50 protein-coding genes and 1 tRNA gene are annotated in these 54,764 nt (G+C 68.3%); 24 read left to right on the top strand and 27 right to left on the bottom strand.

Annotated features, from left to right (window positions below; all coding sequences use genetic code 11):
- The first annotated feature begins 47 nt into the window (after positions 1 to 47).
- Positions 48 to 132 (top strand) — tRNA-Leu (locus AC3WQY_RS07005).
- A 135-nt stretch (positions 133 to 267) separates the two neighbouring features.
- On the top strand, positions 268 to 849 hold the full coding sequence (locus AC3WQY_RS07000; RefSeq protein WP_285231917.1) for a rhomboid family intramembrane serine protease: 582 nt from the start codon (positions 268 to 270) through the stop codon (positions 847 to 849).
- Here AC3WQY_RS07000 and AC3WQY_RS06995 read toward each other — a convergent pair whose 3' ends face one another.
- Positions 850 to 1,746: an NAD-dependent epimerase/dehydratase family protein gene (locus tag AC3WQY_RS06995; protein WP_492706966.1), complete on the bottom strand. Its 897-nt coding sequence runs from the start codon at positions 1,744 to 1,746 to the stop codon at positions 850 to 852.
- A gap of 99 nt (positions 1,747 to 1,845) precedes the next feature.
- On the opposite strand from AC3WQY_RS06995, the gene AC3WQY_RS06990 reads away from it, so the two are divergent.
- From AC3WQY_RS06990 to AC3WQY_RS06980, 3 genes are all read left to right on the top strand, one after another.
- Positions 1,846 to 2,898 (top strand): CDP-6-deoxy-delta-3,4-glucoseen reductase, encoded by a 1,053-nt coding sequence (locus AC3WQY_RS06990; RefSeq protein ID WP_285231915.1) that lies wholly within the window; start codon positions 1,846 to 1,848, stop codon positions 2,896 to 2,898.
- Between the two features lie 34 nt (positions 2,899 to 2,932).
- Positions 2,933 to 3,673 carry a 2OG-Fe dioxygenase family protein gene (locus tag AC3WQY_RS06985; protein ID WP_492706964.1) on the top strand — a complete coding sequence of 247 codons (741 nt, stop codon included), beginning with the start codon at positions 2,933 to 2,935 and terminating at the stop codon, positions 3,671 to 3,673.
- A 164-nt stretch (positions 3,674 to 3,837) separates the two neighbouring features.
- Positions 3,838 to 4,956, top strand: coding sequence for a Glu/Leu/Phe/Val family dehydrogenase (locus AC3WQY_RS06980; protein ID WP_492706962.1), 1,119 nt, complete (start codon positions 3,838 to 3,840; stop codon positions 4,954 to 4,956).
- A 90-nt stretch (positions 4,957 to 5,046) separates the two neighbouring features.
- Here AC3WQY_RS06980 and AC3WQY_RS06975 read toward each other — a convergent pair whose 3' ends face one another.
- The 8 genes from AC3WQY_RS06975 to AC3WQY_RS06940 all read right to left on the bottom strand — a co-directional run bounded on the left by AC3WQY_RS06975 (position 5,047) and on the right by AC3WQY_RS06940 (position 13,852).
- The gene (locus AC3WQY_RS06975; RefSeq protein ID WP_492706960.1) at positions 5,047 to 5,769 is read right to left on the bottom strand and encodes an ABC transporter ATP-binding protein; all 723 of its coding nucleotides are present in this window, start codon (positions 5,767 to 5,769) and stop codon (positions 5,047 to 5,049) included.
- A 19-nt stretch (positions 5,770 to 5,788) separates the two neighbouring features.
- Complete coding sequence (locus tag AC3WQY_RS06970; RefSeq protein WP_285231911.1) at positions 5,789 to 6,568, bottom strand: ABC transporter ATP-binding protein; 780 nt, start codon at positions 6,566 to 6,568, stop codon at positions 5,789 to 5,791.
- 17 nt (positions 6,569 to 6,585) lie between these two features.
- A complete protein-coding gene (locus AC3WQY_RS06965; protein ID WP_285231910.1) occupies positions 6,586 to 7,671 on the bottom strand; it encodes an ABC transporter permease subunit in 1,086 nt (361 codons plus the stop codon).
- 22 nt (positions 7,672 to 7,693) lie between these two features.
- Positions 7,694 to 8,617, bottom strand: a complete 924-nt coding sequence (locus tag AC3WQY_RS06960) for a branched-chain amino acid ABC transporter permease (protein ID WP_285231909.1) — start codon at positions 8,615 to 8,617, stop codon at positions 7,694 to 7,696.
- 197 nt (positions 8,618 to 8,814) lie between these two features.
- Positions 8,815 to 10,161: a replication-associated recombination protein A gene (locus AC3WQY_RS06955; protein WP_492706957.1), complete on the bottom strand. Its 1,347-nt coding sequence runs from the start codon at positions 10,159 to 10,161 to the stop codon at positions 8,815 to 8,817.
- On the bottom strand, positions 10,158 to 10,772 hold the full coding sequence (lolA, locus tag AC3WQY_RS06950) for an outer membrane lipoprotein periplasmic chaperone LolA (protein ID WP_285231907.1): 615 nt from the start codon (positions 10,770 to 10,772) through the stop codon (positions 10,158 to 10,160). The genes AC3WQY_RS06955 and lolA overlap by 4 nt, the downstream gene beginning before the upstream one ends.
- A complete protein-coding gene (locus AC3WQY_RS06945; RefSeq protein WP_492706955.1) occupies positions 10,769 to 13,135 on the bottom strand; it encodes a DNA translocase FtsK in 2,367 nt (788 codons plus the stop codon). Before AC3WQY_RS06945 ends, lolA begins: the two co-directional genes overlap by 4 nt.
- A gap of 51 nt (positions 13,136 to 13,186) precedes the next feature.
- Positions 13,187 to 13,852, bottom strand: a complete 666-nt coding sequence (locus AC3WQY_RS06940; RefSeq protein WP_285231905.1) for a Crp/Fnr family transcriptional regulator — start codon at positions 13,850 to 13,852, stop codon at positions 13,187 to 13,189.
- Positions 13,853 to 14,024: 172 nt separating this feature from the next.
- On the opposite strand from AC3WQY_RS06940, the gene trxB reads away from it, so the two are divergent.
- The 3 genes from trxB (at position 14,025) to rpmG (ending at position 15,612) form a co-directional block, all read left to right on the top strand.
- The gene (trxB, locus tag AC3WQY_RS06935; RefSeq protein ID WP_285231904.1) at positions 14,025 to 14,981 is read left to right on the top strand and encodes a thioredoxin-disulfide reductase; all 957 of its coding nucleotides are present in this window, start codon (positions 14,025 to 14,027) and stop codon (positions 14,979 to 14,981) included.
- A gap of 197 nt (positions 14,982 to 15,178) precedes the next feature.
- Positions 15,179 to 15,412: a 50S ribosomal protein L28 gene (gene rpmB / locus AC3WQY_RS06930; protein ID WP_127999047.1), complete on the top strand. Its 234-nt coding sequence runs from the start codon at positions 15,179 to 15,181 to the stop codon at positions 15,410 to 15,412.
- A gap of 29 nt (positions 15,413 to 15,441) precedes the next feature.
- Positions 15,442 to 15,612, top strand: coding sequence for a 50S ribosomal protein L33 (gene rpmG / locus AC3WQY_RS06925; protein WP_025564431.1), 171 nt, complete (start codon positions 15,442 to 15,444; stop codon positions 15,610 to 15,612).
- Positions 15,613 to 15,696: 84 nt separating this feature from the next.
- Here the strand turns inward: rpmG and AC3WQY_RS06920 are convergent, their stop codons facing one another.
- From AC3WQY_RS06920 to AC3WQY_RS06910, 3 genes are all read right to left on the bottom strand, one after another.
- Positions 15,697 to 16,188: a DUF3016 domain-containing protein gene (locus AC3WQY_RS06920; RefSeq protein WP_285231903.1), complete on the bottom strand. Its 492-nt coding sequence runs from the start codon at positions 16,186 to 16,188 to the stop codon at positions 15,697 to 15,699.
- Between the two features lie 94 nt (positions 16,189 to 16,282).
- Positions 16,283 to 17,506 (bottom strand): DesA family fatty acid desaturase, encoded by a 1,224-nt coding sequence (locus AC3WQY_RS06915; protein ID WP_492706952.1) that lies wholly within the window; start codon positions 17,504 to 17,506, stop codon positions 16,283 to 16,285.
- Between the two features lie 123 nt (positions 17,507 to 17,629).
- Positions 17,630 to 18,901 carry an RsmB/NOP family class I SAM-dependent RNA methyltransferase gene (locus AC3WQY_RS06910; protein ID WP_492706950.1) on the bottom strand — a complete coding sequence of 424 codons (1,272 nt, stop codon included), beginning with the start codon at positions 18,899 to 18,901 and terminating at the stop codon, positions 17,630 to 17,632.
- Positions 18,902 to 18,949: 48 nt separating this feature from the next.
- On the opposite strand from AC3WQY_RS06910, the gene AC3WQY_RS06905 reads away from it, so the two are divergent.
- Positions 18,950 to 19,192, top strand: coding sequence for a DUF1653 domain-containing protein (locus tag AC3WQY_RS06905; RefSeq protein ID WP_492706947.1), 243 nt, complete (start codon positions 18,950 to 18,952; stop codon positions 19,190 to 19,192).
- A complete protein-coding gene (locus tag AC3WQY_RS06900; protein ID WP_492706945.1) occupies positions 19,189 to 19,833 on the top strand; it encodes a DUF1345 domain-containing protein in 645 nt (214 codons plus the stop codon). The genes AC3WQY_RS06905 and AC3WQY_RS06900 overlap by 4 nt, the downstream gene beginning before the upstream one ends.
- A 3-nt stretch (positions 19,834 to 19,836) precedes the next feature.
- Here AC3WQY_RS06900 and purN read toward each other — a convergent pair whose 3' ends face one another.
- Positions 19,837 to 20,463: a phosphoribosylglycinamide formyltransferase gene (gene purN, locus AC3WQY_RS06895; protein ID WP_492706944.1), complete on the bottom strand. Its 627-nt coding sequence runs from the start codon at positions 20,461 to 20,463 to the stop codon at positions 19,837 to 19,839.
- Between the two features lie 36 nt (positions 20,464 to 20,499).
- On the opposite strand from purN, the gene trpS reads away from it, so the two are divergent.
- From trpS to AC3WQY_RS06880, 3 genes are read left to right on the top strand one after another with little or no spacing between them, the layout of a single operon-like run.
- Positions 20,500 to 21,522: a tryptophan--tRNA ligase gene (gene trpS, locus AC3WQY_RS06890; protein WP_492706942.1), complete on the top strand. Its 1,023-nt coding sequence runs from the start codon at positions 20,500 to 20,502 to the stop codon at positions 21,520 to 21,522.
- A gap of 15 nt (positions 21,523 to 21,537) precedes the next feature.
- Complete coding sequence (locus tag AC3WQY_RS06885) at positions 21,538 to 21,984, top strand: DUF3717 domain-containing protein (RefSeq protein ID WP_285235628.1); 447 nt, start codon at positions 21,538 to 21,540, stop codon at positions 21,982 to 21,984.
- Positions 21,981 to 23,378, top strand: a complete 1,398-nt coding sequence (locus tag AC3WQY_RS06880; protein ID WP_492706940.1) for an MATE family efflux transporter — start codon at positions 21,981 to 21,983, stop codon at positions 23,376 to 23,378. The genes AC3WQY_RS06885 and AC3WQY_RS06880 overlap by 4 nt, the downstream gene beginning before the upstream one ends.
- Here the strand turns inward: AC3WQY_RS06880 and AC3WQY_RS06875 are convergent.
- From AC3WQY_RS06875 to ettA, 4 genes are all read right to left on the bottom strand, one after another.
- Complete coding sequence (locus AC3WQY_RS06875) at positions 23,359 to 24,732, bottom strand: sensor histidine kinase (protein ID WP_492706938.1); 1,374 nt, start codon at positions 24,730 to 24,732, stop codon at positions 23,359 to 23,361. The genes AC3WQY_RS06880 and AC3WQY_RS06875 overlap by 20 nt on opposite strands.
- Positions 24,729 to 25,445, bottom strand: coding sequence for a response regulator (locus AC3WQY_RS06870; RefSeq protein ID WP_285231894.1), 717 nt, complete (start codon positions 25,443 to 25,445; stop codon positions 24,729 to 24,731). The genes AC3WQY_RS06875 and AC3WQY_RS06870 overlap by 4 nt, the downstream gene beginning before the upstream one ends.
- Before the next feature lie 94 nt (positions 25,446 to 25,539).
- A complete protein-coding gene (locus AC3WQY_RS06865; protein ID WP_285231893.1) occupies positions 25,540 to 26,010 on the bottom strand; it encodes a Spy/CpxP family protein refolding chaperone in 471 nt (156 codons plus the stop codon).
- Positions 26,011 to 26,151: 141 nt separating this feature from the next.
- A complete protein-coding gene (ettA, locus tag AC3WQY_RS06860; protein ID WP_285231892.1) occupies positions 26,152 to 27,816 on the bottom strand; it encodes an energy-dependent translational throttle protein EttA in 1,665 nt (554 codons plus the stop codon).
- A 145-nt stretch (positions 27,817 to 27,961) separates the two neighbouring features.
- On the opposite strand from ettA, the gene AC3WQY_RS06855 reads away from it, so the two are divergent.
- Entirely contained in the window at positions 27,962 to 29,554 is a 1,593-nt protein-coding gene (locus AC3WQY_RS06855) for an ABC transporter substrate-binding protein (protein ID WP_492706934.1), read from the top strand.
- Positions 29,555 to 29,563: 9 nt separating this feature from the next.
- On the opposite strand, the gene yfiB is transcribed toward AC3WQY_RS06855, so the two are convergent.
- Genes yfiB through yfiR form a run of 3 tightly spaced genes read right to left on the bottom strand, consistent with a single transcriptional unit; the run spans position 29,564 to position 31,933 of the window.
- On the bottom strand, positions 29,564 to 30,073 hold the full coding sequence (yfiB, locus tag AC3WQY_RS06850) for an outer membrane lipoprotein YfiB (protein WP_492706932.1): 510 nt from the start codon (positions 30,071 to 30,073) through the stop codon (positions 29,564 to 29,566).
- 28 nt (positions 30,074 to 30,101) lie between these two features.
- Entirely contained in the window at positions 30,102 to 31,334 is a 1,233-nt protein-coding gene (gene dgcN, locus AC3WQY_RS06845) for a diguanylate cyclase DgcN/YfiN (protein ID WP_492706930.1), read from the bottom strand.
- Positions 31,331 to 31,933, bottom strand: coding sequence for a regulatory sequestration protein YfiR (yfiR, locus tag AC3WQY_RS06840; protein ID WP_492706928.1), 603 nt, complete (start codon positions 31,931 to 31,933; stop codon positions 31,331 to 31,333). Before yfiR ends, dgcN begins: the two co-directional genes overlap by 4 nt.
- A gap of 358 nt (positions 31,934 to 32,291) precedes the next feature.
- Between yfiR and AC3WQY_RS06835 the strand changes: the two genes are divergently transcribed.
- The 6 genes from AC3WQY_RS06835 to AC3WQY_RS06810 all read left to right on the top strand — a co-directional run bounded on the left by AC3WQY_RS06835 (position 32,292) and on the right by AC3WQY_RS06810 (position 40,860).
- The gene (locus tag AC3WQY_RS06835; protein WP_492706926.1) at positions 32,292 to 33,776 is read left to right on the top strand and encodes a DEAD/DEAH box helicase; all 1,485 of its coding nucleotides are present in this window, start codon (positions 32,292 to 32,294) and stop codon (positions 33,774 to 33,776) included.
- Positions 33,777 to 33,849: 73 nt separating this feature from the next.
- Complete coding sequence (locus tag AC3WQY_RS06830; RefSeq protein ID WP_492706924.1) at positions 33,850 to 34,524, top strand: NAD(P)H-binding protein; 675 nt, start codon at positions 33,850 to 33,852, stop codon at positions 34,522 to 34,524.
- Positions 34,521 to 35,876: an MBL fold metallo-hydrolase RNA specificity domain-containing protein gene (locus AC3WQY_RS06825; RefSeq protein ID WP_492706922.1), complete on the top strand. Its 1,356-nt coding sequence runs from the start codon at positions 34,521 to 34,523 to the stop codon at positions 35,874 to 35,876. Before AC3WQY_RS06830 ends, AC3WQY_RS06825 begins: the two co-directional genes overlap by 4 nt.
- A complete protein-coding gene (locus AC3WQY_RS06820) occupies positions 35,873 to 37,183 on the top strand; it encodes an MgtC/SapB family protein (RefSeq protein ID WP_492706920.1) in 1,311 nt (436 codons plus the stop codon). Before AC3WQY_RS06825 ends, AC3WQY_RS06820 begins: the two co-directional genes overlap by 4 nt.
- A gap of 7 nt (positions 37,184 to 37,190) precedes the next feature.
- Positions 37,191 to 39,113, top strand: coding sequence for a bifunctional tRNA (5-methylaminomethyl-2-thiouridine)(34)-methyltransferase MnmC2/FAD-dependent 5-carboxymethylaminomethyl-2-thiouridine(34) oxidoreductase MnmC1 (gene mnmC / locus AC3WQY_RS06815; RefSeq protein ID WP_492706918.1), 1,923 nt, complete (start codon positions 37,191 to 37,193; stop codon positions 39,111 to 39,113).
- A gap of 178 nt (positions 39,114 to 39,291) precedes the next feature.
- The gene (locus AC3WQY_RS06810; protein ID WP_492706916.1) at positions 39,292 to 40,860 is read left to right on the top strand and encodes a M4 family metallopeptidase; all 1,569 of its coding nucleotides are present in this window, start codon (positions 39,292 to 39,294) and stop codon (positions 40,858 to 40,860) included.
- Positions 40,861 to 40,927: 67 nt separating this feature from the next.
- Here AC3WQY_RS06810 and rpiA read toward each other — a convergent pair whose 3' ends face one another.
- The gene (rpiA, locus tag AC3WQY_RS06805; protein ID WP_492706914.1) at positions 40,928 to 41,593 is read right to left on the bottom strand and encodes a ribose-5-phosphate isomerase RpiA; all 666 of its coding nucleotides are present in this window, start codon (positions 41,591 to 41,593) and stop codon (positions 40,928 to 40,930) included.
- 21 nt (positions 41,594 to 41,614) lie between these two features.
- On the bottom strand, positions 41,615 to 42,739 hold the full coding sequence (locus tag AC3WQY_RS06800) for a 3-deoxy-7-phosphoheptulonate synthase (protein WP_492706912.1): 1,125 nt from the start codon (positions 42,737 to 42,739) through the stop codon (positions 41,615 to 41,617).
- A gap of 63 nt (positions 42,740 to 42,802) precedes the next feature.
- On the opposite strand from AC3WQY_RS06800, the gene AC3WQY_RS06795 reads away from it, so the two are divergent.
- Positions 42,803 to 43,843, top strand: coding sequence for a quinone-dependent dihydroorotate dehydrogenase (locus AC3WQY_RS06795; RefSeq protein WP_492706910.1), 1,041 nt, complete (start codon positions 42,803 to 42,805; stop codon positions 43,841 to 43,843).
- Between the two features lie 5 nt (positions 43,844 to 43,848).
- Positions 43,849 to 44,307, top strand: a complete 459-nt coding sequence (locus AC3WQY_RS06790) for a CYTH domain-containing protein (protein ID WP_492707085.1) — start codon at positions 43,849 to 43,851, stop codon at positions 44,305 to 44,307.
- Between the two features lie 64 nt (positions 44,308 to 44,371).
- Here the strand turns inward: AC3WQY_RS06790 and AC3WQY_RS06785 are convergent, their stop codons facing one another.
- Complete coding sequence (locus tag AC3WQY_RS06785) at positions 44,372 to 44,875, bottom strand: FxDxF family PEP-CTERM protein (protein WP_492706908.1); 504 nt, start codon at positions 44,873 to 44,875, stop codon at positions 44,372 to 44,374.
- A 253-nt stretch (positions 44,876 to 45,128) separates the two neighbouring features.
- Here AC3WQY_RS06785 and AC3WQY_RS06780 point away from each other — a divergent pair, with 253 nt between their 5' ends.
- A complete protein-coding gene (locus tag AC3WQY_RS06780) occupies positions 45,129 to 47,204 on the top strand; it encodes an alpha/beta hydrolase family protein (RefSeq protein WP_492706906.1) in 2,076 nt (691 codons plus the stop codon).
- Here AC3WQY_RS06780 and parC read toward each other — a convergent pair whose 3' ends face one another.
- The 4 genes from parC to AC3WQY_RS06760 form a co-directional block, all read right to left on the bottom strand.
- A complete protein-coding gene (gene parC / locus AC3WQY_RS06775; RefSeq protein WP_492706904.1) occupies positions 47,205 to 49,559 on the bottom strand; it encodes a DNA topoisomerase IV subunit A in 2,355 nt (784 codons plus the stop codon).
- Positions 49,560 to 49,627: 68 nt separating this feature from the next.
- On the bottom strand, positions 49,628 to 50,179 hold the full coding sequence (locus tag AC3WQY_RS06770) for a GNAT family N-acetyltransferase (RefSeq protein ID WP_492706902.1): 552 nt from the start codon (positions 50,177 to 50,179) through the stop codon (positions 49,628 to 49,630).
- Positions 50,176 to 51,219, bottom strand: a complete 1,044-nt coding sequence (locus AC3WQY_RS06765; RefSeq protein WP_492706900.1) for a histone deacetylase family protein — start codon at positions 51,217 to 51,219, stop codon at positions 50,176 to 50,178. Before AC3WQY_RS06765 ends, AC3WQY_RS06770 begins: the two co-directional genes overlap by 4 nt.
- The gene (locus AC3WQY_RS06760; protein WP_492706898.1) at positions 51,219 to 53,207 is read right to left on the bottom strand and encodes a DNA topoisomerase IV subunit B; all 1,989 of its coding nucleotides are present in this window, start codon (positions 53,205 to 53,207) and stop codon (positions 51,219 to 51,221) included. The genes AC3WQY_RS06765 and AC3WQY_RS06760 overlap by 1 nt, the downstream gene beginning before the upstream one ends.
- An 87-nt stretch (positions 53,208 to 53,294) precedes the next feature.
- On the opposite strand from AC3WQY_RS06760, the gene AC3WQY_RS06755 reads away from it, so the two are divergent.
- Positions 53,295 to 54,716, top strand: a complete 1,422-nt coding sequence (locus AC3WQY_RS06755; protein ID WP_492706896.1) for an amidohydrolase family protein — start codon at positions 53,295 to 53,297, stop codon at positions 54,714 to 54,716.
- Positions 54,717 to 54,764 lie beyond the last annotated feature (48 nt).

Raw genomic sequence — 54,764 nt, 5'->3', positions numbered from 1 at the left:
GTTTGCATGGCATAATCCGCGGCTCACGCAGCGATGCATGGTTTCTGGCCCGGGTGGCGAAATCGGTAGACGCAGGGGACTCAAAATCCCCCGCCGCAAGGTGTGCCGGTTCGAGTCCGGCCCCGGGCACCACCAGAACCTGCAGCACCAACAGCATGGCATCGCGGGGCGGCAAGCAAGCGAGTTCGCTGTGCCCCTACACTCTGGCCCTCGGCGCGGCAGCTGCCGCGACAAGTCACTCCGGGCATCCCAACAGAGTCGAGATTCATGTCCCCTATCCCATCGGTTACCAAGGCCTTCATGCTGGCTTGTGTGGGCCTGTTCTGCCTGTTCACGCTGCTGCCGCCGCAGTTCGAGGTCTACTTCGCGCTATGGCCCCTGAGCACGGGCCTGTTCATGCCCTGGCAGCCACTCAGTTATGCCTTCCTGCATGGTGATGTCTGGCACCTGTTCTTCAACATGCTGGGCCTGTGGATGTTCGGCTCGGAACTGGAGCGCGTCTGGGGCAGCAAGCGCTATGCGCACCTGCTGATCGCCAGCACGCTCACCGCCGCCGCGGCCCAGCTCATCTTCACCCTGCTGATCGGCTCGCGCTCGCCCACCGTGGGTGCGTCGGGTGCGCTGTTCGGCCTGCTGCTGTCATTCGGCATGATCTTCCCGGACCGCATCATCATGCCGCTGTTCCCGCCCATCCCGATGAAGGCCAAGTACTTCGTCGCGCTGTTCGGCGGGCTGGAACTCTTCCTCGGCCTGATGGGCAGCAGCGGCATCGCCCACTTCGCCCACCTGGGCGGCATGCTGGGCGCCTGGCTGATGATGAACTACTGGCGCGGCGCGCGCCGCCGCTGATCAGTCGGCGCCGGCCAGCAGGCCGGTACCGACCTCGGGATGGCGCAGCCGCAGGCGCAGCTCGCGCTTGAGCCGCCCGTTGTCGAGGCGGCGCGATTCGCCCATGAAACTCAGCTGCATGGGCGACATCTGCTCCCGCGCCTGCTCGCGGCTGATGCGCGGCGGCCGCGGCAGGCCGCACAGCCCGGCCGCCAGGTCGAAGTAGTCGCCCATCAGCAGCTCGCTGTCGTCGCAGGCATGCACGATGCGCTGCGGCTTGCCGCGCGCCAGCGCCGCCAGGCAGGCGCGCGCCAGGTCGTCGGCATGGATGTGGTTGGTGTAGACATCGTCCTCGCGCCGCAGCACCGGCGCGCCCTTGGCCAGGCGCTCGCGCGGATGGCCGCCCTCGCGATCCCAGGCATAGATGCCGGGCACGCGCAGGATGCTCACGCGCACGCCCAGGCTGGCGCCGAACCAGCGCAGCCGCTGCTCGGCATCGACGCGGCGCCGTGCGCGGTCGGTGGCGGGCCTGGGGCTGCGGGTCTCGTCGAAGCGCGCACCGGCGCAATCGCCGTACACGCCAGTGGTGCTGGCATAGACCAGGCGCGTGGTGCGCGGCGAGCGCGCCAGCGCGCGCAGCAGATTGAGGGTGCGCCGGTCTTCCGCGCCCTGGGCGGCGGGTGGCGCCAGGTGCAGCACCCAGTCGGCCAGGCCGGCCAGGCGCGCCAGGCTGGCGGGGTCGTCCAGATTGCCCAGCAGGGGCATGGCGCCGGCCGCGCGCAGCGCCTGGGCGCGTGCCGGGCTGGAGCTCAGCGCCAGCACGGGCAGGCGCCCGTGCAGCTCGCGCAGCACGCGCAGGCCCACGTCGCCGCAGCCGACGATGAGGAGGCGGGGCCGGCGCGCGTGCAAAGTGGGCATGGGTGATCGTCAGGCAAAATGGCGCCTGAGTTTATCGGTCGCCACGGCCCGCGATGCACCTCGCGGGCCGAGTTTTTATTGAGCCCAGCCATCCACACCATGAATTTCCAGGTCACCGTGCAGCCCAGCGGCCGCGAGTTTTCGGTCGAACGCGATGAAACCCTGCTCGGCGCGGCCATCCGCCAGGGCGTGGGCCTGCCCTATGGCTGCAAGGACGGCGCCTGCGGCTCCTGCAAGAGCCGCCTGCTGGAGGGCCGGGTGATCCACGGCGCGCACCAGGCCAAGACCCTCACCGAGGCCGAGGAGGCCGCCGGCTTCGTGCTGACCTGCTGCGCCACGCCGCAGACCGATTGCGTGCTGGAAGCGCGCACCGTGCCGGGCGCGGGCGAGTTCGCGGTGCTCAAGCTGCCCAGCCGCGTCATCAGCATCGCCAAGCCCGCGCCCGACGTGGCGCTGCTGCGCCTGCAGCTGCCGGCCAACCAGAACTTCCAGTTCCACGCCGGCCAGTATGTGGAATTCATCCTGCGCGATGGTGCGCGCCGCAGCTATTCGATGGCCAACGCGCCCAGCAACCTGGGCACGCCGCCGGCGATCGAGCTGCATGTGCGCCACATGCCGGGCGGCAAGTTCACCGACCATGTGTTCGGCGCGATGAAGGAAAAAGACATCCTGCGCATGGAAGGGCCGTTCGGCAGCTTCTTCCTACGCGAGGACAGCGACAAGCCCATCGTGCTGCTGGCCAGCGGCACCGGCTTCGCACCCATCAAGGCCATCATCGAGCGCCTGCAGCATCTGGGGCAGAGTGCCGGATTCAGCCGCCCCACCACCCTCTACTGGGGCTGCCGCAGCAAGGCCGACCTCTATCTGCACGACTGGGCCCTGCAGGCCGCCGCCAGCATGCCGCAGCTCCGCTATGTGCCGGTGCTCTCCGAGCCCAGGCCCGAGGACGGCTGGAGCGGCCGCACCGGCTTCGTGCACCAGGCCGTGCTGGCCGACCTGCCCGACCTCAGCGGCCACCAGGTCTATGCCTGCGGCGCGCCCATCATGGTGGAGTCGGCCCAGGCGGACTTCGTCGCCAAGGCCGGCCTGCCCGCCGAGGAGTTCTACGCCGACGCCTTCACCTCCGAGCTGGACAAGCAAGGCAAGGCCTGACCCTGGCCGCCCCTCTCAACCAGGAACCGCCGCCATGCAGCATTTCAGCCCGCCCTATTCCAGCGCCGCCCAGTTCGAGCAGCAGTTGCGCGAGCAGGGCTCGGCCGTGATGGCACCCGAAAGCCTGCGCCACTGGCTGGGCTGCGAGGAGGCCGAGCTGGCCGCGCTGGCGCCGTTCTGGAACGATCTGCCGCCCGACCTGTACCTGCGCGACGGCGGGCGCTACCGCTTCCGCCGCCATGGCAGTTTTGTGCTGGACACGCAGGCCGCCACGCAAGTGCAGCAAGTGCCGCACCGTGCCCACTGGCAGCCGCTGGACTACAACGCCCTGCACGGCGGGCTCGAGCGCTGGTTCGAGCCGATGGCGCAGGCCGCCACCGCCCTGCCCATCTGGCCCAAGCTGCTGCTGGCCCTGGCCGCCGCGGCCGACCGCCTGCGCGGCGCGCAGCCCTGGTATGCCGAGGCGCACCAGTTCCGCATCGACACCACCGACGGCATCGGCCGGCCCACGCCCGAGGGCGCGCACCGCGATGGCGTGGACCTGGTGGCAGTGTTCCTGGTGGGCCGCGCTAGCATCAAGGGCGGTGAATCGCGCGTGTTCGAGGCCAGCGGCCCGCGCGGCCAGCGATTCACCATGAGCGAGCCCTGGACCCTGCTGCTGCTGGACGATGAGCGCGTGATCCATGAGACCACGCCGATCCAGCCGGTGGCCGAGCATGGTTATCGCGACACCCTGGTGGTGACGCTCAGGCGCGGCGGCTTTCAAGATCCCTGATGGATCCCTGATGCGTGGCAGGCATCACGCCATGCCAGATGCGCTGAGCCGGCCATGGCACAAGGCGCGGCGCAGGCCGTAAACTGCGTACCTCGGGCCACAAGCCCGCACGCAGGCACCCGCCAAGCCGGGTGCTTTTTTTCGGCATCACAAGTGCAAACGCCATGAACGCTCCTTTCGACCGCTCGTCCGATCTCGCCCGCGCCCTCAGCGAGGCAGCCCCCTCCTCCCTTCCCAGCTCGCTGTTCGGCCTGCCCGATCAAGCCCCGCACGAACGCGTGCTGCTGGCCGCCGATGAGCAGACCGGTCTGAAGGCCATCCTGGCCGTGCACAGCACCGCCCGCGGCCCCGCCTTCGGCGGCTGCCGCTTCTGGAGCTATGACAACGAACTCGCCGCGCTGAACGACGCGCTGCGCCTCTCGCAAGGCATGAGCCTGAAGAACGCCCTGGCCGACCTGCCCTTCGGCGGCGGCAAGGCCGTGATCATCAAGCCGGCCGGCCAGTTCGACCGCGCCGCCCTGTTCGCCGCCTTCGGCCGTGCCGTGCAGTCGCTGGACGGCGCCTACATCACCGCCGAAGACGTCGGCACCACCACCGCCGACATGCTGGGCATGCAGGCGCACACGCAATACGTGAGCGGCATCCCGCGCGCCGGCGCCTTCGGTGGCGACCCCAGCCCCAAGACGGCCTGGGGCGTGTTCGTCTCGATCGAAGCCGGCGTGCGCCTGCATCTGCAGCGCGCCTCGCTGGATGGCGTGCGCGTGGCCCTGCAAGGCCTGGGCGCAGTGGGCTGGCATCTGGCCGAGTTCCTGCACAAGGCCGGCGCCAAGCTGGTGGTGGCCGATGTGGACGCCGCCAAGGTGGCGCGCGCACAGGAGCTGTTCGGTGCACAAGCCGTCAGCGTGCACGAGATCCTGGCCGCCGATGTCGACGTGCTGGCCCCCTGCGCCCTGGGCGCGGTGCTGAACCTGGGCAGCGTGCCGCAGATCCGCGCCAAGCTGATCGCCGGCGCCGCCAACAACCAGCTGGCCACCGCCGCCGATGGCGACGCGCTGCAGGCGCGCGGCATCCTCTACCTGCCCGACTATCTGGTGAATGCCGGCGGCATCATCAGCGTGGCACGCGAGTACCGCAACGAGGGCGAAGAGCAGGCCGTGATGGCCGAGGTCAGCAAGATCGCCGGCCGCGTGGAAGAGCTGCTGGGCCGCGTCAAGGCCAGCGGCAACACGCCCGCGCGCGAGTCCGACATCTGGGCACGCTCCAAGTTGGTGAAGCCCGCCTGACGGCCCACCCCCTACGCGCTTCGCGCGCCCCCTCAAGGGGGCGAGCCCGCAGGACCGGCGAAGCCGGATCCTCGGGCTCCGCTGGGTTGCTTACTCGCCGAGATACGCGGCGCGCACCTTGGGGTCGTTGAGCAGGTCCTTGCCGTTGCCGGTCATGGTGACAATGCCGCTCTCCATCACATAGCCGCGGTTCGCGGCCGCCAGCGCCCGGCTGGCGTTCTGCTCCACCAGCAGGATGGTCACGCCCTGGCCGTGGATGTCGTTCACCACCTCGAAGATCTTGTCCACCATGATGGGCGAGAGGCCCATCGAGGGCTCGTCCATCAGCAGCACCTTGGGGCGCGCCATCAGTGCGCGGCCCATCGCCAGCATCTGCTGCTCGCCGCCCGACATGGTGCCGGCCAGCTGGTTGCGACGCTCCTTCAGGCGCGGGAAGATGCCGAACACCTTGTCGATATCGGCCAGGATCTCGGCCTTGTCGCTGCGGATGTAGGCACCCATCTGCAGGTTCTCGGTGATGGTCATGCGGGTGAAGGTGCCGCGCCCTTCCGGCACCATCACCAGGCCCTGCTTGACCAGGTCCCAGGCGCCCTGGCCCTTGATGCTCTGGCCCATGAACTGGATCTCGCCCTCGGCCACCGGCTGCAGGCCGGTGATGGCCTTGAGGGTGGTGGTCTTGCCGGCGCCATTGGCGCCGATCAGACTCACCAGCTCGCCCTGCTTGACTTCGAAGCTGACGCCCTTGACGGCCTGGATGCCGCCGTAGGCGACCTTCAGCCCCGTGACCTTGAGGAGGGTGTTGTCGTTTGCCATTTGCCTTGTCCGTCCTGCCTCAGTGGGCCTTGTGACCGGCGCCCAGATAGGCCTCGATCACCTTCTCGTTGCGCTGCACATCGGCCGGCGTGCCTTCGGCAATCTGCTTGCCATAGTCCAGCACCGTGACACGGTCGCACAGCCCCATCACCAGCTTGACGTCATGCTCGATCAAGAGGATGGTGCGGCCGTCGTTGCGGATGCGGTCGATCAGCTCGCGCAGCACCACCTTCTCGGTGGCGTTCATGCCGGCGGCCGGTTCGTCCAGCGCGATCAGCTTGGGGTCGGTGGCCAGCGCGCGCGCGATCTCCAGGCGGCGCTGGTCGCCATAGCTCAGGGTGCGCGCCTTGAACTCCGCGTACTTGCCGATGCCCACGTAGTCGAGCAGCTCCTGCGCACGCTTGGCGATCGCGGCCTCCTCGGCCTTGAAGCCGGGGGTGCGGAACACCGCGCCGATGAGGCCCGAGCCGGTGCGCACATGGCGGCCCACCATCACGTTCTCCAGCGCCGTCATCTCGGCGAACAGGCGGATGTTCTGGAAGGTGCGCGCAATGCCGGTCTTGGCAACCTGGTGCACCGCCGTCGGCGCATAGGGCGCGCCGCCCAACTCGAAGGTGCCCGCGTCGGGCGTGTAGAGGCCGGTGATGACGTTGAAGAAGGTGGTCTTGCCGGCGCCGTTGGGGCCGATCAGGCCATAGACCTGGCCCTTGTTGATCTGGATGCCCACGTCCGAGAGGGCTTGCAGGCCACCGAAGCGCTTGGAGACGCCGGCGACCTTGAGAACGGATTCTTCGCTCATATGGGTGCTCCCTCTGCTTATTTCTGGGCCGGCTGCGGTGCGGCCTTGCCATGTTCGGGCGAAGGCCAGAGGCCGCGCGGGCGCGAGAGCATGATGCCGATCATCGCCAGCGCCACCAGCAGCTGACGCAGGATGGCGGCGTCCAGACGGCCGCCGGTCATCTCCTGCAGCGGGCCGGCCACATAGCGCAGCACCTCGGGCAGCGCCGACAGCAAGAGCGCACCCAGGATCACGCCCGGGATATGGCCGATGCCGCCCAGCACCACCATGGCCACGATCATCACCGACTCCTGCAGACTGAAGGACTCGGGCGACACGAAGCCCTGGAAGGACGCGAACATCGAACCCGCCACGCCGCCGAAGGTGGCGCCCATGCCGAAGGCGAGCAGCTTCAGGTTGCGGGTGTTGATGCCCATCGCCTTGGCGGCGATCTCGTCCTCGCGGATCGCCATCCAGGCGCGGCCGATGCGCGAGTTCTCGAGGCGGTAGCAGATGATCACGGTGCCGATCACCAGCGCCAGGAACAGGTAGTAGTACAGCGTCACCGATGGCAGGGCATAGCCGAACACCTCCAGGCCCTTGCCCAGATCGATGCCGAAGAAGCGCACCGCATCGATCTGGCCGATGCCACGCGGGCCGTTGGTGATGTTGGCCGGGTACTCCATATTGTTGAGAAAGACGCGCGCGATCTCGCCGAAGCCCAGGGTCACGATGGCCAGATAGTCGCCGCGCAGCTTCAGCGTAGGGGCGCCCAGCAGCACGCCGAAGAAGGCGGCAAGACCTGCCCCCAGCGGAATGATGAGCCACAGCGGCGAATGCAGGCCGTCGGGGAACATGGCGCGGAAGGACTCGAAGTTCTCGCTCAGGTGCGGGCTGGCGAACAGCGCGTACATATAGGCGCCGAGCGCGTAGAAGGCCACATAGCCCAGGTCCAGCAGGCCCGCGTAGCCCACCACGATGTTCAGGCCCAGGGCCAGCATCACGTAGAGCAGGGCCAGGTCGATGATGCGCACCGGGCCGTTGCCCAGCTGCTGGGCCAGCAGGGGCACGATCAGCAGCGCCACCGCCGAGATCAGGAAAACGAAGAGCTTGTTCTTTTGCATCGCGGTCTCCATATTCCTTGGCTCAGGCACGATCGGCCACGCGCTCGCCCAGCAGGCCCGAGGGGCGCAGGGTCAGCACCAGGATCAGCGCCACGAAGGCGAAGATGTCGGCGTAATGGCTGCCCAGGATGCCGCCGGTGAGATCACCCAGGTAGCCGGCACCGATGGCCTCGATCAGGCCCAGCACCACCCCGCCCAGCATCGCGCCGGCGAGGTTGCCGATGCCACCCAGCACCGCGGCGGTGAAGGCCTTCAGGCCGGGCATGAAGCCCATCGAGTGCTGCACGGTGCCGTAGTTGGCCGCCCACATCAGGCCGGCCACGGCGGCCAGCGCCGCACCGATCACGAAGGTGGCCGAGATCACGAAGTCGGGCTTCACGCCCATCAGGCCGGCCACGCGCGGGTTCTCGGCGGTGGCGCGCATCGCGCGGCCCAGCTTGGTGTGGTTCACCAGGAACAGCAGGCCGCCCAGGATCACCACCGTGGTCACCAGGATCAGCACCTGGGTCACGGTGATCACCGGCCCGCCGAGGTCGAAGGGCGTGGTCGGCAGCAGCAGCGGGAAGGGTTTGGGATTGGGCTTCCAGACGATCATCGCCAGGGTCTGCAAGAGCAACGACATGCCCATCGCGGTGATCAGCGGCGCCAGGCGCGGTGCATTGCGCAGCGGCCGGTAGGCGATCTTCTCGACCAGGAAGTTCAGGAGCGTGCAGACCACGATGGCGCAGGCCAGCGCGATGGCCATCAGGGCCCAGCCGGGCAGGCCGGAGTCCGCCAGCGCGGTGACCACGGTCCAGCTCACCAGCGCCCCCACCATCAGGATCTCGCCATGGGCGAAGTTGATGAGGTTGATGATGCCGTACACCATCGTGTAGCCCAGGGCCACCAGCGCATACATGCTACCGAGCACCAGCCCGTTGATGATCTGCTGGATCAAGGTTTCCATACACACTCTCCGGTTCGGCTCGCTCGCCGGTCAGGGCGAGGCCGTTTTCATTTGGCAGTTCGACGGCACAGAAAAAAGCCCGCCTAAGGGTCGGCGGGCCGGGTGCCATCTGGTCCTGCAGGCTGAGGGGATTCTAGGAGTGCGGGATTCCGCACTCCCGTCGGTGCTTACCCGCAACATGGCGCGGGGCCGGCGTGCTAGCTTTCCTGTTCCCGAGCCTCGGCGTTGAGCCGCCGCAGCTCGCTCAGGCGCTCGCCGATGCGGATTTCCAGGCCGCGCGGCACCGGCTCGTAGAAGCGCTCGCCCTCCAGCCCATCGGGCAGGTATTGCTCGCCCGGCACGAAGCCGCCCGGATGGTCATGCGCGTAGCGATAGGCCTGGCCATAGCCCAGGCCCTTCATCAGCTTGGTGGGCGCGTTGCGCAAGTGCATGGGCACGGGGCGGCTCTGATCGCCCTTCACCAGCGCGCGCACGGCGTTGTAGGCGCTGTAGGCCGCGTTCGACTTGGGCGCCATGGCCAGATAGATCACCGCCTGCGCCAGGGTCAGCTCACCCTCGGGCGAGCCCAGGCGCTCGTAGGTCTCGGCGGCGTCCAGGCACAGGCGCAACGCGCGCGGGTCGGCCAGGCCGATATCCTCGCTGGCCATGCGTATCAGGCGCCGGCTGATGTAGCGCGCATCCACGCCGCCGTCCAGCATGCGCACCAGCCAGTAGAGCGCCGCATCCGGGTCGGAGCCGCGCACCGATTTGTGCAGCGCCGAGATGACGTCGTAGAACTGTTCGCCGCCCTTGTCGTAGCGGCGCAATTGCTCGCCCAGGGCGCGCTCCAGCGCCGCCTCGTCGATCTCGCTGGCGCCCTTGGGCGCCAGGCTGGCCGCCGCCTCCACCGCGTTCAGCAGGCGGCGCGCGTCGCCATCGGCATAGGCCGCCAGGCGCTCGGCCGCGGCCTTGCTGAAGGGCGGGCAGGCCAGCGCCTGCTGGCCGCGCTGCACTAGGTCCAGCAGCTCGCCCTGGTCCAGCGCCTTCAGCACATGCACGGTGGCGCGCGAGAGCAGCGCCGAGTTGACCTCGAAGCTGGGGTTCTCGGTGGTGGCGCCGATGAAGGTGAAAAGGCCCGCCTCTACATGCGGCAGGAAGGCATCCTGCTGCGATTTGTTGAAGCGGTGCACCTCGTCCACGAACACCACGGTGCGCCGCCCCTGTGCTGCGACCGCCTGTGCGCGCTCCACCGCCTCGCGGATCTCCTTGACCCCGCCCAGCACCGCCGAGATGGTGATGAACTGGGCATCGAAGGCCTGCGTCATCAGCCGTGCCAGGGTGGTCTTGCCCACCCCTGGCGGGCCCCACAGAATCATCGAATGCAGGCGGCCGGCCTCGAAGGCCACGCGCAGCGGCATGCCGGGGCCCAGCAGATGCTGCTGGCCGATCACCTCGTTCAGGCTGCGCGGACGCAGGCGCTCGGCCAGGGGCTGTGACGGCAGGGCCGCGTCGGCGGGCGCCGATGCCGGCACCAGCTCGGGGAACAACTCTGAACTGTTAGTCATTGCTCCACGAGATCGGCACCGGCCGGCAGCACGAAGCGAAAGCGCTCCGCCGCCAGCTTGACGTTCAGCTGCAGCTCGCTGAACTCCAGCTGCGAGCGCTGACCGAAGCCGTCCACCAGCTCCAGCGCCGCCAGCTCCTTGCCGCGGAAGCCCAGCTTGAGCTCCTGGATGCTGCCATCGCTCTGGCGCGGCAAGGCCTGCACCCATTCCAGGCCGCGCTCGTTGGGCAGCAGCTTGAATTCGAAATCGCGGCCGATCTGTCCGCCCGCCAGCAGCGCGGCGGGCGTGGCGCCCAGGGCCTGGCTCATGCGGCGCGAGCTGGCCTGGTTGAGGTCGGGGTCGAACAGCCAGACCTTCTGCCCATCGCCCACGATCAGTTGCTCGAAGGGCTTCAGGTAGGCGAAGCGGAACTGGTTGGGGCGCTGGAACTCGAAGGTCCCCGAGGAGCTCTTCTTGCGCTTGCCATCCGGCGAGAGCACGGTCTGGGTGAAGACGGCGCGGCCGCTCTTGGCCGCGCTGGCGAATTCGTTCAGCGCGGCGATCGCATCGGCACGGGCGGCCAGGCTGGCCAGCAGCAGTGCCGCGCCCAGCAGTATCTTGGTGAATCTCATTCGTCTCGCTTGGGGATGATCAGGTCGCGGTTGCCATTGGTGGCCATGCTGGAGACCAGGCCGGATTTCTCCATCTGCTCCAGCAGGCGCGCGGCGCGGTTGTAGCCGATGCGCAGATGGCGCTGCACCAGCGAGATCGAGGCACGGCGGTGCTGCAGCACCACGGCCACCGCCTGGTCGTACATCGGGTCGGCTTCGCCGTTGGCCTCACCGGGCGCGGGCGGCTCACCGCCCTCGCCTTCCAGCACGCCGCCTTCCAGAATGCCCTCGATGTAGTTGGGCTCGCCGCCCTGCTCCTTCAGATAGGTCACCACGCGGTGCACCTCGTCGTCGCTGACAAAGGCGCCGTGCACGCGGATCGGCAGGCCGGTGCCCGAGGGCATATAGAGCATGTCGCCCATGCCCAGCAAGGCCTCGGCGCCCATCTGGTCGAGGATGGTGCGGCTGTCGATCTTCGAGCTGACCTGGAAGGACAGGCGGGTCGGAATATTGGCCTTGATCAGGCCGGTGATCACGTCCACCGAGGGCCGCTGGGTGGCCAGGATCAGGTGGATGCCGGCGGCACGCGCCTTCTGCGCCAGGCGCGCGATCAGCTCCTCGATCTTCTTGCCCACCACCATCATCAGGTCGGCGAGCTCGTCGATCACCACCACGATGTGGGGCAGGCGCTCCAGCGGTTCGGGCTCCTCGGGCGTGAGGCTGAAGGGGTTGCCGATCTTCTCGCCGCGCTCGGTGGCCTCGTCGATCTTCTTGTTGTAGCCGGCCAGATTGCGCACGCCCATCTTGGACATCAGCTTGTAGCGGCGCTCCATCTCGCCCACGCACCAGTTGAGCGCGTTGGCGGCCTGCTTCATGTCGGTGACCACCGGGGCCAGCAGATGCGGGATGCCCTCGTAGACGCTCATTTCCAGCATCTTGGGGTCGATCATGATGAGGCGAACGTCGCGCGCCTCGGCCTTGTAGAGCAGCGAGAGGATCATCGCGTTGATGCCCACCGACTTGCCCGAACCGGTGGTACCGGCCACCAGGCAATGCGGCATCTTGGCCAGATCCGCCACCACCGGCGCGCCGATGATGTCCTTGCCCAGCGCCATGGTCAGCATCGAGGCCGCGTCGGCATAGATCTGCGAGCCCAGGATCTCCGACAAGCGGATGGTCTGGCGGCGCGCATTCGGCAGCTCCAGCGCCATGAAGTTCTTGCCCGGGATGGTCTCGACCACGCGGATGCTCACCAGGCTCAGCGAGCGCGCCAGGTCCTTGGCGAGGTTGACGATCTGCGAGCCCTTCACGCCGGTGGCCGGCTCGATCTCGTAGCGCGTGATCACCGGGCCGGGCGAGGCCGCCACCACGCGCACCTCGACGCCGAAGTCGCGCAGCTTCTTCTCGATCATGCGGCTGGTCATTTCCAGCGACTCGGGCGTGACCGACTCCACCCGCGTGGGCGGCGCATCCAGCAGGTCCACCTGCGGCAGCTTGGTATCGGTGACGTCGGTGAACAGGGTCTGCTGGCGCTCCTTGGCCACGCGCGTGGACTTGGGCACCTCGACCACCGGCGCCTCGATGACGATGGGCTGGTGCTCCTCGACCACCTGGCGCTCCACCTCCACCACCTGCTCGCGCTCGCGCTTGGCCGCCTTGCCGACGCGCTGGTCTTCCTTGATCTCGCGCTTGGCCACCTGGCGGTTGCGCAACTCATCGACGCGGGTGCCGATCAGCTCGGCCAGGCGCAGCCAGGAGAACTCCAGTGCCAGCGAGATACCGGTCAGCAGCGCGGCGATCGCCAGCACGCCCGAACCGGCGAAGCCCAGGGCCTTCATGCTCAGTGGGCCCAGGGTGTAGCCCAGCACGCCCCCGGCATGACCCGGCAGCCGGGCCTCCCAGCCATAGAGACGGCTCCATTCGAGCGTGCAGCTGGCGGCTATCAGGAGCAGCAGGCCCAGCCACCAGAGACCGCGCGAACGCAGGCGTTGCTCGGGCGGCAGCACCTGGGGTGCCTCGACCCGCAGCAAGCCCGCCAGGCTGCCGAGCCAGGCGCGCAGCGCCACCAGCACGAACCACCAGCAGGAATAGCCGAAACCGAACAGCAGCAGATCGGACACCCAGGCACCCAGGGCGCCGACGCGGTTGGCATAGAGCGCGTGGTTGCCGGCGATGCTGAAGGCCGAGTCGGCGCGGTCATGCGTCAGCAGCGCGAGCACGACCAGGCACCAAAGCAGGCCACCCGCGACCAGCCACAGGGGCGTGCGCAAGGGGCTGGCCACGGGCGCCGCCGGCTTGGCCGCCTTCTTGGGCTGGCGCTTGTAGACTTTTTCGCTGGGCGGGCTGCCTTCGCCGCCCAGCATGGAATCCAGGGGAAAACTCATGGCCCGATTGTGGCTCAGCTTGCCGGGGCCTCAGCCGAGGGGCCGCGCGCCTCAGTCGTGCAGGCGCTCCTTGATGACCACCGAGCCGTTCTCCAGCGTCTCGATGACACCGCGGTCCTCCAGGTCCTTCATGACGCGGCTGACCATCTCGCGCGAGGCGCCCACCACCTTGGCCATGTCCTGGCGCGAGACCTTGCCGCGGATGATCTTGATGCCCTTCTCTTCCTCGGACATGTCCAGCAGGGTGCGCGCCACGCGGCCATAGACATCCAGCAGTGCCAGCGATTCGATCTGGCGGTCGGCATTGCGCAGGCGCGCCACCAGGCCGCGCAGGATGGCGTAGGAGAGGCTGCTGCTATCGGGCAGGCAGCGCGAGAACTCCATGCGGCCCAGCACCAGCATGTCGGTCTGCACCTCGGCGCGCACGGTGGCCGAATGCGGCTCGCCGTCGATCAGGCTCATCTCGCCCACATAGTCGCCGGGCTGCAGCACCGCGAGGATGACCTCGCGGCCGCGCGTGTCGGCGGTCAGCACGCGGGCGCGCCCGTTCAGCAGGATGAACAGGGCGTTCGACTTGGTGCCCTGCTCGACGATCATCTCGCCGCGCTTGAAGCGACGCTTCACCACACTGTCCGCAATGGACTGCGCCTGATCGGTCGTCAGCAGGGAGAACAAGGGGACCCTGCGGATCAGGTCCAGATTGGACAGCATTGCCATGAACTACCTCCTGAGACTGTGGTCTGTTGATGTGCCGTAAGCGCAAGCCCGCGGCCTCTTGCCTAGAATGCCGGCATTGTGCCAACTTGTTCACGGTTCTCTATAGGGTGTAGGCCGTAGATAGCCGATGCTGCTGGCTTGTGTACCGCCCGTGCAACCCCAACTCCTGCCCATGACCCAAACCAACCAACATGTACAGCTGCTGATCCTGGGCTCCGGCCCGGCCGGCTACACCGCCGCCATCTATGCCGCGCGCGCCAACCTCAAGCCCACGCTGGTGACCGGCATGGCCCAGGGCGGCCAGCTGATGACCACCACCGAGGTGGACAACTGGCCCGCCGACGTGATGGGCGTGCAGGGCCCCGAGCTGATGCAGCGCTTCCAGCAGCATGCCGAGCGCTTCCAGACCCAGATGCTGTTCGACCACATCAACGAGGTGGATCTCTCGCAGCGCCCCTTCAAGCTCAAGGGCGACAGCGGCAGCTACAGCTGCGACGCGCTCATCATCGCCACCGGTGCCTCCGCCAAGTACCTGGGCCTGCCCTCGGAAGAGGCCTTCATGGGCCGCGGCGTGAGCGGCTGCGCCACCTGCGATGGCTTCTTCTATCGCGAGCAGGAGGTCTGCGTGGTCGGTGGCGGCAATACCGCCGTCGAGGAAGCGCTCTACCTCTCCAACATCGCCAGCAAGGTGCACCTGATCCATCGCCGCGACAAGTTCCGCGCCGAACCCATCCTGGTGGACAAGCTGATGGAAAAAGTGGCCGCCGGCAAGATCGAGCTGCATGTGTTCCAGAACCTCGACGAGGTGCTGGGCGACCAGAGCGGTGTGACCGGTGTGCGCCTGAAGGGCAATGACGGCAGCACCAAGGAGCTGAAGCTGCAAGGCTGCTTCATCGCCATCGGCCACCAGCCCAACACCGACATCTTCAAGGGCCAGCTGGAGATGAAGGACGGCTACATCATCACCAAGGGCGGCTTGAACGGTTTTGCCACCATGACCAGCGTGCCCGGCGTGTTCGCGGCCGGCGATGTGCAGGACCATGTCTACCGCCAGGCCATCACCAGTGCCGGCACCGGCTGTATGGCGGCGCTGGACGCGCAGCGCTTCCTGGAGCAGGCACAGGGCTGATGCAGGCGCGGCGCCTGGTGCAGGCGCCAAAATCAGGCTATACTCGCCGGCTTGCTTGCTGGATGGACCGCGCTCGACGGCCTTGGACGACTTCCAAGGCAACAGGGTTTAGCTTGCATAAAGCGGTCATGTGGTCGCGCCGGGGTTTGCAAGGCAATCCCGGGCGGCTGGTCAACAGTTCAAACCGGAGTAGCGTCATGGCACGCGTCTGTCAAGTTACGGGTAAGCGCCCGATGGTGGGAAACAATGTTTCTCACGCCAACAACAAAACCAAGCGTCGGTTCCTGCCGAATCTGCAGTACCGCCGTTTCTGGCTCGAAACCGAAAACCGCTGGGTGCGTCTGCGCGTGTCCAATGCTGCTCTGCGCCTGATCGACAAGGTCGGCATCGAGCAAGTCGTTGCCGATCTGCGCGCCAAGGGCGAGCTCTGATCAACCGCTGAACATCAAGGAGTCTCATCATGGCAAGCAAAGGCGGACGCGAGAAGATCAAGCTGGAATCCACCGCGGGTACCGGTCACTTCTACACCACGAACAAGAACAAGAAGACGACGCCCGAAAAGCTCGAATTCATGAAGTTCGACCCCAAGGCACGCAAGCATGTCCTGTACAAGGAAATCAAGCTGAAGTAATTCAGCCGCTGAGCATGCAGCAGCCTTAAGAAAAACCCGCCCGCGCAAGCCGGCGGGTTTTTTCATGCCAGGAATACTCTCAATTCAGGGCTTCTTGGGCGGCACGAACTCGGCCTGGAACCAGTCGTCGAGCAGGCGTTTCTCGTAACGCATCGGGTCGGAATCCCAGTAACGCGAACCGCGCATCTGGTAGCCCAGATCGCGCAACTGCGCCTCGCCCTGGCGATCGGGCTGATTCGCCTCGCGGATCAGGTAGCGGAACTCGATGCGCGGTGAGGTCACGCTGCGCATCACGCGCAAGCGCTCCATGCGCCGCCCCACGGGCTCGATCTCGCCCGCCAGGTCCACATCCGTCACCTCAAACGTCAGCTGCTTGCCGGGTGCGAATTTCTCCGCCTGACGCTGCAGATGCTCGGCGATCTGCTGCAGATGCTGTTCGCGGTCGCGCCCGGATTCGCCGGCATCCGCGAAGTTTTCCGGATGGATGAATTTGACCTCGGCCGCCGCCAGCGCCGTAGAACCGGCAAATCCCAGCGCGAGCAGCCAGCAGAGATTTCGCAATGTATGGGACTTCATGACAGGCCCTCCATGCATCATCAAGACGCATATCGAGAATACGCAAAAAGGGCGCCACCTGGGCGCCCTTTACGTCAAGCAACACTCGCGGCGCCTAGACGCGTACCGCGCGCAGCCCGATGGCAAACGCCCGCAACTCGGCGATACCGCTTTCCTCGGCCTTGCGGCACCAGGCCTGCAAGTCGCTCACTAGTTGCTCGGCCGACACATTGGTGCGCGTCCACAACTGGCGCAGCTCCTCGCGCATCAGCATCAGCTTGTCCAGCGCCGGGCTGGCGGCGCGGGCGCCGGCAATCTGGGCCAGATAGGCGCTCGGGATGCGGTCGGCATCGCGATGCAGCCAGCGCTTGGCGAGCTTCAGTTCGGCCCAGCGGGCGCTGTGCTGCTCACCCTGCGCCTTCAGGCGCGCCAGCTCCACAGCGCAGGCCGCCTTGAGCTCGCGCCCGTACTTGGCCATCACCTCGTAGCGATTCGCGATGATGGCTTCCAGCGTGTCCTTGTCAGCTACCGGCTTGACCTCGCCCATGCGCATCTGCGGGGCGGTCTTGCGCACCTTGGCCCAGCCCAGCATCTCGAAGGCGCGGATATAGCCCCAGCCGATGTCGAACTCGAAGGGCTTGACCGAGAACTTGGCCGAGGTCGGGTAGGTGTGGTGGTTGTTGTGCAACTCCTCGCCACCGATCAGGATGCCCCAGGGCGACACATTGGTCGACGCATCCTGCGCCTCGAAGTTGCGATAGCCCCAGTAGTGGCCGATGCCGTTGATCACACCGGTGGCCCACACCGGGATCCAGGCCATCTGGATCGCCCAGATGGTGGCGCCGATGGCACCGAACAGGGCCAGGTTGATGACCAGCATGAGGCCCACGCCCTGCCAGGAATAACGCGTGTAGAGATTGCGTTCGATCCAGTCGTCCGGCGTACCGAGGCCAAACTTGGCAATGGTTTCCTTGTTCTGGGCTTCGGCGCGATAGAGTTCCACGCCGGTCAGCAGCAGGGCCTTGAGGCCGCGCGTCTGCGGGCTGTGCGGGTCTTCCTCGGTCTCGCACTTGGCGTGGTGCTTGCGGTGCACGGCCACGAATTCCTTGGTCACCATGCCGGTGGTGAGCCACAACCAGAAGCGGAAGAAATGCGCAGGGATGGGGCCCAGATCCAGGGCACGGTGCGCTTGCGCCCGGTGCAGGAAGATCGTCACGCCCAGGATGGTGAAATGCGTCACCACCAGGGTGTACGCGACGATCTGCCAGAAGCTGGCGCCGGTCAGGCCGTCGGACAGCCACTGCACCAGCGCGTCGCGCACGCTCATCAATTCAATCATTCAGACCTTGCCTTGCCCACCAACGAGCGTCATGGTTGTTATCTCTGCCAAGCCCTGATTGTAGGCGAGCGGCTCTAAACGGCCGCTCGCGCCAGCGGCGCAAAGCGTGCTTGCTTCTTCTGCTTACTTCTTCTGCCAGACGGCCGCGAAGAAGCCATCGCTGCCATGGCGGTGCGGCCACAGCCGCACAAAGCCCTGCTCGCACAGGCTGGCGGCATTGGCCACATGGGCGCGCTCCAGGCAGTCCTGCGCGGCCAGCGGCTCGAACTCCGGATGCGCGGCGCTGAAGGCCTGCGCGATCTCCTCGTTCTCGGCGCTCAGCAGGCTGCAGGTCGCGTACACCAAGCGGCCGCCCGACTTCAGCAGGCGCGCCGCGCTTTCCAGGATCGCGGCCTGCTTGACCTGCAACTCCTTCACAGCTTGCGGCGACTGGCGCCATTTCAAGTCCGGGTTGCGGCGCAGGGTGCCCAGGCCCGAGCAGGGCGCATCGACCAGCACGCGGTCGATCTTGCCCGTGAGGCGCTTGACGCGGTCGTCGCGCTCATACGCGATCTGGGCCGGGTAGACGTTGGACAGGCCGCTGCGCGCCAGCCGCGGCTTGAGCGCATCCAACCGATGGCCGGACACATCGAAGGCGTAGAGCCGGCCGGTGTTGCGCATCGCCGCGCCCAGGGCCAGGGTCTTGCCGCCGGCGCCGGCGCAGAAGTCCACCACCATCTCGCTGCGCTTGGGGTCCAGCAGCAGCGCCAGCAGCTGACTGCCCTCGTCCTGCACCTCCACCGTGCCGTTGGTGAAGACCTCCAGCTTGTTGAGCGCCGGCTTGCCCTGCACGCGCAGACCCCAGGGCGAGAAAGGCGTGGCCTCGGCCTCAATCCCGGCGGCCTTGAGCGCCGCCTGCGCCTCTTCGCGCTTGGCCTTGAGCAGGTTGACGCGCAGGTCCAGCGGTGCGGCCTCGTTCATGGCCGCGGCCAGGGCCCAGAATTCCGTTTCGTCGCCGTCCTTGGCCAGGCGCGCCAGCAGCGGCTCGGCCAGCCAGTCGGGCAGGTTGTGGCGCAGCTTGGGCGCCAGATTGGCATGGTCAATGGTCTTGAGCTGGTCCAGCCATTGACGTTCTTGCGGGCTCAGCGCGCTGTGCAGAAAGGCCTCGCTGCCGGCCCAGCCCAGTATCACCAGGCGGCGTTCCATCGGGCCGGCGCCCGATTGCGCCAGATGCTGCAGCAGCAGGCGTTTGCGCAGCACCGTGTAGACGGTCTCGGCCAGGGTGCCGCGCTCGCGCTGGCCCAGGCCCTTGTTTTTGCGGAAATAGGCGGAAACCACGCCATCGGCGGGCGAGTCGAACTTGAGCACGGCGCGCAGCAGCTCGCAGCTCATATCTAGAAGGGCATTAGGATGCATGCGCCAATTATCCATTGCCGTCCCTTGCATCCCTTGCCGCGCCATCAAATGAGTAGCACCGAACTCGCCCCCCTGCCCGCCACACCCACCGGCCGCTATCGCCACTACAAGGGCGGCGAATACGAGGTGATTGGGGTCGGCCGGCACAGCGAGACGCTGGAGCCCATGGTCATTTACCGTCCGCTCTACGGCGATGTCGGCCTGTGGCTGCGCCCGCATGCGATGTTCTTTGGCAGCCTGCTGCATGAGGGACGCGAGGTGCTGCGTTTCAGCCCCTGCGAGGCGGCATGAGCCTGCTGCGCGCGCGCCCGCGCCTGCTGGTGGGCTGCGCCATCGGCCTGCTGCTGGCCCTGCTGTGGCCCATCGCCCTACCCTGGCTGACGCGCCTGCTGCTGGGCTGGAATACCGGCGTCTGGACCTATCTGACCCTGGTGCTGTGGATGATGAGCCGCTCCGATGCCGCGCATCTGCAGCAGCGCGCCCGCCTGCTGGGCGACGGCATGGCGGTGGTGCTACTGCTGGCGATGGTGGGCGCCTTCGCCAGCCTGGCGGCCATCACGCTGGAAATGGCCCAGGTCCGGCATGGCGTGAACGCGGTGCAGGGCTGGCCCTATCTGCTGCTGGCCATCGCCACGGTGGCGGGCTCCTGGCTGCTGCTGCCGGTGGAGTTCTCGCTCGCCTACGCCAGCCTCTATCACCGCGAGGCCGGCGGCGCCAACGGGCTGGAATTCCCCGGCCTCAAGGGCCATCCGGACTACCTGGATTTCTTCTACTTCGCGGTGACGCTGGCGGCCACCTCGCAGACCTCGGACGTGGCGGTGAGCACGCGCCCGATGCGCCGCCTGGTGCTGGTGCAGGCGGTGCTGTCCTTTGTCTTCAACACCGGCGTGCTGGCCCTGACCATCAACATCCTGGCCGGGCTGATCAGTTGAACCTCAGCTGAAGGACTGCGACTCGCCGGCCAGCTGCTGCACGCGCGCACCCTCGATGCGCAGCTGATCCTGCACGAACCAGCGCACCGCGCGCGGGTACATCCGGTGCTCCAGCCCGAGCACGCGCGCCGACAGCGCCGCCTCGTCGTCGCCCGCCAGGATGGGCGCCACCGCCTGCGCCACGATCGGGCCATGGTCCAGCTCGGCGGTGACGAAGTGCACCGTCGCGCCGGCAAAGCGGCAACCCGCCTCCAGCGCGCGCTGGTGGGTGTGCAGGCCGGTGAAGGCCGGCAGCAGCGAGGGATGGATATTGAGCATGCGGCCCTCGTAATGCCGCGTGAACTCGGGCGTGAGGATGCGCATGAAACCGGCCAGCACCAGCAGATCGGGCGTGTAGCCATCGATCACGCGCGCCAGTTCGGCATCGAAGCTGGCGCGGTCGGGGAAGGCCTTGTGATCCACCACCGCGGTGGCAATCCCATGGCTGGCGGCAAAGGCCAGCCCGGCCGCACCCGGGCGGTTGCTGATCACCGCGGCGATGCGCGCCGGCCAGCCCTCGGCCGCGCAGGCCTTGACGATGGCCTCCATATTCGAGCCACGGCCGGAGATCAGGATCACGATGCTTTTCATGGGGCGGCAGTGTAGCTCCCTACAATCCACGCTCCTATGAGCGAACAAGCCACCCACATCCCCGCCGCGCCGCGCCAGCGTGTGCTTTCCGGCATGCGCCCCACCGGTGCCCTGCACCTGGGCCATTACCACGGCGCGCTGAAGAACTGGGTGCGCCTGCAGTCCGACTACGACTGCTTCTTCTTCGTGGCCGACTGGCATGCGCTCACCACCCACTACCAGAGCAAGGAAGTGGTGGAGCGGAATGTCTACGACATGGTGGTGGACTGGCTGGCCGCCGGCCTGGACCCCGAGCAGGCCACCCTCTTCATCCAGAGCCGCATGCCCGAGCATGCCGAGCTCTTCACCCTGCTGGCCATGAGCACCCCCTCCAGCTGGCTGGAGCGCATGCCCAGCTACAAGGACCAGGTGGAAAAGAATCGCGAACTCGCCACCTACGGCTTCCTCGGCTACCCGCTGCTGCAGGCCGCCGACATCCTGATCTACAAGGCCGCCCTGGTGCCGGTGGGCGAGGACCAGGCCGCCCATGTGGAGGTGACGCGCGAGGTGGCGCGCCGCTTCAACAACATCTACTGCGCCGAGGCCCCGATCCTGCCCGAGCCCCAGGCCCTGCTGACCGAGACCTCGCGCCTGGGCGGCTTGGACGGCCGCAAGATGAGCAAGAGCTATGGCAACACCATCGCGATGCGCGACGCGCCGGCGCTGGTGGAAGAGAAAATCCGCACCATGCCCACCGACCCGCAGCGCGTGCGTCGCGGCGACCCCGGCGACCCGGCGCGCTGCCCGGTGTGGGAGTTCCACCAGCTCTACTCCGATGCGGGCACACAGGCCTGGGCCGAGGCCGGCTGCAAGAGCGCCGGCATCGGCTGCCTGGATTGCAAGCAGCCGGTGATCGATGCCATCGTGAAGGAACAGGCGCCCTGGCGCGCACGCGCCGACGAGTTCCTCGCCAATCCCAAGCAGGTGCACTGGATCGTCGAGGTGGGCACCGAGCGCGCGCGCGCGGTGGCGCGCAAGACCCTGCGCGAGGTGCGCGCGGCGATGGGCCTGGCCTACTGAATGCAGACGCCCGCCATGGCCGCCATCCACATCACCGACATCGAGGCCGCCATCAACTGGTGGCGCGAGCGCGAGCCCTCCGACGGCCTGCGCGCCTGCGCCGCCGTGCGTGCGCTGGCCGAGGTCTATGGCCTGCTGGTCTACTACCGCGAGAGCGAGTGCGACGAAGACAGCATGCCCGCAGCCGCCAAACAGGCCTGGCTGGCCTGGTACGACAGCACCCCCGACGCGCCCTGCATCGCGATCTGCTCCACCAGCCAGGGCGACGCCATCTGCAAGGGCTGCGGCCGCAGCTTTGACGAGGTGCAGAACTGGCCGGTGATGACGCCGGCCGAGAAGCGCGTCACCTGGCGCCGCATCTCCATCGAGGCCACGGCCTGGCGCTTCAACCGCTATGCCGAGCGCGCGCGCGAGTTCGTCGGCATCGACCATCCGCAGCGCCAACCGGGAGCCGGCGCTTGAGCGCAGGTCATCTGGACAGCCTGCGGCGCCTGCTGCCGCTGGCCTGGCCGGTGTTCGTGGGCCAGCTGGCGGTGCTGGGCTACTCCACCGTCGACACCATACTGGTGGCACGCCACTCGGCCATCGACCTGGCCGCGCTGTCGGTGGGCTCGGCCGTCTTCATGACCATCTTCATCGGCCTGATGGGGGTGGTGCTGGCGGTCTCGCCGGTGGTGGGCCAGCTGTTCGGCGCCGGCCGGCTGCGCGAGGCCGGCGACGAACTGCACCAGGCCATCTGGCTGGCCCTGCTGCTCACCCTGGTGGGCGAGCTGGTGCTGCTGTTCCCCGGCCCCTTGCTGGCGATCGCCCAGGTCACGCCCGAGGTCGAGGCCAAGGTGCGCGGCTATCTGCTGGCCCTGAGCATCTCGCTGCCGGCCAATCTGATCTTCACCGCCTACCGCGGCTTCAATACAGCGGTGTCGCGGCCCAAGGCGGTGATGGTGCTGCAGGTGGGCGGCCTGGCGCTCAAGCTGCCGCTCAGTGCGTTGCTGGTGCACGGCTTCGGCGTGGCGGGCTGGCAGGTGCCCGCCCTGGGCGCGGTGGGTTGCGGCATCGCCACCGCCATCGTGATGTGGGGTCAGGTCTTGATCTCGCTGGCGATCCTGCGCCGCGACGGCTTCTACGCCCGCTTCGGCCTGCACGACGGCGGCCTGCACCGGCCGCGCCTGCAGGCGATGCGCCAGCTGCTCAAGCTGGGCCTGCCGATGGGCGGCGCCATCCTGATCGAGGTCACCGGCTTCACCTTCATGGCCATCTTCATCGCCCGCCTGGGCGCCACGCCGGTGGCCGGCCACCAGCTGGCGGTGAACATGATCGCGCTGATGTTCATGATGCCGATGGCGCTGGGCAATGCCGCCGGCACCCTGGTGGCGCAGCGCGTCGGCGCGCATGACGCGGCGGATGCGCGCCGCCTGGGCTGGCACAGCCTGGAGATCGCGCTGGCGCTGTCCTGCCTGCTGGGCGGCCTGGTGTTCTTCGCGCGCGAGCAGGTGTTAAACCTCTACACCCAGGATCCCGCCATCATCGCCGCCGCACTGCCCCTGCTGCTGTGGGTATGGCTGTTCCATATGGGCGATGCCGGCCAGACCGTGGCCGCCTTTGTGCTGCGCGCCCACCATGTGGCCAACGCGCCGATGGTGATCTACGCGGTGGCGGTGGCCGGCCTGGGCCTGGGCGGCGGCTATGCGCTGGCCTTCGGTCATGTACCTGGCGCGCCCCAGGCCTGGCGCGGCGCGCCCGGCTTCTGGGTGGCGGCCACCGCCGGCCTGGTCACCGCGGCCGCAGCGCTCGGCGCGCTGCTGGCCTATGTGCACCGCGTGGAAGCCAGAGAGCAGCTCAGGCCAGCGGCAGACTGAGCACAAACTCGCTGCCGCCGCCCGCGCGCGGCTCGCAGCGCACCTGGCCGCGATGGCGCTGGGCGATCTGCTTCACCAGGCTCAGACCCAGGCCCACGCCGCCGGCCTGCTCGGCATGGCCGGGCAGGCGGAAAAAGGGCTCGAAGATGCGTTCGCGCATGGCCTCGGGCACGCCGGGTCCGCGGTCGCAGACGCGCAACTCCAGCATGGCGCCGCGCCGGCCCAGCTTCAGCAGCACCTCGGGCCCGCCGTAGCGGCGCGCGTTCTCCAGCAGGTTGCGCAAGGCGCGGCGCAGCAGGCGTTCCTCGCCGCGCAGGGCCAGCTCGGCCGCGCCGTCCTCGGGTTCGAACTGGGCGCCGCTGCGCGCCGCTTCCTCGGCGGCCAGGGCCAGCAGATCCACGGCCTCCGGCAGCGGCTCCTGCTGGCCGGCCTCCAGCCGGCTCGCCAGCAGCACCTCTTCCACCAGCGCATCGAGCTCGCCGATATTGGTGTGGATCTCGGCCTGCAGCTTGGCGCGTTGCGCCGGGCCGGCCTCGTCCAGCATCGCGAAGGCCATCTTCAGCCGCGCCAGCGGCGAGCGCAGCTCGTGGCTGGCATTGGCCAGCAGGCTCTGGTGCGAGCGCAGCAGCGATTCGATGCGCTCGGCCGCGCGGTTGAAGCTCAGCGCCAGGGCGCTGACCTCGTCATTGCCCTGGTCGTCGACGCGATGGCTCAGCTGGCCCTCGCCGAACTGTTCCACGCCGCGCTTGAGCGCCTCCAGGCGGCGCGTGAGCCGCTTGACGACCGGAAAGGCCCCCGCCGCCACGCCCACGAACAGCAGCACCAGCAGGGCCGCCAGCATCTCGCCATTGGCGCGCGGGCCCAGCAGCGGCAGCGCCGCCCAGCCGGGTTCGTCGCGCCGCATCATCGGCCGCGGCGGTCGCTCGCCACCACCACCGCCTCCATCGCGCGCCATCGGGCCGCCCGGCGGAGGCCGCCAGCCGCGCATGAAGCTGATGCTGCGGCCATCGTCCAGCTTGATCTGCAGCGCGCGGCCGCCGGCGCCCTCCTCGCGGCGCTCGAACAGCTCGGTGGCGGCGATGCGATCGCCCCGGACATCGTCCAGCGCGATCGCCAGGCGCAGGCGCTCGCCCCATTCCTCCAGCACCGCGGCCTGCTGCGCGCGCGGCGCATCGGCCGCCGGCAGCACGCGCTGGATCAGCTGCGCCATCGCGGTCAGCCTGTCCTTGGCCGCCACCTCGAAGTTGCCGCGCTCCTGCTCGATCTGGTGATGGAACAGCCAGCCGGAGCCGAGCGCGAACGCCGCCAGCACCACCACCAGGGTCAGGTAGATGCGCCAGTACAGCGACCTCACTCGCCGCTGCCTTCCGCGTCCTGCTTGCGCGCGAACACATAGCCGGCGCCGCGCACCGTCAGCACCCGGCGCGGGGCCTTGGGGTCGTCCTCGATGACGGAGCGGATGCGCGAGATATGCACGTCGATGGAGCGATCGAAGGCCTCCAGCGGATGGCCCTTGAGCGAATCCATGATCTGGTCGCGCGAGAGCACCCGGCCGGGGCTCTGCGCCAGCACCACCAGCAGGTCGAACTGGTGGCTGGTGAGGTCGCAGACCTTGCCGTCCAGGCGCGCCAGACGTGCCGCCAGATCGATCTCCAGGCGGCCGAAGCGCAGCACCTCGTCGGTGGGCAGGTCGGGCTCCAAGCGGCGCAACATGGCCTTGATGCGGGCCTGCAACTCGCGCGGCTCGAAGGGCTTGGCGAGGTAATCGTCGGCGCCCAGCTCCAGGCCCAGGATGCGGTCCATGGGCTCGCCGCGCGCCGACAGCATCAGCACCGGCAGGCGCTTGAAGCGCTTGTCGCCGCGCAGCCCGCGGCAGAAGTCCAGGCCGTCGCCATCGGGCAGCATCAGGTCCAGCACGAGCAGATCGGGCAGGGCCGCGTCCAGCGCGGCACGCCCCTCGGCCAGCGAGCCGGCCGCCTCCACCTCGAAACCGGCATGGCGGAGATAGTCCCCCAGCATGCCGGTGAGGCGGGCGTCATCGTCGATCAACAGCAGTCTGGAACTCATGGTTCTCGCATGGGTGGCGCCGCGCGCCCTGGCCAACTCGCGTTGCTGGCGGGCGGCGCCGTCTGAGTGGGCGTAAGCCTGAAGCATAGTGCCCTCAGTTGCCGCGCGCCTTCATGCGCTCGGCCATGCGGGCCTGCTGCTTCTTCATGCGCTCGGCCAGCTTGGCGCGCTGCTCCGGCGTGAGCACGCGTGCCGCATCGATGAAGGCCTGGCTCATGCGCTTGCTGATGGTCTCATGCAGGGCCTGCTGCTGCTGGCGCAGCGCCTCGATGGAGACCGCGTCGATATTGGCGGCGGCGAACAGGGTCAGGCTTTGCGCGTGCAGGGCACGGGCGCTGTCATGCGTGGCCTTCAGGTCGGCGCGTGCCGCATCCATGATCTGCTTGATCTGGGCGCGCTGTGCATCGCTGGCGTCCACCGCGTCCAGCATGTGTTCGGCGTGGCCGCCCATCATGCCGGGGCCACCCATCATCATGCCGCCGCGCGGGCCATGGCCCTGGGCCTGGGCCATCGAGAGGCTGCCGGCCATCACCAGGGCCAGGGCTGCGAACTTGAGCTTGCTCATGTCATTCTCCATCCGGGTTGCGATGGAAGAATGTTCGCGCCGTCAAGTGAGGCGCTTGTGCGGGTGCCGTAAAGATCTGTGAAGAATGAAGAAAGAAAAAAGGAGCCCGTGGGCTCCTTTGCTCGGACTTGCTGATCAAGCTCACTTGATCGGCTTGAAGCGCATGCGCTTGGGGCGCGCGCCTTCTTCGCCGAGGCGCTTCTTCTTGTCGGCCTCGTACTCGTGGAAGTTGCCGTCGAAGAAGAACCACTGCGAATCGCCTTCGCAGGCCAGGATGTGGGTGCAGATGCGGTCCAGGAACCAGCGATCGTGCGAGATCACCATGGCCGAGCCGGCGAACTCCAGCAGCGCCTCTTCCAGCGCGCGCAGGGTTTCGACGTCGAGGTCGTTCGAGGGTTCGTCCAGCATCAGCACATTGCCGCCCTGGGCCAGGGTCTTGGCCAGGTGCAGGCGGCCGCGCTCACCACCGGAGAGCTGGCCCACCATCTTCTGCTGGTCGTTGCCCTTGAAGTTGAAGCGGCCGATATAGGCGCGGCTGGGCATCACGAACTTGCCGACCACGATGTTGTCGAGGCCGCCCGAGACGTCTTCCCACACCGTCTTGTCGGCGTCCAGGCTGGCGCGGCTCTGGTCCACAAAGGCCAGCTTGGCGGTCTTGCCGATCTTCACCGTGCCCGAGTCCGGCTGCTCCACGCCCTGGATCATGCGGAACAGCGTCGACTTGCCGGCGCCGTTGGGGCCGATGATGCCGACGATGGCGCCGGCCGGCACCTTGAAGCTGAGGTTGTCGATCAGCACGCGGTCGCCGAAGCTCTTGGAGACGTTCTCGAACTCGATCACCTCATTGCCCAGGCGCTCAGCCACGGGGATGAAGATTTCGTTGGTCTCGTTGCGCTTCTGGTAGTCGACGTCGCTGAGCTCCTCGAAGCGGGCCAGACGCGCCTTGCTCTTGGCCTGGCGGCCCTTGGCGTTGGAGCGCACCCACTTGAGCTCCTCCTTCATCGCCTTCATGCGCGCGTCTTCGGTCTTCTGCTCCTGCTCCAGGCGGCTTTCCTTCTGGTCCAGCCAGTCGGAGTAGTTGCCCTTCCAGGGGATGCCGCGGCCGCGGTCCAGTTCCAGGATCCACTCGGCAGCGTTGTCGAGGAAGTAGCGATCGTGGGTGATGGCCACCACGGTGCCGGGGAAGCGCTGCAGGAACTGCTCCAGCCACTCCACGGACTCGGCGTCCAAGTGGTTGGTGGGCTCGTCCAGCAAGAGCATGTCGGGCTTGGAGAGCAGCAGGCGGCACAGCGCCACGCGGCGCTTCTCGCCACCGGAGAGCACGCCGATCTGCGCGTCCCAGGGCGGCAGGTTCAGGGCGTCGGCGGCCAGCTCCAGTTGCAGATCGGTGTTCTCGCTGCCGGCGGCGGCGATGATGGCCTCCAGCTCACCCTGCTCGGCGGCCAGGGCGTCGAAGTCGGCGTCCGGCTCGGCATAGGCGGCATAGACCTCGTCCAGGCGCTTCTTGGCGGCCAGCACGCCGCCAATGCCCTCTTCCACCGCCTGGCGCACGGTCTGGTCCGGATTGAGCTTGGGCTCCTGCTCCAGATAACCGATCTTGATGCCCGGCATGGGCACGGCCTCGCCCTCGAACTCCTTGTCCACGCCGGCCATGATCTTCAGGATGGTGGACTTGCCCGAGCCGTTCAGACCCAGCACGCCGATCTTGGCGCCGGGGAAGAACGACAGCGAGATGTCCTTGAGGATGTGCCGTTTGGGTGGAACCGTCTTGTTGACGCGGTTCATTGAGAAGACGTACTGGGCCATGAAGGGTCCTGTTTGGAGGTGCTGGTGGTGCGGTGCCGGCGCCCGCGACAGATTGCGCCAGCGCCAAACCGGCTATTGTCGCAGCTTCGCATGGCGCTCCTCGATTGAGGTACAAAGCGCTCTGTCCCAGCCAGGAGCATTGCCCATGCACAAGACCCTCAAGCTCACCCTGCTCGCCGCCGGCCTCGCGCTGGCTCTGGGCCTGCAGGCCCAGACCCTGCGCTGGGCCAGCCAGGGCGATCCGCAGACCATGGACCCGCATTCGCAGAACGAGTCCATGACGAACATGATGAACGGCCAGGTCTACGAGACCCTCACCAAGCTCGACGCCGGCCTCAAGCCGGGGCCGGGTCTGGCGCTGGAATGGAAGCAGGTCGGGCCGCTGGTCTGGCGCTTCAAGCTGCGCCCCGGCGTGAAGTTCCATGACGGTTCGGCCTTCACGGCCGACGATGTGGTGTTCTCCATCAACCGCGCCAAGGACATCAATTCGCAGATCCGCGTCTACGCCAATGCGGTGGGCACGCCCAAGAAGATCGACCCTCTGACGGTGGAGTTCCAGCTCGACAAGGTCAACCCGATCTTTCTGCAGCACATCAACACGCTCTTCATCATGAGCAAGAGCTGGTGCGAGGCGCACAAGGTCGTCAAGCCGCTGAACTTCAAGGACAAGGAAGAGACTTATGCCTCGCTGAATGCCAATGGCACCGGCCCCTATGTGCTGGCGAGCCGCGCCCCCGGCATCAAGACTACCTACAAGCGCAACCCGGCCTGGTGGGGCAAGTTCGACGGCAATGTGCAGGAGATCGTCTATTCGCCCATCGGCAACGACGCCACGCGCCTGGCGGCGCTGGTGTCGGGCGAGATCGACCTGGTGCTGGACCCGGCCCCGCGCGACGTGCCGCGCCTGCGCAATACCGCCGGCGTGAAGGTGCTGGAGGGGCTGGAGAACCGCCTCATCTTCGTCGGCATGGACCAGCAGCGCGACAAGCTGCTCTATGCGAATGTGCCCGGTCTAAATGGACAAGATAGAAACCCCTTCAAGGACCTGCGCGTGCGCCGCGCGCTCTACCAGGCCATCGACATCGAGGCCATCAAGACCAAGCTGATGAATGGGCTCTCGGCCCCCACCGGCGGCCTCACGCCCTCGGCCAAGGGCTCCTACGAGGATCCGGCCATCGAGGCGCGCCTGCCGCACGACATGGCCGCTGCCAAGAAGCTCATGAGCGAGGCCGGCTATGCCGAGGGCTTCGAGGTCACGATGGACTGCCCCAACAACCGCTATGTCAACGACGAGGAGATCTGCCTGGCGCTGGCCTCGATGTGGGCCCAGCTGAAGGTGAAGGTCAAGGTGAACGCGCAGCCCCGCGTCATCACCTTCCCCAAGCTGGAGAAGCAGGACACCAGCCTCTACCTCTACGGCTGGGGCGGTTCCATCACCGACGCCGAGATCATCATGAACCCGGTTTGGCGCAACCGCGGCGACAACGGCGTCGGCTACAACAACTTCGGCGGCTGGAAGAACGACAAGTTCGACCAGCTCGCCGCCGCCTCCAGCATCGAGCCCGACCCGGTCAAGCGCGAGGCCATGGTGAAGTCGGCGCTGAAGGAGTTCAAGGACGGCATCCACGTGATCCCCCTGCACCGCCAGATGATTCCCTGGGCGGCGCGCCAGAACGTCACGGCGGTACACCGCAGCGACAACTGGCTGGAGGTGGCCTGGGTGAATGTGGGCAAATAGCCTGCGCGTTCAGGCAGACGGCGCGATCAGCGTGACGCGCCGGTTCTGCGTCCGGCCGGCCTCGCTGGCATTGTCGGCAATCGGCTTCAGTGCGCCGAAGCCGCGTACTCGCAAGCGCGCCGGCGCCATGCCCGCCGCGGCCAGTGCGCGCCCGACAGCCTCGGCGCGCCGCTCCGACAGACGCAGGTTGTACTCGTCGTTGCCGACGTTGTCGCTGTGGCCCTCGACGCGCAGGCCGTCGATGCCAACGCCAGCGAGGCCCTGGGCGATCTGGCGCAAGCGCTGCAACTGCGCCCCGCTGAGCTGGTCCGAGTCAAAATCGAACAGCAGGCCCGTGCCCAGATTGAGTTCCCATCCCTCGGCCGCTTCCACGAAGCCCAGCGCGCTGAGAACCTGACGCTGCGAGGGCGTCACCGCGAAGGCATTCGATCCACCAGGGTTCGCGCCATGCTGGCATCCACCCAGCAAGGCGGCGCTGGTCAACACCAAGGCCGCGAGGGATTGAGAGGCAAAACGCATCGACTGCTACTCCTGTCTACCGGCGGCATCACACCCGCGCCGGGTCATTGCCACGCTGGCGCAGCTTGTGGCGATACATCTCGACATCGGCGTAGCGCAGCAGTGCATCAGCGTCGGCGCCGTCATCGGGATAGATGGCCACGCCCACGCTGATGCCCGGTCGCAGCTCCTCACCGCTGGCCAGTTGCACGCGTCCCTGCCGCACCGATTGCTGCACCTGCTCGGCCACCCGCTGGGCATCCTCGGCATGACGCAGCGGGTCGATGAGCACGACGAACTCATCGCCCCCCAGGCGCCCCACCAGGTCGCTTTCACGCACGCCCGCACGCAGGCGTTCGGCCAGCACGCACAGCAGGCGGTCGCCAATTTCGTGCCCATGCTCATCGTTGACACGCTTGAACTTGTCCGCGTCGATGAACAGCAGGCCCACGCGGCCGCCGCGCTGCCCCGCCCGCGTCACCGCGTCGGTTAGGCATTCCTCGAAGTAGGCGCGGCTGCAGGCCCCGGTGAGAGCGTCATGTTGCGCCTGGAAGGACAGGCTGTCGTTGTCGGTGCGCAGCGCCTCCTGATGCCGCAGCAACTCGGCCTCATGCGCCTGCACCTCGGCCAGCAGCGCATTGAAATCGGCACTCAGGGCGTCGATCTCGCTCACCGCCGCGGGCGGCAGGCGGCGCGCATAGGCGCGCTGTTCGCGCACCGCGCGGGTGTGCGCCGACAGCGCGCGCAGCGGCGCCACGATGCTGCGCTCGAGGCGCCGCGACACCAGCCTGATGCCCAGTGCGGTCAGCAACATGCCCAGCGCCACGCCCGCCATGCACCAGCCCAGCAGACTCAGGAACACCGTGCCGTCGCCCTCCACCTCGACCTGAGCCAGGCTCCTGCCCTCAACCTCGATCACGCTGCGCGCACCGATGGCGAACAGCCGCTCCGACAGCTGCAGCTGCCAGCCGGGCGGCCGCGCGCGCCGGTAGGTAGCCAACGTCTGCCCCCCGCCCAGCACGATGCGCGCGGCCGACAGCCCCTCGCGCTCGACGATCTGGTGCAGCAACTCAAGGCTGGCATCGGCATCCCGGAACACGACGGCGGCCTCGGCGGAATAGGCAATCGAGCGGCCGACCAGTTCCAGATTGCGCAGCGTGGTGCTGCGCAGATAGGCCACCGAGGCCAGCGTCAGCACCGCGCCCACCGCCAGCAAAGCCACCAGCGCGACACGCAGCTGCGCCCGCTGCAACAGGCTAGACAGGCTGACCGGCGTCATCATGAGCCCGCCACCTTGCGCGGCTTGGCCAGGCGCAGCACCAGCGCATTGACGCGCAACCCGCTGCGCGCCACCGCATCCAAATTGACCTCGAAGCGCGTCTGCGCCTCGCCGCGCTCCAGGCAGAACAAGCCGCCGTCCGAGCAGAACTCGGCGCCCCAGCCAATGCTCAGCACCGGCCGCGCGGCCAGCGCACGCAAGGCCTTGCGCTGCAGCTCGGCGTCCCAGCCGTCAAAGTAGACCAAGTCACAGGCGCTGGCCGGCACCTGGTCCACCTCGATGATCACCAGCTCCAGCGCCCGTGTCGCGCGTGCCTGTTCGATGGCGCCAGCCAGCGCCGCGGCATCGGGGGCGCCACGGCTGACGCAAAGCTTCAGGGTTCGGGCCGGCCCGGGCCAGCTCGTGTAGCCCAGCATCCCCATCACGATGGCAGCGGGGCTCAGGGGCGTCTCGGCGATGGCCACGGACTGGGCCTGGGTTGCGCCCATGCTCAGGCTCAGGCTGAGGGCCAGCCACAGCCGCAGCACCAGCAGACCGCGGAAGCGACTGACAGCGGGGAACCAAGAACGCGGATGGCCGGGCGACATGAATGCGAACAACACGGGACTGCTGCGGGCGATTCTGCCAGCCGCACCGCTCGCAAGGCCCTGCCCTGCACCGCTTGTCGCATCGGGGCTGCGAGTTTGTCGCGGATCGCGGCATTCACACCCCTCGAATCGGGTGGTTGGAGCTCCTCGAGGCTTGACGAAAGCGGCCCGCTCGGCCGCACCGCGATACGGTGCACTATCACCGGGCAGGCAGACGGCGCTGGCCCTATAATGCGGCCCAACGCCGCGCTTCTCAGTCTTGCGCGGCGTTTCTTTTTTTTAGCTCAAGCACGCTCCTTGCGCAGCCCGAAGACTGGCGCCATTCTCAGTGGCGCGGCTGCACACCATGGGCACCGTGCGCAAATCGCACTCAATGAGTTTTGATTCTCTGGGCCTGGCCGCCCCCCTTCTCAAGGCCATCGCCGACGCCGGCTACACCACCCCCACCCCCATCCAGAGCCAAGCGATCCCCGCCGTTCTCCAAGGCGGTGACCTGTTGGCTGGCGCACAGACCGGCACGGGCAAGACGGCCGGCTTCACGCTGCCCATGCTGCACCGCCTCGCGGCGGGCGGCCCGGTGCTGAACAAGCGCGGCAAGCCCGCCATCCGTGCCCTCGTGCTGACCCCCACCCGCGAACTCGCGGCCCAGGTGGAGGAAAGCGTCAAGACCTATGGCAAGTACCTGCCGCTCAAGAGCATGGTGATGTTCGGCGGCGTGGGCATGCAGCCGCAGATCAACCGCCTGCGCGATGGCGTGGACATCCTGGTGGCCACCCCCGGCCGCCTGCTGGACCACGCGCAGCAGGGCACGCTAGACCTGAGTCAGGTGCAGATCCTGGTGCTGGACGAAGCCGACCGCATGCTGGACATGGGCTTTGTGCACGACATCAAGAAGGTGCTCGCGCTCCTGCCCGCCAAGAAGCAGAGCCTGTTGTTCTCGGCCACCTTCAGTGACGAGATCAAGGCCCTGGCCGACCGCCTGCTGAACCAGCCCGCGCTGATCGAAGTGGCGCGCCGCAACCAAACCAACGAGTCGATCGCGCAAAAGGTCCACCCGGTGGGCCGCGAGCGCAAGAAGGAGCTGCTGGTTCACCTGATCAAGAGCGGCGACTGGCACCAGGTGCTGGTGTTCACCCGCATGAAGCATGGTGCCAACCGCCTCACCGACTACCTGAATGACCAGGGCATCAGCGCCATGGCCATCCACGGCAACAAGAGCCAGGGTGCGCGCACCAAGGCGCTGGCCGACTTCAAGAGCGGCGATCTGACCTGCCTGGTGGCCACCGACATCGCGGCCCGCGGCATCGATATCGACCAACTGCCCCACGTGGTGAACTACGAGTTGCCCAACGTCCCCGAGGACTATGTGCACCGCATCGGCCGCACCGGCCGCGCCGGTGCCGTAGGAGAAGCGGTCTCGCTGGTGTGCGTGGACGAGAATGGCTTCCTGCGCGAGATCGAGAAGCTCATCAAGCGCGAGGTCCCCAAGGAAATCGTGCCCGGCTTCGCGCCCGATCCGAGCGAGCGCCCCGAGCCCATCGTGCTGGGCCGCATGGTGCTGAACGGCAACGGCAGCCGCAGCAGCGCTGGCCGCGGTGCGCCCTCGCGCGGCGGTGGCGGCGGTGGCCGTGGCGCCCCGCGCGATGGCGCTGGCCGTGACGGCGGACGCGACGGTGCCCGCCATGGCGCGCCGGCCGCGAAGCGCCCGGCCGGCCCCGGTGCGGCGCATGCCGGCCATGGCGGCGCCAAGCCGGCCCAGCCCCGCCAGGCCCAGCCGGCCCGCCCGGCCGCGCCCAAGCCCAATGGCGCCGCGCCGCGCCACAACAATGGCCCGCGCCTGACGCAACCCAAGCGCTGAAGCGGCAACACCGCCAGGCATCAGGCCCGACGCGCAAGCGCCGGGCCTTTTTGTTTGCACCTACGATGCGCGCATGAGTCACATCACACAATCGGTCTGGGTGGCGGGAGCCAGCGGCCTGGTGGGGCGCGCGCTGTTGCAGGAGTTGCTGCGCACGCCGCTGCAGGTGCATGCGCTGGTGCGCAAGCCCATCGCCGAGCTGGAAAGCAGCCCACGGCTGCGCCAGCACCGCGTGGACCTGCGCCGCGCCGATCTCGGCGGGCCGCTGCCGCCGGCGCATGCGCTGTACATCTGCCTGGGCAGCACGATCGCCCAGGCGGGTTCACGCGAGGCCTTCCATGCCGTCGACCACGACGCCGTGCTGAACGTCGCGCGCGCCGCCCGCGTACTCGGGGTCAGGCGTTGCGCGGTGGTCTCGGCGCTGGGCGCCGACCGCCATTCGGCCGTGTTCTACAACCGCGTCAAGGGCGAGATGGAGGAGAGCCTGCGGGGCCTGGGCTTCGAGCGCCTGGTGATTGCGCGGCCCTCGCTGCTGGACGGCGAGCGCGCGGCGCTGGGCCAGCCCAGCCGCCTGGCCGAGCGCTGCACCCTGGCCCTGCTGCGCCCGCTGAGCGGGCTGATCCCGGCGCGCTGGCGCCCCATCCGGGCGCAGCGCGTGGCACGCGCGATGATGCTTGCGCTATCGCAGCGCGGGCCGGCCGTCCAGGTGTTGGAATCGGCCGAACTGCAAACCCTGGGGGCCTCATGAAAATCAGCTTTCTCGGCGCCGCGGACGCCGTCACCGGATCCCGCCATCTGCTGGACGTGAACGGCCAGCGCCTGCTGCTGGACTGCGGCCTGTTCCAGGGCTACAAGGTACTGCGCGAGCGCAACTGGGCGCCGTTCGGCGTCTCGCCCTACAGCATCGACGCGCTGCTGCTCTCGCATGCGCATCTGGACCACAGCGGCTATATCCCGGCCCTGGTGCGCCAGGGCTTCAAGGGTCAGATCTTCTCCACCGGCGCCACGCGCGAACTCTGCGAAGTGCTGCTGAAGGACAGCGCGCATCTGCAGGAGGAAGACGCCAAGCGCGCGAACCGCTACGGCACCTCCAGGCACGAGAAGGCCCTGCCGCTCTACAGCCTGGCCGACACCAAGAAGGCGCTGGCGCATTTCGTCGGCCTGCCGCGCGACGGCAGGCTGCGCCTCGGCAAGGCCGAGATCCGCTTCACGCCGGTGGGCCATCTGCTGGGCGCCTCGGCCATCAGCGTGACTTCGGGCGGCAAGACCCTGGTCTATTCGGGCGACATCGGGCGCGACAACGATCTGCTGATGCCCGCGCCCCAGCATCTGCAGCGCGCCGACGTGCTGCTGATCGAGTCCACCTACGGCAACCGCCTGCATCCGGCCGAGGACGTGCAGCAGCGCCTCACCCAGATCGTGCGCAACACCCTCAAGCGCGGCGGCAGCGTGCTGCTGCCCAGCTTCGCGGTGGGCCGGGCCCAGGCGCTGCTGCTGGTGCTGCAGCGCATGCGCCAGGCCGGCGAGCTGGACGACGAGGTGCCCATCATCCTCGACAGCCCGATGGCCATCGAGGCCACCGAGATCATGCTCAAGCACCAGCGCCTGCTGCGCGTCAGCGCGCGCGAGCTGGCCGGGCTGCGCGATGGCGTCAAGCTCATCACCAAGCCGGCCGATTCGCTCAAGCAGGCCGCCAGCCGCAAGCCCGCCGTCATCATCTCGGCCAGCGGCATGGCCACCGGCGGGCGCGTGCTCAACTACCTCAAGACCATGGCGCCGCAGGCGCGCCACCACATCGTGTTCCCCGGCTTCCAGGTCGGCGGCAGCCGCGGCGCCAAGATGGTGGAGGGCGCGCGCGAGATCAAGCTGCATGGCGAATACGTGCCGGTGAATGCCGAGGTTAGCCATCTGGAGGGTTTCTCCGGCCATGCCGATGCCGACGGCCTGATGGCCTGGTTGCGCAGCTTCGAGCAGCCGCCCGCGCAGACCTTCGTCGTGCATGGCGAGCCGGCCGCCAGCGATGCGCTGCGCAGCCGCATCCAGGACGAGCTGGGCTGGCGCGTGCGCGTGCCCCAGCATGGAGAGACCGTGCCGCTGTGAACTGGCTGCAGCAATTGCTTGGCGCCCAGGCCGACCTGGTGATGGGCTGGCTGGCGGCCCTGGGCAGCGGTGCCCTGATCGGCCTGGAGCGCGAGCGCAGCAAGGGCCAGGGCCCGTCGCGCGAGCCCGCCGGCCTGCGCACCTTCACGCTGGCCGCGCTGTGCGGCGCGCTCACGCGCGGGCTGGAGCAGCCCGGTCTGGTGGCGGTGGGCGCGCTGGCGGTGACCCTGCTGGGCGCGCTGGCCTACTCGCGCCGGCGCGGCAGCGATCCCGGGCTCACCACCGCGATGGCGCTCTTTCTCACCTACCTGATCGGTGCGCTGTGCGTGGAGGCGCCGCTGCTGGGCGCGCCCGCCGCCATCACCACCACCGCGCTGCTGGCCGCGCGCAGCCGCCTGCACCGCTTTGCCACCCAGCTGCTGCACGAGGACGAGCTGCACGATGGTCTGCTGCTGGGCGCCCTGGCCCTGGTGGTGCTGCCACTGATGCCCAAGGAGCCCCTGCCCTGGCTGGGCGGCATGAAGGCCTCGGCACTGATGGGGCTGATGCTGCTGCTCTTGCTGCTGCAGGCCCTGGGCCATGTGGCGCTGCGCCTGGCCGGCCCCGGCGCCGGGCTGACGCTCTCGGGCCTGCTGGGCGGGCTGGTCTCCAGCACCGCCACCATCGCCAGCCTGGGCGCGCGCGCACGCCAGCACCCGGACCAGCCGGCGCTGCAGGCGGCCTGCGCGGCGGGCGCCATCATGTCCACCGCCGCCACCTGGTTGCTGTCCCTGCTGATGCTGGCGGCGCTGGCGCCGGCCGCGGCGGCGCGCTTCTGGCCGCTGGCCCTGACGGGCGCCGCCAGCGCGGGCCTGATCGCCTGGCAGTTGCTGCGCCAGGCCCAGAGCGCCGACGGCAATGCACCGCGCGATGGCGCGCCGGCGCCGCTGGCACAGGCCCCGCGCGGCCCGCTGCGCGTGCGCGAGGCGCTGCTGATCGCGGCCCTGCTCAGCGGCATCAGCGTAGCGGTCAATTGGGCGCTGCAGCGTTTCGGCCATGGTGGCCTGTACACCGCCGTGGGCCTGGCCGCGCTCGCCGATGCCCATGCCCCGGTGGCCTCGCTGGCCGCCCTGCAGGCCTCCGCGCAGATCGGCCTGGACGCGCTGCTGCACGGCGTGCTGCTGGCACTGGCCTGCAACAGCATCACGCGCAGCCTCACCGCGCTGCTGAGCGGCGGCGCCCTGTTTGCACGCCGCGTGCTGACGGCGCTGTTGCTGTCCCTGAGTCTGGCCTTTCTGGCCATGCTGGCCCTGCCCGCGCTGTCCTGAACGCCGCATGAAGTCCCACCCGATCCATCCCGCCCAGCTCGATTTCTCGGACCCGCAAGCGCCCAGCTCGGCCACGTATGGCGATGTCTACCATGCCCGCAGCGGCGCCTTTGCGCAGGCCGACCATGTCTTCCTGCGCGGCAACGGCCTGCCCGAGCGCTGGCGCGGGCGGCGCCGCTTCGTGATCCTGGAGACCGGCTTCGGCCTGGGCAACAACTTCCTGGCCAGCTGGGCGGCCTGGCAGGCCGATCCGCAGCGCGCCGAGCGCCTGGTGTTCATCAGCATCGAAAAGCACCCGCTCACGCGCGCCGACATGGCACGCGCGCATGCCGGCTCGCCCGCGCCCGAGCTGGCGGCGCAACTGCTGCAGGCCTGGCCGGCGCTGACGCACAACCTGCATCGCCTGGGCTTTGAGAACGGCCGCGTCGAACTGCTGCTGGCCCTGGGCGATGCGCGCGACTGGCTGGCCGAACTGGTGGCCGAGGTCGACGCCTTCTACCTGGACGGCTTCGCGCCCGCGCTCAACCCCGAGATCTGGGATCCCTATCTGCTCAAGCGCCTGGGTCGCCTGGCGGCACCGGAGGCCACCGCCGCGACCTGGAGCGCGGCGCGGCCGGTGCGCGACGGCCTGGCCGCCGCCGGTTTCGAGGTGCGCAGGCGCCCCGGCCTGGGCAGCAAATGGCATATGACGGTGGCGCGCTACCAGCCGCGCCATGCCCTGCAGCGCCCGGCCGCGCGCCTGCCGCTGGCGCGCGAGGCCAAGCAGGTGCTGGTGCTGGGCGCGGGCCTGGCCGGCGCGGCCTGCAGCGCGGTGCTGCGCGAGCAGGGCCTGCAGGTGACGGTGCTGGAGGCGCGCGGCGGGCCCGCCCAGGGCGCCTCGGGCAATCCGGGCGGGCTGTTCCACGGCACCCTCAACCCCGACGATGGCACCCATGCCCGATTCAACCGCGCCGCGGCCCTGCAGGCCGAGCGCGGCATCGCGGCGCTGGCCGGCCAACTGCCCTGGCTGCAGCGCGGCCTGCTGAGGCTGGAAACGCGCCGCAGCCTGGCCGAGATGCAGGCCCAGATCGAGCGCCTGGCCCTGCCCGCCGACTATGTGCAGGCGCTGTCCGCCAGCGACGCCGCCGCGCGCAGCGGCCTGGCCCTGACGCAGCCCGCCTGGTTCTATCCGGGCGGCGGCGCAGCTCCGCCCGCCGCCCTGGTGCGGGCCTGGCTGGCCGATACGCCAGTGCGTTATGGCGTGCAGGTGGCGGCGCTGCGCCGCACGGCGGCCGGCTGGCAGGCGCTGGACGCGCAGGGTCAGTGCCTGGCCGAGGCCGAGGCGGTGGTGCTGGCGCTGGGCCACGCCAGCCTGCCGCTGCTGCGCGGCCTGGCGGCGCAGCAGCCCTGGCCGCTGATGCCCCAGCGCGGCCAGCTCAGCATGCTGCCGGCCCTGCCGGGCCTGCGCGTGCCGCTGCTGCCGGTGGCCGGCAGCGGCTATGCCATCGGCGACGGCCTGGGCGGCCTGTGGTGCGGCGCCACCGCCCAGGACGGCGACGAGGATGGCCAGTTGCGCCCCGCCGACCACGCCCACAATCTGCAGCAGTACGAGCAGCTCAGCGGCCTGCCCCTGCCGGCCGCGGCCTGGCAAGCGCCGCTGCAGGGGCGCGTGGGCTGGCGCCTCACCACGCCCGACCGCCTGCCCCTGGTCGGCGGCCTGGCCGACCCGGGCTACGAGGGGCGCCGCGATCAGCTGCGCCTGCTGCCGCGCCTGCCCGGGCTGGCGCTCTGCACCGGGCTGGGCTCGCGCGGCATTGCCTGGGCGCAGCTGTGCGCGCGCATCGTCGCGGCCCAGCTGACCGGGGCCCCGCTGCCGCTGGAAGCCGATCTGGTGGATGCGCTCGACCCGGCGCGGTTTGCCCGGGTCCGGAAGACACAAACTGATACATAAGTTTTGGTTATGCCCGCATTACTTTATTCATCCCAGCTTGGCAAGCGGTGCTGCTCCCAAGAGGGATAGCAGGGATGCGCGGCCAGCGCGCATAACGCACAGTGCCGCCGTGCTCGCCGCCGGACCCATCAGGTTCTGCATGGCAGCCGTCAACAACCACAAGTTCGGAGCCCCTCTGATGACATCCAGGTCCAAGTTTGCTGTCCGTCCCGCCGCTGCCGCCGCCCTGGCGCTCGGTCTTGCCCTCGCTTCCTCGCTGGCCATTGCCGCCCCCGGCAAGGCCGAGGCCCGCGCCCGCGGCCATATCGCCGACTTCGCCGGCCGCAGCTTCCACGGCGCCGACCAGAGCTACGAGCTGCAGGACCTGATCGTCGATGCCAACGGCACTGAGCATGTGCGCTTCAACCGCCGCTTCAAGGGCCTGCGCGTGCTCGGCGGCGACCTGGTGGTGCGCTCGAACGGCCAGGGCGTGCTGGAAGACATCTCGCTGACGCTGGCACGCGAGCCCAAGGTGGACGACAAGCCCGGCGTGTCGCAGGGCCAGGCCAAGCGCCTGGCGGCACAGCGCTACCAGGGTGACGACCAGGGCCATGCGCCCGAACTGCTGGTCTACGCGCGCGGTGACCTGCCGCGCCTGGCCTGGGATGTGCGCGTCTTCAGCGAAGGCACCGATGGCACGCCCAGCGAGAAGCATGTGATCGTCGACGCCCAGCTGGGCACCCTGCTTGACGCCTGGGACGACGTGCACACCGCCGCCGCCAACGGCACCGGCAAGAGCCTGTACAGCGGCAATGTGACGCTCACCACCAACAGCGTTACAGGTGGCTACGAATTGCGCGACCCGAGCCGCGGCGGCACCTACACGAAGAACCTCGCCGGCAAGACCCGCGGCGGTTCGATCATGACCGACAGCGATAACGTCTGGGGCAACAACGCCACCAGCGACACCGCATCGGCCGGTGTGGACGCGCAGTACGGCACGGCCGTGACCTGGGACTATTACCTGAACGTGCATGGCCGCAACGGCATCGGCAACGACGGCAAGGGCGCCTACAACCAAGTGCACTACGGCCGCAGCTACAACAACGCCTACTGGTCGGACTCCTGCTTCTGCATGACCTATGGCGACGGCGATGGTACGAGCCTGCGCCCGCTGGTGTCGCTGGACGTGGCCGGCCATGAAATGACCCATGGCGTCACCGCCCGTACCGCCAACCTGACCTACTCCGGCGAGTCCGGCGGCCTCAACGAAGCCACGTCCGACATCTTCGGCACCATGGTCGAGTTCTACGCCAACAACAGCAATGACGCGGGCGACTACCTGATCGGCGAGAAGATCATGATCAAGTCGCCCTGGATGCGCAGCATGATCAAGCCCAGCGCCGACGGCGCCTCGGCCGACTGCTGGTACTCCGGCGTGGGCAGCCTGGACGTGCATTACAGCTCGGGCGTGGCCAACCACCTGTACTTCATCCTGGCAGAAGGCACCAACAGCAGCTACGGCGCCAGCCCCACCTGCAAGGCCGGCGACACCCGCGTGGCCACCGGCAATGCGGTGCTGAGCGGCATCGGCCGCGACGCCGCGGCCAAGATCTGGTACCGCGCGCTGAGCACCAAGATGACCTCCAACACCAACTACGCCGGTGCACGTGCGGCCACCATCGCGGCGGCCAACGACCTCTACGGCGCCGGCAGCGCCATCGCCAATGCGGTGGCGGCGGCCTGGTCAGCGGTGGGCGTCAACTAAGCCTGGCCCACTCGACAAAAAGCGCCCCGCGGGGCGCTTTTCTCATGGCCGCAACGTTGCGAGGGGCTCAGAAGTTCAGCGTTTTCACGCCCGCGGCCGTGCCCAGCAGGCAGACGCTGGCGCGATTGCGCGCGAACACGCCCACCGTCACCACGCCGGGCCATTGGTTCACATCGGCCTCGAAGGCCTTGGGGTCGGCGATCTGCAGGCCGCGCACATCGAGGATCTGGCAGCCGTTGTCCGTCACCACGCCGGCGCGCAGCGTGGCCTGGGCGCCCAGGGCGGCGAAGCGGCGTGCGATCTGGGCGGCGGCCATCGGGATCACCTCCACCGGCAGCGGGAAGGCGCCCAGCACTGGCACCAGCTTGGATTCGTCGGCGATGCAGACAAAGCGCTCGGCCAGATCGGCCACGATCTTCTCGCGCGTCAGCGCCGCGCCGCCGCCCTTGACCATATGGCCGGCGTGATCGATCTCGTCGGCACCATCGATATAGACCGGCAGGCTCGTCACCTCACCGGCCTCCAGCACGCGAATGCCCAGGGCCTTCATGCGCTCGGTGGAGCGCACCGAGCTGGAGACGGCGCCGGCAACTGCCAAGCCGCTGGCGGCCAGCGCGTCGATGAACTTGTCCACCGTCGAGCCGGTGCCCACGCCGACAATGGTACCGGGCGTGACGTATTGAAGGGCGGCCTGGCCAACCAGGGTCTTGAGTTCGTCTTGGGTCAGTGACATGGGTTCTTGCTCGTCAGGGGGTCAGGTGTTGCGGCGCTGGCGCACGGCGGCCGCGAGTTCGCGCAGCAGGGGTTCGGTCTGGGTCCAGCCCAGGCAGGCATCGGTGATGGAGACGCCGGGCTTGAGGTCGGCCTTGGTCTGGCCCTCGGCCAGATCCTGGCGGCCGGCCTGCAGGTGCGACTCGATCATCACGCCGGTGATGCGTGCATCGCCGCCGCCGATTTGGCCCGCTACGTCGTGGCCGACCTCGATCTGGCGCTCGAACTTCTTGCTGGAGTTGGCGTGCGAGAAGTCGATCATCACCTGCTCGCGCAGGCCCGCGGCCTTGAGCGCGTCGCAGGCCTGCTGCACCGAGGCGGCGTCGTAGTTGGGTGCCTTGCCGCCGCGCAGGATGATGTGGCAGTCGTCGTTGCCGCGCGTCTCGAAGATGGCGGCCGCGCCCATCTTGGTCATGCCCATGAAGGCATGGCTGGCGCTGGCGGCCAGCACCGCGTCGGAAGCCACCTTGATGCCGCCATCGGTGCCGTTCTTGAAGCCCACCGGGCAGGACAGGCCGCTGGCCAACTGGCGATGGCTCTGGCTTTCGGTGGTGCGCGCGCCGATCGCGCCCCAGGCGATCAGGTCGGAGATGTATTGCGGCGAGAGCAGGTCCAGGAACTCGGTGCCGGCCGGCAGGCCCAGGGCGGTCACGTCCAGCAGCAGCTGGCGCGCCAGGCGCAGGCCCTCGTTCATGTGGAAGCTGCCGTCCAGGCGCGGGTCGTTGATATAGCCCTTCCAGCCCACCGTGGTGCGCGGCTTCTCGAAGTAGACGCGCATCACGACGAGCAGGTCCTGGCTCAGTTCGTCGCGCAGATTCTTCAGCAGGCGCGCGTAGTCCATCGCCTGGTCGTGATCGTGGATCGAGCAGGGGCCGACCACCACCAGCAGGCGGTCGTCACGGCCGTGCAGCACATCGCTGATCTCGACGCGCGCACGCTCCACCAGGCTGAGCGAGGCGTCGGGCAGCGGCAGTTCGTCGAGCAACAGGGCCGGCGAGATCAGCGGCCGCACCGCGCCGATGCGGGTGTCGTCGGTGCGGGTGGTGTCGCGCGTGGCGTCACGGCTACCAACTTCGCGGTCATGTCGGGGATCATCCAGGGGCTTCATGGCGGGCGCGTCCGTAAACTGCAGATCCGGCATTATCGCCAGCGATGCGACAATCCCTGCCCTATGTCGCTGCTGCCTTACGCCCTTGCCCGCCCCTTCCTGTTCAAGCTGGACCCCGAGCGGGCGCATGAACTGACCCTCGACAGCATCGCCAGGCTGCAGAACACCGCGGCCGCCACGCTGTGGTCCCAGCCGCGCGTGGCCGACCCGGTCGAGCTGGCGGGGCTCAAGTTCCCCAACCGCATCGGCCTGGCCGCCGGCCTGGACAAGAACGGCCGCTGCATCGACGGCCTTGGGGCGATGGGCTTCGGTTTCATCGAGGTGGGCACCGTCACGCCCAAGGGCCAGCCCGGCAACGACAAGCCGCGCATCTTCCGCCTGCCCGAGGCCCAGGCCCTGATCAACCGCCTGGGTTTCAACAACGAGGGCCTGGCCAGTTTTCTGTCGAATGTGCAGCGCGCCCACAGCTTCCGCGCCGCCGGCGGCCTGGTGGGCCTGAACATCGGCAAGAACGCCGCCACGCCGATCGAGCAGGCGGTGGACGATTACCTGCTCGGCCTGGACGGGGTGTTCCCGCATGCCGACTACATCACCATCAACATCTCCAGCCCCAACACCAAGAATCTGCGTGCGCTGCAGGGCGACGCGGCGCTGGACGCCTTGCTGGGCGCCCTGCAGGCGCGCAAGCTGCAATTGCAGGCGAGCTCGGGCCGCGTGGTGCCGATGTTCGTGAAGATTGCGCCCGATCTGGACGAGGCCCAGGTGGCGGTGATCGCCCAGACCCTGCAGAACAACGGCATCGACGGCGTGATCGCCACCAACACCACCATCTCCCGCGAGGCCGTGCAGGGCCTGCCGCATGCGGAAGAAACCGGCGGTCTCTCGGGCAAGCCGGTGTTCGAGGCCAGCAACAAGGTGATCAGGCTGCTGCGCGCCGCGCTGGGCAGCCACTACCCCATCATCGGCGTGGGCGGGGTGCTGAGCGGCGCGGATGCGCGCGCCAAGCTGCAGGCCGGCGCCGACCTGGTGCAGCTCTATACCGGCCTGATCTACAAGGGCTCGGCCCTGGTGCATGAATGCGCCAAGGCCATGGCCCGGCCCTGAACGTCATGGGCATCGAGATCGAGCGCAAATTCCTGGTGCGCGGCGAGGACTGGAAGGTCTGGCCGGCGCAGCTGCTGAGCCAGGGCTATCTGAGCCGCGACCCGGCGCGCACGGTACGCGTGCGCATCGCCGGCGATGCGGCCTTCCTGACCATCAAGGGCCAGAGCGTGGGGGCCAGCCGCGCCGAGTTCGAGTACCCGATCCCGGTGGACGATGCGGTGGCGCTGCTGAGCCTTTGCGAGGGCCCGCGCGTCGAGAAGCTGCGCCGCGTGATTCCCCATGCCGGCATGCAATGGGAGGTGGACGAGTTCCTGGGCGAGAACGCCGGCCTCGTCGTCGCCGAGCTCGAGCTGCTGCATGCCGACCAGGGCTTCGAATGCCCGCCCTGGGTGGGTGCCGAGGTCACCGACGATCCGCGCTACTTCAACTCGGCCCTGGCCGCCCACCCCTTCAGCCGCTGGTAGGGCAAAAGAAAAGCGAGCCGAGGCTCGCTTGCTGGTTCAGCGCAAAGGCTGGATCAGGCGCTTTTCAGACGCTTTGGCGGCGGCGGGCCAGAAAGCCCACCACGCCCAGGCCGGCCAGCAGCATGGCATAGGTTTCGGGCTCGGGCACCGGGGTGGCGACGATATTGCCGCCATAGGAGGCCGTTGCACCCACCGCGGTACCGGACACCTTCAGCTGATAGAAGCCGGCCGGCAGCGTGGTGCTACCCGCCAGAATCTGCGTGGCCACGGTGACGCCGTTGTTCGACTGCGAGCTTCCGCCCAGCAGCAGGGGCACGCCGTTCAACAACGCCGAGAAATTGGTGATCTCGCCAAAGGTCGAGCCGGCAAAGGTGATGGCAACGTTGGTGATCGAGGCGGCGACGATGGAGGCGGTGCCCAGATTGAAGGTCCAGGTGTCGCTGAACGAACCGGTCACCGTGTTGGAAAAGGACGCGCTAGGCGCGATCGGGTCCAGGGAACCGACAGCAAAGGAGCTGACGGAACTCAGGGCCAGCGCCGCCGCGGCAACGAGGGGTTTCAATTTCATCTATGACTCCCGAGGGTGGTAGACAACCAGATACTGCGAACGGATTGTGCGTTGCATCAACGCCAAATTAATCACGTTCGTCTCCCTACCCTTGGGGGGATCCCCTAGCTTTATTGTCAACACCTGTAAGGGCGTGCACCAAGTGCGTGCCCAGCCCTTGCCAAGGCCTCCCAGGCCGCCGAAGGGCAAGCCCCAATAGGAGGGCAGGCCGAAGCCGCGAGAATCCCGCCCAAACATAAAGGGAGGATGTCTCATGAAACTGCCATGCCATGCCCTGCGCGCTCGCTGTCTCGCAACCCTGTGCGCCCTCACGGCGCTGCTGAGCCCGGTGGCCCAGGCACAGGACGCTCGCCCGCCCGGTGCGAGCATTCCCGCCGAGGATTTCTTTCGCCTGCCTCAGTACGGCCGGGCGCAGCTTTCGCCCGATGGCCGCTATCTGGCCGTGGTGGCCTCGCCCGCCGGCCGGCGCACCCAGCTCACCGTGATCGATCTGCAGAACCTGGGCAACTCGCGCGTGCTGGTGGGCATGGACGACAGCGACATCCATCGCGTGCAATGGGTCAACAAGCAGCGCCTGGTGTTCGACGTGGCGCAGCTGCAGGAGGCCACCGATAAGCCGATCGCCCATGGTTTGTGGGCCGTCGACGTCGATGGCGGTCAGTTCAAGCAGCTGATCAACGCCAGTTCCTCCGTACCCAAGGTGAATATGGAGGGCATCGCCGAGCTGAAGAACTCGCTCATCAAGGAGCGCCGCGAGGAGCTGCTGCCCTGGAACTGGCAGCTGCTGCGCGTGCTCGACGACGGCAGCGACGACGTCATCATCGAGCACCACAGCTTCGACGGCCTGGGCGAATTCCGCTCCGCCAGCGTGGCCAGGCTGGACACGCGCAACGGCCGCAAGCGCCAGATCCTGGACCAGGCCCCCGACAACGTCTACGACTGGCTGCTGGATGGCCAGGGCCGCGCCGTGGCAGCCACCGCGATCGCGAAAGACCAGTACACCATGCATCTGGCCGGCGCCGATGGCAAGACCTGGACCCCGTGGCGCAGCGGCAACCGCTTTGACGCCAAGGACGCCTTCTGGTTCGACGTCGGGCCCAAGGGCGATCTGTTCCTGATCGGGCCGGCCCCCGACGGTCGGGGCGACAACAAGGTGCTGTTGCGTTTCGATCCCAAGCAGGCCGCCACGCCACCCCAGGTGCTGCTGAACATCAAGGGTTATGACTTCAGCGGCGAGCTGGTCTTCGATCCGCAGACGGGCGCGCTGCTGGGTGTGCATTACGAGGGCGAGTCGCTCGACAGCGTCTGGTTCGACGCCGGCATGAAGGCCTTGCAGGCCGAGGTCGACAAGGCCCTCGGTGCCACCGTCAACCGCATCTACTGTCGAGATTGCCTGCACAGCAATGTCGTGCTGGTGCAATCCAACTCCGACCGCCAGCCCACCATCTTCAGCCTCTACCAGCGCGACAGCAAACAGCTCAAGCCGTTGATGCTGGCGCGGCCCTGGATCAAGACCGAAGCCATGGCGGCGCGCGAGCCGCTGCGCATCGCGGCGCGCGACGGGCTCAGCCTGCCCATCACGGTGACGCGGCCCAAGTCCACCGCCAAGCAGGCCCTGCCCACCGTGGTGCTGGTGCATGGCGGCCCCTTTGTGCGCGGCAACCATTGGGAGTGGAGCGACACCGCGCAGTTCCTGGCCTCGCGCGGCTATATGGTGATCGAGCCCGATTTCCGCGGCAGCGCCGGCTATGGCAGCAGGCATCTGCGCGCGGGCTGGAAGCAATGGGGCCTGGCCATGCAGGACGACGTGGCCGACGCCACGCAATGGGCCATCGCCAAGGGCCTGGCCGACCCCAAGCGCATCTGCATCGCCGGTGCCAGCTATGGCGGCTATGCCGCGATGATGGGCCTCATCAAGAACCCGGAACTGTTCCGCTGCGGCATCAACTGGGTGGGCGTGTCGGACCTGAAGCTGGTGTTCAGCTCGCTCAACAGCGACCAGGGCGCGCTGGGGCTCAGCTACGACCTGCCGCTGATGATCGGCGACCCGCTCAAGGACGGCGAGCGCCTCGACGCCACCTCACCGCTCAAGCAGGCCGCCAGGCTCAAGCAACCGCTGCTGATGGCCTATGGTGCGGCCGACCGCCGCGTGCCCATGGAGCATGGCGTGAAGATGCGCGACGCCCTGGCCGCCGCCGGCAACCAGCAGGTGGAGTGGGTGCTCTACCCGCAGGAAGGCCATGGCTGGCGCGCCATCGAGACCCAGAAGGATTTCTGGGGCCGAGTGGAGCGCTTCCTGCAGCGCCATATCGGCGCTGCCGCGCCCTGATCAGGCGGCCAGCACGCGCAGCACCTTCTGCAAGCCCTCCACGGGCTTGCCCTTGCGGGCGCGCTTGCCGGCGTAGCTGGCAAGACCTGCCCCCTTGAGCAGCTCTTCCTTGGGCTTGCCGCCGCGGCCCGAGCCCAGCACCTGCAGGCTGTTGGTGAAGGCCGCGGTGCTGATGAGCGCGTCCTTGGGTTCCAGGTCCATCAGGGTCAGGCCGCGCCCACCCTTGGGCTGGTGCTTGAGTTCGTCCAGCGCATAGGTCAGCAGGCGGCCCTGCAGCGACAGGCAGGCGAGTTGCACGCCCAGCACCTCACCGGCCGGAACGGGGCTGGGCGGCAAGGGCTTCTCCTCGCCCTCCAGGCTGAGGAAGGTCTTGCCCGCCTTCTGGCGGCCCACCAGATCGCCCAGCTGGGCAATCAGGCCGAAGCCGCCGGTGCCGGCCAGCACCAGGCGCTGGCTGCTGGCAGCCGCGTAGTAATGCGCGATCTGCGTGCCCGACTCCAGCTCGATCAGGGTGGTGATGGGCTGGCCATCGCCACGCCCGCCGGGCAGCAGGGCCACCGGCACCGAGTAGACGCGGCCATTGCTGCCGAACACGATCAGCGGATCGACGCTGCGGCAGGGGAACACGCCGTAGAGCTGGTCGCCCGACTTGAAGCTCAGGCCGGCGGCATCCACCTCATGGCCCTTGAGCGCGCGCACCCAGCCCTTCATGCTCACCACCACGGTGACGGGCTCGTCGACGATCTTGACCTCGGCCACCGCCTTCTTCTCTTCCTGGATCAGGGTGCGGCGCTCGTCGCCATAGGTCTTGGCGTCGCCCTCGATCTCCTTCACCACGGTGCGCTTGAGCACGCTGGGGTTGCCCTGGATGTCCTCCAGCTTGGCCTGCTCGTCGCGCAGGCTCTTGAGTTCCTGCTCGATCTTGATGGCCTCCAGCCGCGCCAGCTGGCGCAGGCGGATTTCAAGGATGTCCTCGGCCTGGCGGTCGCTCAGATTGAAGCGTTCGATCAGCGCCGCCTTGGGCTCGTCCGCGTTGCGGATGATGCGTATCACCTCGTCGATGTTCAGCAGCACCAGCTGCCGGCCTTCCAGCACATGGATGCGGTCCAGCACCTTGGCCAGGCGATGCTCGGTGCGGCGCAGCACCGTGGCCATGCGGTAGCCCAGCCATTCGCTCAGGATCTGGCGCAGGCTCTTCTGCGTGGGCCGGCCGTCGGCACCGATCATGGTCAGGTTGATCGGCGCGCTGGTCTCCAGGCTGGTGTGGGCCAGCAGCGTGGTGATGAGCTCCTGCTGTTCCACCGTGCGGCTCTTGGGCTCGAACACCAGGCGCACCGCGGCATCCTTGCTCGATTCATCGCGCACGCTGTCCAGCACCGCCAGGAGCGAGGCCTTGAGCTGCAGCTGTTCCTGCGAAAGCGCCTTCTTGCCGGCCTTGACCTTGGGGTTGGAGAGCTCCTCGATCTCTTCCAGCACCTTCTGCGCGCTGGTGCCATGCGGCAGCTCGGTCACCACCAGCTGCCACTGGCCGCGCGCCAGGTCTTCGATCTTCCAGCGCGCGCGCAGCTTCAGGCTGCCGCGGCCGCTGCGGTAGGCGGCCTGGATGTCCTCGGCCGGGCTGATGAGCTGGCCGCCGCCGGGATAGTCGGGGCCGGGGATGTGGGTGAACAGCTCCGCGTCGCTGAGCTTCTCGTTCTTCAAGAGCGCCACCGCGGCGCCGGCCACCTCGCGCAGATTGTGGCTGGGCACCTCGGTGGCCAGGCCCACGGCGATGCCGCTGGCGCCGTTCAGCAGCACGAAGGGCAGGCGCGCCGGCAGCTGCTTGGGCTCCTGCGTCGAGCCGTCGTAATTGGGCACGAAGTCCACCGTGCCCTCGTCGATCTCGTCCAACAGCAAGCGGGTGATGGGGGCCAGCCGCGCTTCCGTGTAGCGCATCGCCGCGGCACCGTCGCCATCGCGGCTGCCGAAATTGCCCTGGCCGTCGATGAGCGGATAGCGCTGGCTGAAGTCCTGCGCCATGCGCACCAGGGCGTCGTAGGCGGCCTGGTCGCCATGGGGGTGGAAGCGGCCCAGCACATCGCCCACCACGCGCGCGCTCTTCACCGCCTTGGGGCCGGCCGCGGTGGTGAAGGCCAGGCCCATGCGCTCCATCGAATAGAGGATGCGGCGCTGCACCGGCTTCTGCCCGTCGCAGACATCCGGCAGGGCGCGGCCCTTCACCACCGAGAGCGCGTACTCCAGATAGGCGCGCTCGGCGTAATGGGCCAGGCTCAGCGCGTCGCCACCGTCCGCGCCACCGCCATCGCGGGGCGCAGCGGGCTTGGGATCTTCAAAATCGAATGCGTTCTGGTTCATCTGTCTTGTCGTCTACTGCTCGACGCCCCGGCACAGGGCCGCGGCGCCATGGATCTTCATCGGGTGGCTCACGAGCCCTCTTCGCCCAGCGCCAGGCGGGCCTGGTACTCGCGGTCCAGCATGGACATCACGATCAGGCTGTCGTAGCCGTCCGCGCCCTCGATGCTGACGCGCACGCTTTCGCGCAAACGGCCCTCCTCCACGAAACCCTCGCTGGCATAGAGCTGCAGCGCGCGCGTGTTGAGCGCCTTCACATCCAGCCAGAAGCGGTGCGCATGCAGCTGCGTGAAGGCCAGCTTCTTGAGCAAGCGCACGCAGGCACGCCCCAGGCCGCGGCCCTTGGGCTGCAGCACGATGCGCTTGAGCTCCACCGAGCCATGCGGATTGCGGCAGCCCTGCAGGATCACGAAGCCGACGCGCTCGCCCGCGTCGCCCAGTTCGACGATGAAGTGGCGGCAGTCAGGAAAGCGGATCGCGCCCTCGTGCTGGGTGCGCTCCCAGGGCGTGATGAAGGGGCGGTTGCTGCCGTCCTGCTCGACCGAGACCACGAAGTCCAGATCGGACAGCATGCTGGGGCGCAGATGCACGCGCGGCTTGGCGATTTCTTCTTTTTCGCTCATGCCGACGCACCTTGTTCCTCGAAGCCGCGCAGCACCGCCACCACGTTGTGGCCGATCGCCGCGGTGGCATAGCCGCCCTCCTGCAGGAACAGGGTGGGCAGTTGCAGGCTGCGCAGGGCCTGGCCGATGCGGCGGAACTCGGGCTGATCGAGCTTGAAATGCGAGATCGGGTCACCCGCATAGGTGTCCACGCCCAGCGAGACGATCAGCAGCTCGGGCGCATAGGCATTCAGCGCCACCAGGGCCCGCTCGAAGGCCTCGAACCATTGCTCGTTGCTGGCACCGGCCGGCAGCGGGTAGTTGGCATTGCAGCCCAGGCCCGCGCCGGCGCCGGTCTCGTCGGCATGGCCAAGGAAGAAGGGGTATTCGGTCTGCGGATCGCCATGGATGCTGGCGTAGAAGACATCACCGCGCCCATAAAAGATCGCCTGCGTGCCATTGCCATGGTGGTAGTCCACGTCCAGGATGGCGACGCGCTGCTTGCCGGCAGCGCGCGCCGCCTGCGCCGCCACCGCCGCGTTGTTGACGAAGCAGTAGCCGCCAAAGAAATCTGCGCCGGCATGGTGGCCGGGCGGGCGCGTCAGCGCGTAGGCGCTGCGCGCGCCGGCCAGCACCAGGTCCAGCGCGGTGAGCGTGGTCTGCGCGCCCCAGTAGGCAGCTTCCCAGGAACCCGCGGTCAGCGGCGTGCCGCTGTCCATCGAATAAAGGCCCATGCGGGCGGCAAAGCTGGCGGGCACCACATCGCTGCGCAGGCTGCGGACGGGCCAGACGGCCGGGAAGGCATCGCCCTCCCCGCCCAGTTGCTGCCACTCGGCCCAGGCGCCGCGCACAAAGCGCAGGTAGGCCGGGCTGTGCACCGCCTCCAGCGGGCCCAGGCCATGGTCCACCGGTTCGCGCACCGCGCCTAAGCCGCTGGCCTGCACGGCGGCCAGCACATAGTCGGCACGCGCCGGCACCTCGAAGGCGGGCACCAGGCGGCCGCGGAAGAACTCGTGCGTGGCGGCGTGCAGGCCGTGGTGCTGGTTGTAGACGGTGTCCATCAGACGTCCACTTCAACGCTGTCGCCGTGCAACTCCATCAGCTCGCGGCGCGAGGCGGCCTCGCCCTTGCCCATCAGCTTGTTGAAGGATTCCTCGGTCTGCAGCAGATCGAAATCGCCATAGGCGATGGGCATCAGGCGGCGCGTCTCGGGGTTCAGCGTGGTGTCCCAGAGCTGCTCGGCGCTCATCTCACCCAAGCCCTTGAAGCGGCTGATGGTCCAGCTGTTCTCGCGCGCGCCTTCCTTGCGCAGCTTGTCCAGCGTGGCGATGAGTTCGCCCTCGTCCAGGGCGTAGATCTTGGCGGCCGGTTTCTTGCCGCGCGCCGGCGCATCGACGCGGAACAGCGGCGGCCGCGCCACATAGACATTGCCCGACTCGATCAGCTTGGGGAAGTGGCGCAGGAACAGGGTCAGCAGCAGCACCTGGATGTGCGAGCCGTCGACGTCCGCGTCCGACAGGATGCAGATCTTGCCGTAGCGCAGGCCGCTGAGGTCGGGGCTGTCGTTCTTGCCATGCGGGTCCACGCCGATCGCCACGGAGATGTCGTGGATCTCGTTGTTGGCGAACAGGCGGTCGCGCTCCACCTCCCAGGAATTCAGCACCTTGCCGCGCAGCGGCAGGATCGCCTGGGTCTCCTTGTTGCGCCCCATCTTGGCCGAGCCGCCGGCCGAGTCGCCCTCCACCAGGAAGACCTCGTTGTGCAGCACATCGCGGCTCTCGCAGTCGGTGAGCTTGCCGGGCAGCACGGCCACGCCCGAGCCCTTGCGCTTTTCCACCTTCTGGCTGGCGCGCTGGCGCGTCTGCGCCTGCTTGATCACCAGCTCGGCCAGCTTCTTGCCATGCTCCACATGCTGGTTGAGCCACAGCTCCAGGCCGGGCTTCACATAGGTGGAGACCAGGCGCAGCGCGTCGCGCGAGTTCAGGCGCTCCTTGGTCTGGCCCTGGAACTGCGGGTCCAGCACCTTGGCCGAGAGCACGAAGGAGGCACGCGAGAACACATCGTCGGGCATCAGCTTGACGCCCTTGGGCAGCAGGCTGTGCATCTCGATGAAGCCCTTGATGGCGCCGAACAGGCCGTCCTTCAGGCCCGACTCGTGCGTGCCGCCCGCCACCGTGGGGATCAGGTTCACATAGCTCTCGCGCATCGGCGCGCCGTCTTCGGTGAAGGCCACGCACCAGCCGGCGCCCTCGCCCTCGGCGAAGTTCTCGCTTTCGGCCGAGGTGGCGTACTGCTCGCCCTCGAACAGCGGGATCAGCGGGTCGGCATTGAGCGTCTGCATCAGGTAGTCGCGCAACCCGCCCTTGTAGGACCAGGTCTGCAGCTCGCCGCTCTTCTCGTTTTTCAGCGTCACGATCACGCCGGGCATCAGCACCGCCTTGGAGCGCAGCAGATGCACCAGCTCGCCGCGGGGCAGCTCGGCGCTCTCGAAATACTTGGCATCGGGCCAGACGCGCACCGTCGTGCCCTGCTTGCGGTCGCCGCTGGCACAGGGGCGGGTGCTCACCGGCTCCACCACATCGCCGGCCTCGAAGGCCAGGCTGGCCACCTGCTTGTCGCGCCAGACCTGCACCTCCAGGCGCTTGGCCAGGGCATTGGTGACGCTCACGCCGACGCCATGCAGGCCGCCCGAGAAGCTGTAGGCACCGCCCGAACCCTTGTCGAACTTGCCGCCGGCATGCAGGCGGGTGAAGACGATTTCCACCACCGGCACGCCCTCCTCGGGGTGCAGGCCGAAGGGAATGCCGCGGCCGTCGTCGGCCACCGAGATCGAGCCGTCAAGATGCTGGATCACATCGATGCGCTTGCCAAAGCCGGCCAGGGCCTCGTCGGCGGCGTTGTCGATCACTTCCTGGATGGTGTGCAGGGGATTGTCGGTGCGGGTGTACATGCCCGGCCGCTGCTTGACGGGCTCCAGGCCCTTGAGCACGCGGATCGAGGCTTCGCCATAGCTGGACGGCGTGGGTGATGCGGAAGGTTTCGTTGCCATGGCGCGGATTGTAGGGAGGCTGTGGCTCGGCTTCGGCGCGCCGAAAGGGGCGTAGCATGCGCGGCTGATTTCTGCTGCGCCAACACGATGCGTCTTCTATTTCTCGCGCTGTGCGCCCTGGGCCTCGGCAATGCCCTGGCGCAAACCAGCCCGCCGCCCTTCAAGGCCAGCCCGGCCATGAGCATGGAGCTGCGCGACGCCCAGTGGTTCGACGGCAGCGAGTTCCGCCGCGGCAGCCTCTATGTGGAAGACGGCCGCTTCGTGGCCGCGAAGCCCAAGCGCGTGAACCGCCGCATGGAACTCAAGGGCCAGTACCTGATCTCCCCGCTGGGCGAGGCGCACAACCACAATCTGCAGAACGAATGGGGCTACGGCCAGTTTGCGCGCAGCTATCTGCAGGACGGCGTGTTCTACGCCGCCATGCTGTGCGGCGACCCGGCCGGCGTGGCGCCGGTGCGCAAGCTGGCCGGCGGCGCCGATGCGCCCGACGTGGCCTTCGTCACCGCCTGCATCACCTCCTCCGACGGCCACCCGCTGGAGATGCTGCTGCGCCCCGCCAGCGAGGGCCAGCCCGCCGTGACCCTGGCCGATGTGGCCGACAAGGCGGTGCTGGTGATGGACAGCCCGGCCCAGGTGCGCGAGAAATGGCCGCTGGTGCAGGCGCGCAAGAGTGAGCTGATCAAGCTGGTGCTCAGCTACCACGAGCGCGAAGACCTGCGCGGCCGCCCCGAGCTGATGGGCAAGCTGGGCCTGCGGGCCGAGGTGGCGGCCGAGATCGTGCGCATGGCGCACGCTTCGGGCCAGCGCGTGGCCGCCCATGTCGACAGTGCCGCCGATTTCGAGGCCGCGGTGCGCGCCGGTGTCGACCAGATCGCCCACCTGCCCGGCTATTTCCCGCATCACGGCGATGCGCCCGAAAGCTATTTGCTGAGCCCGGCCAGCATCGAGCTGGCGGCGCAGCGCAAGATCGCGGTGATCACCACCACCGCCGCCACCGGCCTCTTCAAGGCCGATGCCGATTTGCAGGCGCGCATTCGCGAAGTGCAAAAACGCAATCTGCAAATGCTCCGGGACGCCGGCGTGCCCCTGTTGCTGGGCTCGGATGTATTCACCGGCACGGCCCTGGCGGAGTTCCGCAGCCTCGCCGCCCTGGGCGTGCTGAGCCCCGCCGAGCTGCTGCGCATCGCCACCCAGGACACGCCCAGGGCGATCTTTCCCAAGCGCCGCCTGGGCTGTTTCGAGCCCGGCTGCGACGCGAGTTTCCTGGTGCTGGCGGGCCATCCGCTGCAGGACCCGGCCGCCGTGGAGCAGCCGCTGCTGCGCGTCAAGCAGGGCCGCATCCTGACCCTGATGGACGATGTGGCGAGCACGGCGGGCGGCACGGCCGACACCGCAGCAAGCAAGAAAAGCCCTGTCAAGAGTGGGAAGAAGGGCAAGGCCAGCGGCAAGCCCGCCAGCAAGCCCACGGCCAGGCCGGCTGTCAAGGTCGCGTCAGCGCGCAAACGCTGAACTCGCTACATTGCGCCGATGACTGCCCATACCGCCCTCCCCCAACGC

It is taken from the genome of Roseateles sp. FW301-B2 (genome assembly GCF_058788955.1).
The sequence above is the reverse complement of the archived record's forward strand: the minus strand, read 5'-3'. Positions and strand labels throughout refer to the sequence as shown.

Excerpts from the sequence above, each read along its gene's own strand:
- AC3WQY_RS07000 (WP_285231917.1), top strand. The coding sequence starts at position 268 with ATGTCCCCTATCCCATCGGTTACCAAGGCCTTCATGCTGGCTTGTGTG.
- AC3WQY_RS06995 (WP_492706966.1), bottom strand. The coding sequence starts at position 1,746 with ATGCCCACTTTGCACGCGCGCCGGCCCCGCCTCCTCATCGTCGGCTGC.
- AC3WQY_RS06990 (WP_285231915.1), top strand. The coding sequence starts at position 1,846 with ATGAATTTCCAGGTCACCGTGCAGCCCAGCGGCCGCGAGTTTTCGGTC.
- AC3WQY_RS06985 (WP_492706964.1), top strand. The coding sequence starts at position 2,933 with ATGCAGCATTTCAGCCCGCCCTATTCCAGCGCCGCCCAGTTCGAGCAG.
- AC3WQY_RS06980 (WP_492706962.1), top strand. The coding sequence starts at position 3,838 with ATGAACGCTCCTTTCGACCGCTCGTCCGATCTCGCCCGCGCCCTCAGC.
- AC3WQY_RS06975 (WP_492706960.1), bottom strand. The coding sequence starts at position 5,769 with ATGGCAAACGACAACACCCTCCTCAAGGTCACGGGGCTGAAGGTCGCC.
- AC3WQY_RS06970 (WP_285231911.1), bottom strand. The coding sequence starts at position 6,568 with ATGAGCGAAGAATCCGTTCTCAAGGTCGCCGGCGTCTCCAAGCGCTTC.
- AC3WQY_RS06965 (WP_285231910.1), bottom strand. The coding sequence starts at position 7,671 with ATGCAAAAGAACAAGCTCTTCGTTTTCCTGATCTCGGCGGTGGCGCTG.
- AC3WQY_RS06960 (WP_285231909.1), bottom strand. The coding sequence starts at position 8,617 with ATGGAAACCTTGATCCAGCAGATCATCAACGGGCTGGTGCTCGGTAGC.
- AC3WQY_RS06955 (WP_492706957.1), bottom strand. The coding sequence starts at position 10,161 with ATGACTAACAGTTCAGAGTTGTTCCCCGAGCTGGTGCCGGCATCGGCG.
- lolA (WP_285231907.1), bottom strand. The coding sequence starts at position 10,772 with ATGAGATTCACCAAGATACTGCTGGGCGCGGCACTGCTGCTGGCCAGC.
- AC3WQY_RS06945 (WP_492706955.1), bottom strand. The coding sequence starts at position 13,135 with ATGAGTTTTCCCCTGGATTCCATGCTGGGCGGCGAAGGCAGCCCGCCC.
- AC3WQY_RS06940 (WP_285231905.1), bottom strand. The coding sequence starts at position 13,852 with ATGGCAATGCTGTCCAATCTGGACCTGATCCGCAGGGTCCCCTTGTTC.
- trxB (WP_285231904.1), top strand. The coding sequence starts at position 14,025 with ATGACCCAAACCAACCAACATGTACAGCTGCTGATCCTGGGCTCCGGC.
- rpmB (WP_127999047.1), top strand. The coding sequence starts at position 15,179 with ATGGCACGCGTCTGTCAAGTTACGGGTAAGCGCCCGATGGTGGGAAAC.
- rpmG (WP_025564431.1), top strand. The coding sequence starts at position 15,442 with ATGGCAAGCAAAGGCGGACGCGAGAAGATCAAGCTGGAATCCACCGCG.
- AC3WQY_RS06920 (WP_285231903.1), bottom strand. The coding sequence starts at position 16,188 with ATGAAGTCCCATACATTGCGAAATCTCTGCTGGCTGCTCGCGCTGGGA.
- AC3WQY_RS06915 (WP_492706952.1), bottom strand. The coding sequence starts at position 17,506 with ATGATTGAATTGATGAGCGTGCGCGACGCGCTGGTGCAGTGGCTGTCC.
- AC3WQY_RS06910 (WP_492706950.1), bottom strand. The coding sequence starts at position 18,901 with ATGCATCCTAATGCCCTTCTAGATATGAGCTGCGAGCTGCTGCGCGCC.
- AC3WQY_RS06905 (WP_492706947.1), top strand. The coding sequence starts at position 18,950 with ATGAGTAGCACCGAACTCGCCCCCCTGCCCGCCACACCCACCGGCCGC.
- AC3WQY_RS06900 (WP_492706945.1), top strand. The coding sequence starts at position 19,189 with ATGAGCCTGCTGCGCGCGCGCCCGCGCCTGCTGGTGGGCTGCGCCATC.
- purN (WP_492706944.1), bottom strand. The coding sequence starts at position 20,463 with ATGAAAAGCATCGTGATCCTGATCTCCGGCCGTGGCTCGAATATGGAG.
- trpS (WP_492706942.1), top strand. The coding sequence starts at position 20,500 with ATGAGCGAACAAGCCACCCACATCCCCGCCGCGCCGCGCCAGCGTGTG.
- AC3WQY_RS06885 (WP_285235628.1), top strand. The coding sequence starts at position 21,538 with ATGGCCGCCATCCACATCACCGACATCGAGGCCGCCATCAACTGGTGG.
- AC3WQY_RS06870 (WP_285231894.1), bottom strand. The coding sequence starts at position 25,445 with ATGAGTTCCAGACTGCTGTTGATCGACGATGACGCCCGCCTCACCGGC.
- AC3WQY_RS06865 (WP_285231893.1), bottom strand. The coding sequence starts at position 26,010 with ATGAGCAAGCTCAAGTTCGCAGCCCTGGCCCTGGTGATGGCCGGCAGC.
- ettA (WP_285231892.1), bottom strand. The coding sequence starts at position 27,816 with ATGGCCCAGTACGTCTTCTCAATGAACCGCGTCAACAAGACGGTTCCA.
- AC3WQY_RS06855 (WP_492706934.1), top strand. The coding sequence starts at position 27,962 with ATGCACAAGACCCTCAAGCTCACCCTGCTCGCCGCCGGCCTCGCGCTG.
- yfiB (WP_492706932.1), bottom strand. The coding sequence starts at position 30,073 with ATGCGTTTTGCCTCTCAATCCCTCGCGGCCTTGGTGTTGACCAGCGCC.
- dgcN (WP_492706930.1), bottom strand. The coding sequence starts at position 31,334 with ATGATGACGCCGGTCAGCCTGTCTAGCCTGTTGCAGCGGGCGCAGCTG.
- AC3WQY_RS06835 (WP_492706926.1), top strand. The coding sequence starts at position 32,292 with ATGAGTTTTGATTCTCTGGGCCTGGCCGCCCCCCTTCTCAAGGCCATC.
- AC3WQY_RS06830 (WP_492706924.1), top strand. The coding sequence starts at position 33,850 with ATGAGTCACATCACACAATCGGTCTGGGTGGCGGGAGCCAGCGGCCTG.
- AC3WQY_RS06825 (WP_492706922.1), top strand. The coding sequence starts at position 34,521 with ATGAAAATCAGCTTTCTCGGCGCCGCGGACGCCGTCACCGGATCCCGC.
- mnmC (WP_492706918.1), top strand. The coding sequence starts at position 37,191 with ATGAAGTCCCACCCGATCCATCCCGCCCAGCTCGATTTCTCGGACCCG.
- AC3WQY_RS06810 (WP_492706916.1), top strand. The coding sequence starts at position 39,292 with ATGACATCCAGGTCCAAGTTTGCTGTCCGTCCCGCCGCTGCCGCCGCC.
- rpiA (WP_492706914.1), bottom strand. The coding sequence starts at position 41,593 with ATGTCACTGACCCAAGACGAACTCAAGACCCTGGTTGGCCAGGCCGCC.
- AC3WQY_RS06800 (WP_492706912.1), bottom strand. The coding sequence starts at position 42,739 with ATGAAGCCCCTGGATGATCCCCGACATGACCGCGAAGTTGGTAGCCGT.
- AC3WQY_RS06795 (WP_492706910.1), top strand. The coding sequence starts at position 42,803 with ATGTCGCTGCTGCCTTACGCCCTTGCCCGCCCCTTCCTGTTCAAGCTG.
- AC3WQY_RS06790 (WP_492707085.1), top strand. The coding sequence starts at position 43,849 with ATGGGCATCGAGATCGAGCGCAAATTCCTGGTGCGCGGCGAGGACTGG.
- AC3WQY_RS06785 (WP_492706908.1), bottom strand. The coding sequence starts at position 44,875 with ATGAAATTGAAACCCCTCGTTGCCGCGGCGGCGCTGGCCCTGAGTTCC.
- AC3WQY_RS06780 (WP_492706906.1), top strand. The coding sequence starts at position 45,129 with ATGAAACTGCCATGCCATGCCCTGCGCGCTCGCTGTCTCGCAACCCTG.
- parC (WP_492706904.1), bottom strand. The coding sequence starts at position 49,559 with ATGAACCAGAACGCATTCGATTTTGAAGATCCCAAGCCCGCTGCGCCC.
- AC3WQY_RS06770 (WP_492706902.1), bottom strand. The coding sequence starts at position 50,179 with ATGAGCGAAAAAGAAGAAATCGCCAAGCCGCGCGTGCATCTGCGCCCC.
- AC3WQY_RS06765 (WP_492706900.1), bottom strand. The coding sequence starts at position 51,219 with ATGGACACCGTCTACAACCAGCACCACGGCCTGCACGCCGCCACGCAC.
- AC3WQY_RS06760 (WP_492706898.1), bottom strand. The coding sequence starts at position 53,207 with ATGGCAACGAAACCTTCCGCATCACCCACGCCGTCCAGCTATGGCGAA.
- AC3WQY_RS06755 (WP_492706896.1), top strand. The coding sequence starts at position 53,295 with ATGCGTCTTCTATTTCTCGCGCTGTGCGCCCTGGGCCTCGGCAATGCC.